The sequence below is a fragment of the Microcoleus sp. PH2017_08_TRC_O_A genome (assembly GCF_020738665.1).
Taxonomy (GTDB): domain Bacteria; phylum Cyanobacteriota; class Cyanobacteriia; order Cyanobacteriales; family Microcoleaceae; genus Microcoleus.
Window position 1 is genome coordinate 1 of sequence record NZ_JAEQCE010000022.1, and the last position, 57,671, is coordinate 57,671.

Genomic DNA, 57,671 nt, shown 5'->3' on the forward strand with positions numbered 1-57,671 from the left:
CAAGAATTGGAAATCTTTCTTTGAAGCAGTCAAAGCTTACAAAAATGAACCCACAAAATTTAGTGGACGCCCAAAGTTACCGAAGTACAAAGATAAAGTCAAGGGTCGAAATATTCTCGTTTATACCATTCAGGCGATTAGTAGTAAGCAACTAAAGAAAGGAATTATCAAGCTTTCCGGTACGAATATCTCAATAAAGACTCTTGTAAATCCCGAACAAATTTGTCAAATTAGATTAGTGCCAAAATGCGATTCCTATGTAATTGAGGTAATTTACAATGCTGATACTGAGCCGGAGTCCACCGTTGATGAAAACCCAAAAGAATTAGTAGCTAGTATCGATTTAGGATTGAATAATTTAGTAGCGCTAACTTCAAATCAGCCGGGATTTGTCCCTTTACTGATTAACGGGCGACAAAAAGTGGATAATTACTTGCACCACGCCAGTCGGCAGATAGTCAATCTGCTCGCATCACAAAAGATAGGGACGCTAGTAATTGGCAAAAACGTACAATGGAAAAATGAGATCAATTTAGGCAAGAAAACAAATCAAAACTTTGTCAGCATTCCTCATGCTCGACTAATTGAAATGTTGAAATACAAAGCTGAATTGATGGGAATAAAAGTGATAGAACAAGAAGAATCCTATACTTCCAAATCGAATTTTTTAAATTTAGATCCAATTCCTGTCTATGGGAATATTGGCGCCCAGGATGCCAAATTTAGTGGAAAGCGAATTAAGAGAGGATTGTACAAAACATCAGACGGTCGATTGATTAATGCTGATGTTAATGGATCTTATAATATTTTGAGAAAAGCAATCCCAAATGCCTTTGGCGATGGGATAGAGAGCTGCGTAGCTCAGCCGAGGCGGGTTAATCCGCTCGAAGTAAAAGTGAAAGGGGAGGGAATTGAAGCCTCCCATGTCATGTAATAGATGACTATACTTTTACCAGCTATTAAGCGTCAATTTGACCAGGTAAAATATTATGTCGCTCGATATGAGATGATATAAAATCATTTATTAGCGTTTTGGACAAATAGATAAATGTCATCCCGCTGATATTTGAGTGTAAATTGGGGATGGTTGGCGAGTTGAGTTATGAGGTTTTGCACAAAAGCTCGATCGCTCATCCAGCCAGGATACCTCAGATTTAGCAAGACATACTCAAACTCTGCGAGATTTCCAGGAGGCGTCTGAGCCTGAGTTAAGCGTACTACAGGGCGGTGCGTTAAGTGCGGAGCCATGTGAGAAGTGGTTAAAACACTGCCTTTTGTGTTGACGAGGGCGATCGCTTCTCTGCTAGCCGACAAAGTGTCGAGGGAATCTACATAAATAGTCCAAAAATAGCCGTATTTCGCTAAAGCTAAGAAACCAATTAACGACCAAATTACAATCACTCTCGGTAATTGATATTTAGGAATTGGCAATTTATCAAAGATTGTATTTCCCTGGTGCTGATTCCTATCTGCTAAACTAGAAATTACCGCAACCAACAAAAACGGCAATATCGGAATAGAATATTGATGAATCAAGTCTCGTTGAGCGGGGATATCCGAAAGAATATTCATCGCCAACATTGGTACAGCGCTAATTAAAGGTGTCAGATGCCGTGGCGAAATCCACCAAATTACAGGTAATATTAATAAGGCTAAATATTCAAAAGTGTCAGCAGAAAACAAACGCCCTAAAATTAGATTTGGTTTCAAGATTAAATTAACAGCTATTTCTAAAACCGAGTTTCCCAAATATTGATATCGCCCGATTCCCGCGTGTTCTCTTCCCTGATTGAAATATGGTATAATTCCCTGAGTAACTACCAGAAACCAACCTACGCCAAGAAATAGAGCTATCAGCCCGCAATTGCGTTTTTTGTCAAAACATAAGAGCCACAATCCCATCGCAGCTACAGTTAAAGATAACACGGCTTTGCAGCTCAAAACTAAGACGATGGCAGCACAAAACCACAGAGTTTTATTCAGCCGCGCGGCGAGGATTGCTGCTAGCAGTGCGGGTAAAGCAATGACTTCGGGGTGGAAGTCGAAGAGGTTGACATTGAAGACTAAGGGGTAGAAAAGGTAGATACAGGCGATCGCCCAAGCTATACTATTCTTTAACCCAGCTTGAATGGCCAAACCCCAAGCCGGCCAAGCCCCGGATGTCAGGGCGACTGCTTGCACTAACAACAGCCAATGAACATCGGGATATATTTTGTACAGCCAAGCCACGGGATACATCACCCCAGCGGCGTGATTTCCCAGGTGGTGAATTTCCAGAAATGAGGAAAATGGCGTTTCTCCTTGACTGATGAGATACGCTACTTGATCGTAAATTCCGAGCTCAAAGGCGTTGGATTCAAGCAGGGCGTGGCGTACACTGCTGCATAGAAAAAATATTAGGGCGAAAAGGGCGATTTGCCAACTTACTGGATGATATTTTAGCTTAAAATTGTTCATATTGTATTCATTCCCAAATTATCTTAAAATTATCTGCGTCTGTCTGTGTTGCATTTGCCTTAAATCTGCGGTTGGTTTATCAATGAATAATTGCAATAAGTCTACTAATTGCTGATTTTCTGAAACAAAAAAACATCATCTTGCTGAAAGCTAATTTTAAATGCAGGAGATTGTTTCAGTTGAGTCACGACACTCGCAGCAGTATCCGCAGTATCGTGCCAAGGATGGCGCATATTTAATAGCACATACTCAAATTCATTCAAACTTTGTCCGTTGGCAACTTGATGCAACAATTTAATTGTTGCACGATGAGCGAGATGAGTTGCTAGGGAATTATCCGTTAAGACATTGCCTTGAGTTTGCACTCTATTAATTGCCTGCCGCGTCGCTTGCCAAGTATCGAGAGACTCTAAATAAATTGTCCCAAAATATCCATACTTTGCTAAAATTAAGAAACTCAAAAACGACCACAAAATTAACAATTTAGACACATTAGCAAATAGCAATTTTCCCCACCTCCAACTGCGGTGAATCCACAGGCGGCGCATCCAGATATGTTTGACAGATTTAATCGAAATACGTTTCGAGACTGGCTTCCAAATTCGCGGCATCAAATTGCGGTGATTCCATAGATAATTTCCGGCATTTTTCCAAAAATTATTGCCTCTTTGCTGTCTGTCTGCTATGGTAGAGATTACCACGGTTAATACAAAAGGAAATATCGGTACTGAATACTGGTGAATCAAATCTCGCTGGGCGTCAATATCCGAAAGAATATTCATCACTAGCATGGGAAAAGCACCTATTAATGGTGACAGGTGGCGCGGGGAAAGCCACCAAATTACAGGGAAAAACAACAAAATCAAATATCCGAAAGTATCAGTCGAAAACAAACGGCCTAAAATGAGATTTGGTTTCAAGATTAAATTAATCGCAATTTCCAAAACTGAGTTTCCTAAATATTGATATCGCCCGACACCTGCGTGTTGTTTGCCTTGATTGAAATATGGTACGATTGCTTGAGTAGCTATCAAAAACCAGGCTGCACCGAGAAATATAGCAATGAGTCCGCACTTGCGGGTTTTCTCAAAGAAGAATAACCAAACTCCCATCATCAAGACTGTCAAAGATAGCACGGCTTTGCAGCTTAAGATTAAGAGGATGGCTGCACAAAACCACAATGTTTTATTCAGTCTGGCGGCTAGGATTGCTGCTAAAATGGCGGACATTGCTATGACTTCGGGGTGGAAGTCGAAGAGATTGACGTTAAATACTGCGGGATATAGCAGATACATGGCTGAAATGGCGATCGCCTTTGGTTCAGTTAATCCCGCTTGACGTGCTAAACTCCAACTAGGCCAAGCACCTAAGGCTAGGGCAAAAGCTTGCACGAATAACAGCCAGTGAACATCGGGATATATTTTGTAGAGTAAGGCTAGGGGATAGAAGATAAAGGCAGCATGATCTCCTAAAATATTGATTTCCATTAATGAGGAAAATGGTGTTTGATTTTGGGAGATTAAGTAAATTGCTTGGTCAAAAATGGCTAAGTCGTATGCAGTGGAATGAAATAAAGCGTGGCGGGCGCTGCTGGCTACAAATAAAATTATCGTTGTTACGACAATCATTAACAATACTGGATGGGATTTTGGGGATTGTAAGGTTAGCATTTTCTTGGTTTAATCGGCGATGCGTTTAAATAGTAGAACTTCGTTTTTTTGATAAGTTAATTGAAAAGCGCGATCGTTTTTAAGTTGATTTGCTAAGGTGTTACCAATTTTTTCAGTATCTGGCCAGGGATGGCGGAGATTTAATAATATGTATTTAAATTCAGCTAAATTTGTTTGGGGTGAAATTTGTGAAAGTAATTTGACTGTGGGGCGATGGGCAAAGTGAGGAGCAAGTCTATTATCTGTTAAAATACTGCTTTGGGGTTGAACTTTGGCGATTGCTTCTCGTGTGGCTTGCCAGGTATCTAGTCTATTTGCGTACAGAATAAAGTCTTTGGATTCTCCCAGCAATAGGAATATTATTAATGACCAAATTATCATTGCTTTGGGTAATTGCATTCCCAGCCAAAGTTGCCGAATTTGGATGTTTTTAAATTGTAGCTTTGCGGTATTTGGTGCGCTAGATAACGGTTGATTGAGTATGTTTGTATTTTTTATTGCTTGTTCTTTGGCGATAATTGCTAAGATTAAAAATGGGACAATTGGCACTGAATATTGATAAGCTAAACTGCGTTGAAATGGTAAATCGGAGAGGATATTGATAATTAATGTAGGGATGGCTGGAATTAGGGATGTTAAATATTTGAGGTTGCTTTTGCGGGAGAATGGCAGCAACAGCCAAATTACGGGTAAGGTGAGGACAAATAAGTATTTGAATGTGTCGAAGGAAAGGATTTTTCCTAATACTAGCTGTGGTTTTAATATGAGGTTGATGATGATTTCTAGGACTGATTTGCCTAAATAGCTGTAACGCCCGACTCCGGCGACTTCGCTACCGCTAAAGTAGGGGATGATTTTTTGGGAAGCTATCAAAAACCATGCTACACCGAGTAAAAGTGCGATCGCCCCAAATCGTTGTTTTTTCTCGCAAACAAATAACCAGAAGCCAATAGCAGCAACGGTTATAGACAAAACTGCCTTGCAACTTAACACCAGCAGAATTGCGGTACAAAACCACACCAGTTTATTTAAGCGCGCTGCTAAAATTGCTGCTAACAGTGCGGGTAAAGCGATTACTTCCGGGTGAAAATCAAATAAGTTGATGTTGAATACCACCGGATAGAGCAAATAAATTAGGGCGATCGCACGAGACTCTTCTTGATTTAAACCCGCCAAACGCGCTAAACTCCAGCTAGGCCAGGCTCCCAGCGATAAAGCAACTGCTTGTACCAACAGCAGCCAATGCACATCCGGGTAAATTTTGTACAGCAAAGCCAGCGGATAATAGATTACCGCAGCGTGATCTCCCAAAATATGAATACCCATCAAGGAAGAAAACGGCGTTTGGTTTTGACTCAGCAAGTAAATTGCTTGGTCAAAAATTCCCAAATCGAAGGCTGTGGATTGGAATAAAGCGTGCCGTAAACTGCTACAGGCAAAGAAAATTGTAGCAGCAATGGCGATCGCCCAAACCAAACTCGACGGTAAGCGCGATCGACCTTCTTCTATATTTTCCCCGATTCCAACGCCGATATCCTCATGGTCATCAGCAAAATTTTCCCCATTTTCCATGAAATCTGGCACTAACTGACGACTCAAAATATGATTCCTTCAAATATGCTTACCACGCCATAGTTCAATACGGTTCACTTAAAACTATTTATGCGCCGGAGATCCCCCTAAATCCCCCTTAAGAAGGGGAGTAGGGGTTGACTTTGAGAGCATTCTTGTCCCACCCCCTACTCCCCTTTTTTAAGGGGGGTTAGGGGGGATCTGTCTTAATTGAACCGTATTGCGGCATAGTTAACCGCTAATTTTAGTTCCGGTAATCGTAATATTAGAATAATCCACAAAACCTTAAAAAATTGTGAAAGCAATAACTCTTCTCGGCTCCACAGGCTCCATCGGCACTCAGACTCTGGATATTGTAGCTCAATACCCGGAACAATTTCGGATTGTCGGGTTAACCGCCGGACGAAATGTAACGTTACTCGCACAACAAATTCGCCAGTTTAAACCAGAAATTGTCGCGATTTGCGACGAAGATAAATTAGAGGAATTGCAAAGCGCGATCGCAGATCTCGACCCTCAACCTATTTTACTTGCTGGCGAGTCAGGCGTTGTCGAAGTTGCCAAATATGGCGATGCTGAAGCCGTCGTCACCGGCATAGTTGGCTGTGCCGGTTTGCTGCCAACAATTGCCGCTATCAAAGCAGGCAAAGATATCGCCTTAGCCAATAAAGAAACATTAATCGCCGGCGGCCCCGTTGTCAACCCCCTGATCGAAAAATACGGGGTTAAAATATTGCCGGCAGACTCGGAACATTCGGCAATTTTTCAATGCCTCCAAGGCATACCGGCGGGAGGGTTGCGCCGAATTATTCTCACAGCTTCGGGCGGTTCTTTTCGAGATTTGCCGATCGACAAATTAGCACAAGTAACAGTCGCCGATGCCTTGAAACATCCGAATTGGTCGATGGGGCAGAAAATCACCATTGATTCTGCTACTTTGATGAATAAAGGATTAGAAGTAATTGAGGCTCATTACCTGTTCGGCATGGATTATGATGACATTGATATTGTCATCCATCCCCAGAGTATCATTCACTCGTTAATTGAGCTACAAGATACATCGGTTTTGGCACAATTGGGCTGGCCGGATATGCGTTTGCCCCTACTTTACGCTTTGTCTTGGCCGGAGCGAATTCAAACAGATTGGCCGAAGCTGGATTTAGTAAAATCCGGTGATTTAACTTTCCGAGAACCCGATCACGAAAAGTATCCTTGTATGCAGTTAGCCTATGCGGCGGGACGTGCAGGTGGTTCGATGCCGGCGGTGCTGAATGCGGCAAACGAACAGGCGGTAGCGCTATTTTTGGAGGAAAAGATTACATTTTTGGATATTCCGAAGTTGATTGAGAAGGTGTGCGACAAACATCAAGCGGATAACTGTGAAACTCCTGCTTTGGATGATATTCTGGCGGCGGATAAGTGGGCGCGTCAGGAAGTTTTGGCTGGAAGTGTCGAATTGGGCGATCGTATTCTTTCGGTTCGCTGATTCTTAGATGGAGCGGTTGAAACCGCGTCTATACAAACAAAACCCGGATGGTGCGCGGGTTGAAGATAAGATGGTGAAAATTACGCGATTTTCTTCATTTATTTCTTCATTCCGCGGAGGCGGAATTCGTTTTTGTAGACGCGGTTTCAACCGCCGTCTTATATTTTCCCATTATTGATATAATTCCCCAATATGTCGATCGCAGCAACACCCAAGGAAGAAGCCCAACAATCAGAGCATTTCGAGCTTGGGTAAAAGAGCAACTTCAAACAAAACACGCCTAGGGGCGGATTTCAGTAACTCCCCGCTTTCGCCGCCAAATCAGCCGCACTCATCTTTTCGTACATTTCAAAAGGTTGATGAATCCAAGGATTGTCAGCCAAATAATCTACATAATAATCGGGCACTGCAACAGAGCAAGCCTTGTACCAAAGCACAGCAGTCCGAATTTCCTGAATATCCTCGCCGTAACGACTCTTCAGCCAAACAATAGCTTGCTCTAAACTAATTCCCGAATCCACCAAATCGTCAACTAGCAGAATGTGGCTGCCCAAATTATCGCCCACCATTGTCAAATCCCGCGCAAACTCGATCGCCCGCCGGACTTTTCCCTCCGCCCCACCATAGGACGAGGCCGCTAAAATCGCCAGAGGTTTGTCGAAAATCCGCGACAGAGTATCGCCGACGCGCAGCCCTCCCCTCGCCAAACAGACAATGCGATCGAATTTCCATTGAGATTCATCAATTTTTACAGCCAAATCTTCAATTTTTCGGTGGTACTCAGACCAAGAAATGTAAAGGTCGTTCATCATAAAATTGGGTTAGAAACCCCGTCACTTCGGCTACGCTCAGTGCATCGCCTTATAGGACGGCTTTACTTAAATTTTTGTTAAGACTTATTATTTCACATAAGACGTGCTAGTATGTGAAAATAGCGCACTCAAGGTAAGCATGACACTAAAAGCCTTCAGCTATCGATTCTACCCAACGCCGGAACAAGAAAGTTTGTTGCGACGTACTTTGGGCTGTATCCGTTTGGTCTACAACCGCGCTTTGGCAGCGAGGACTGAAGCTTGGTACAAAGACCAAAAACGGGTAGCGTATGCTGAAACTTCTAGTATGCTGACAGATTGGAAAAAAACTGAGGAATTAGATTTCCTCAATGACGTTAGCTGTGTGCCATTGCAGCAGTGTTTGAGACATTTACAAACAGCTTATACTAACTTTTTTGACGGGCGGGCGAAATACCCCAACTTCAAAAAGAAACGCAATGGTGGTAGTGCAGAATTTACCAAGTCAGCATTTAAGTTCAGAGATGGACAAGTTTACCTAGCAAAAAATACCCAAGCGTTACCGATTCGCTGGAGCCGGACACTACCTGATGGTGCAACACCATCAACCTTAAGCGTGAAGCTTGCACCATCAGGTAGGTGGTCAGTTTCTCTGTTGGTAGATGTTGAAATTGAAGCACTACCTAAAACAGACAGTCAAGTCGGCATCGATTTAGGAATCACAAGCTTGCTTGCACTGAGCAACGGCGAAAAGATTGCCAATCCCAAAGGATTCAAGGCCAAGTATCACAAGCTTAGAAGAGCGCAGAAATCTTTAAGTCGCAAGCAAAAAGGGTCAAACAACCGTCAAAAGGCACGGCTTAAAGTAGCGAAAGTGCATCAAGAAATCACTGATGCAAGGAAAGATAATCTTCACAAGTTAACAACGCGGTTGGTGCGTGAAAACCAAACCATCGCCGTAGAAGATTTAGCTGTGAAAAATATGGTTAAAAATCGGAAACTTGCTGCTTCTATAAGTGATGCAAGTTGGGGGGAATTGGTCAGACAACTTGACTACAAGTGCGATTGGTACGGTCGCACTTTAATTAAGATCGATCGCTGGTTTCCGAGTTCTAAACGATGTGGCAATTGCGGTCACATCGTTGAAAAGATGCCGTTGAATATCCGGGAATGGGATTGCCCTCAGTGCGGTACTCACCATGACCGAGATATCAATGCAGCTCATAACATTTTGGCGGCAGGGCTTGCCGTGTCAGTCTGTGGAGCGACTGTAAGACCCGAACAGAGTAAATCTGTTAAGGCAGGTGCGAAAACCCCTAGTGGACGGAAGCAGAAACCTAAGTCGTGAGTCTTAGGAATCCCCGTGCGTTTACGCCGGGGTGGATGTCAAGTCGGCTAATTTTGGCGAATGCAATGCAGTGGGAGCAAACTTGAGCGGAGCTATCTTGCGGAGTGCCGTGCTCAGCGGGGCAGATTTTACGGGGGCGAGTCTCAGGGGTGCAGACATCAGAGATGCCAACCTTCAACGGGCAATTTTGATTCAAGTTTATGCAGTTAACGCTAACTTGCAAGGTGCCAATTTGACAGAAGTAAAACTTTGCGGAATCAACCTGACTCAAGCAAATTTAACTGACGCCAACTTAACACAAGCCGATCTCAGCCATGCTAATCTCACTCAAGCAAATTTGAGTTGGGCTAATTTGACAGAAGCAAATCTCGAAAAAGCTAATTTGAAGGGAGCAGATTTGAGCGGAGCTAACCTGATTTGTGCAAATCTGCATCTAGCAGATTTGAGCGGAGTTTCCCTTAAAGGAGCAAATTTCAGGGGAGCAAACTTGCATCAAGCTTCTTTGCGCGGGACAAATTGGAAGGAGGCGAATCTGAGAGAAGCTATGATGCCTGACGGCACAATCTCGGAGTAAATAAGCTTGCAACACAGAATTTAAAACCGCAGGGTGCTGGTGGCGCACCCTACATTTAGCTTAATTCCAGATTTTATTGAGGGGATTTAATTCGATCTTCAGGTTACCCCGCCCAAAAACGGAGACAGGCCTCCGAGACTCGCCTAGTGGAGAGTCAAAAATTTTAGATCAAAGTTCAATCTCCAGATTTATCTGTTGAGACAATCTCAAATCTCAAATCTCAAATCTCAAATCTCAAATCTCAAATTGATTGACAGTGCATTTAAAGAGAAGTGGCAAAATTTTGGGTAACAGTTTAATCTACAACTTTCAGCCAGCCCCGGCGAACCGCGTGGAGCAAGCGGTTGATGGCTGTTTGATCTTCTTCGGTAAGACAGTCATTTAATAGCGCACTCTTGAGCTGTTGTCGGTGAGTGGGAGTCAGCAGACCGGAGTGATATACCTGAAACACTAGCTCTGCAATCGTAAATTGAGGTAAAAACGTTTGGGTCATCATTGGTTTTTTTTGAAATCACTTTTGACATTATTGACTGATTTTCCAAATATTTATGTGATTCAAATACGCCAGTAAATGTGATCGATTCTGTCTTGATTGGTGATTTGTGTCAATCGGACTTGGGGAGCGGATGTTTCCTCGATCGAGAGAGCATCTCGAAACACAAACCCCGTCCCGATTCCTCCTTTTTAGTAACTCCAAAATCTGTGTTTTTTGTTAAAAGCTGCTGACAAACAAATTAATATTAATTTAACAAATCACTAAGTATGTCCTTACCAATAAACATAGATGCGTTGAGGGGTGAGAACACTCATTTACTCTTTTGTATATGAGCGATCTTGACGCTGAAAAACACCTACAATGTACTGCCTTTTTTTTGCGATGACTACTAAGTAATTACTCCTAACTAAATCAACCGATATTAAACGTAAAACTTTTACGGTGTTGGGAAACCCACTTTGCTTGCATTTACTGGGTATCTTTGTGTAGTTTTTTTTTCCGTAGATATACTTAATGAGTGCCCGCTGCTGACTACTGACTACTGTCCGCGTGCGGGGACAGCACTAAGGACTGTTAACGGTTTTGCATCAAAAATCCCGGCATCTTCAAGAAACCGGGTGCGATCGCCACGATCGCAACAAAAAATATTTTTGAGAGGGTTAATGGAGAGACCTACTCACGGAAATCTTACTTGCGGGCAAAGCTTTACACCAGACAGAGTAGAACTACCAATCTAAACTTACTGTCTGAGGGTACTAATCGGAAATTCTGACCCATCCGCGGCGGATAGCGTGAAGTAGGCGGTTGACTGCATCTCGATCGTCTTCGCACAGAGCGCTTTCACAAAGTGTACGCAGTCCGTGACTTTCGGTACGACTCAGATTGCCCGAATGCGTTACTTGATAAAATAGTTCAGCGATCGTGCGATCGGATTTTAAAGTCAGAGTTTGCATGAAATCTCGTTGAACTCGGCTATTCTAATATCCAGCATTTGAGAACAGAGTAGGGTGATGGCCGTCGGGTAAGCTCTGTGATCTTTCTGAGATCTGCTTGTGATCTAAATCTCTAAGTGTACGTGAGTCAAATCACTTAAAAGGAGAGACCTCGATCGCATTGGCTGTGATTGTGGCGGTAGCCTCCAGGTTGGACGAAACCTCAAAAACTCCTGATGGCAAGACTTTGAGCGCGATTGTTGGTGGTTTCGTCGGTGTGCCTCCGACATCCTAGGCTGTGGACTCCCAGACTGGTAAAACTGTTCGTTTTCAACACTCCTCACCAAGGCCTCCAGTTGCGATCGGCGAGCCGCAGCCTGAGATACAATAAATTATCAATACTTCGACCCCATCTATAGGCAGGCAGGTAAAAGAATGCTCATTATTGGCTACTTTTCGGTTTCCTTAATCGTTTTTGTGGTTTGGTTCATTGTTTTTTGGAACGATACTTCAACATCCAAAAAAGACTTGCTCTCTTGGGTGGCCTTACTACTCGGCCCCCTGGTTTGGCCTATTGTTCTACCCTTATCCCTGTTTCAAATTAGTAGCAGAAAGTCGGTTGAACAAGAAGCTAAAGCAGAGCAAAAATTATAGTAAATTGTGGAAGTAACTGACTCAAACATAGTTAGTCATCTTGCCTGAATCATCATTCCTCGCTCCTCCCATCGAGTAAATCATCTTGTTTTATTACAAAACGTGGCATCTAGAAGGTGGAATCAGATAATAAAAATACTGAATCCTAAAACAGTATGTTTTTACCCCTATCAAATTCTGCCTTCTGTTTTTTGATGCCTGCTGTTATTTGGTGAGATTGTGATTTAAGGCTGCCACTCAGTCAATCGATTTTAGATTTTAGATTTTAGATTTTAGAGGCGACCCCACGGATAAATTCGGGGGAAGAGAGGATTTTCGATTTTCGATTTGGGATTGATTGGTCAAAAGTGTGAGACCCCGATTTTGGACAGCGACCGCAAAATTTTTTCAGTCATAAATTATCTTGCCACCTCCACCAAGCTCAAACTTAACAGGAAATTTAACACGTTTTCTTGCTGGCAAGAGTATAACTTCAGACATATTTTAGCGTTCGGCTGACAACTTAATGATTTTTATTATTTCCGGCTTCTGCGTACCATTAATCGAATTGGCGAAAATCATTGCTGGTTTTTGATAAAAAGCTATACTCTTTACCCTGTAAGCTTTTGATGTTAGATATTGACAGATTGTAGCAGCTTTCCAACAGAAAATTGTAGAGTTCGACATCGCCACAAGTCCGAAACTCTTACCACAGTTAGATACACAATTAAAGGCAGAGACTTCAATATGAAATAGCCAACAAAACTCTTGCTTGTCTCAAGCAGGACTTGTTTTATGGGAGGAATAACGAGTGAGTTTATAAGGCGAGCGATGGAATTTTGATCTGGTGCTGCATTTTTGGGAACTTCCCCAAAAAAGTGCCGTCACAGTATCAAAATTCACTATTTGCACAAACCCTAGGAGTGAAAATGAACGAAATGTCTGAGAAGCGAATTTATGGAATTCTTAACGCAGTGTCGCTGCTAGTGCTGACCTACTATGCAGCTAGTTCAATCAATTATCTTTTCCAAACTGACGCTCACATCTACAGCTACGACAGCCAGAGCTATGTCAACGGGTCACCAGCAGACTTAGAATCACACTGAGCGGGTAAATAGTACAGCTTGTCTATGAATGCCAACGATTTTTTCGGGAAATTGCTAATTGTTAATTTATTGTGTTCGAGCGCGTCGGAATTAGCAATTAGCAATAAATAATTGCTGAAAACTATAATTTATAAAATTAATTTTTTAAATATAGCTGTATTCCAACTTACCTAAGACTTAGGCAGCACTGACACTTTTACAAAGGGCTGCTATTGATTTGTTGTGGAAGGCTGCGTTGACGTGCTTCCCATGACAGAAAATATCTTATGCACGGGCCATTCCCACAGATAACTTGTGGGGATAACTCATTTCGGCCTCTAAAACCTTGCTGCTTAATGCTTTGGAGATAAATCTAGTGTTTTTGTTTTTTTGGGGAACTAATATTTTAACTGAACAGTCAGGTTGATTGAAGCGTACTAAGAAATGGCACTCTGTTAATTATTACGCAATCCTGACGATCGCAATTTGTGCGATCGATCATTATTTGCCATCTGGCGTGCAAGTTCTATCAAAGAGCATAGTCCCATTAAAAATGGTACATGAAAGCCTATAGCAGCCGGGTCAATCTGGGTCTCAACCGATGTCCCGTTTAATTGATGAAATCCCGTTGAAGGGAACAAGTAGAAAAAATAATTTAGGGGGGGAATGTAAATGACACAGGTAACTAATCCAACTCAGCCACAATCGGCAGTTGAAAATCGTGGGGGTGGACTTGATATTATCGGCACCCAAGGCGATAACAGGATACGTGGAACGATCGAAGAGGATATCATCCTAACTTTTGGGGGCAACGATATCATTGCTGGTGGCAGTGAGAATGACCTGATTTTTTCAGGAGGTGGCAATGATAGTGTGGGTGGTGGCAGCGACAATGATACTATCTACGCTGGTACAGGCAACGATGTAGTCGATGGTGGTAACGGCAACGACACACTCTTCGGCGGTAAAGGTTTCGATCTCGTCAACGGCGGTGATGGTGCTGATTTCGTCTCCGGAGATCGGGGCAATGACACGGTACTTGGCGGATCGGGTAACGATACTGCTTTGGGCGGTGACGGCAATGATATCGTCTTGGGCGGTGACGGCAACGACAGCTTGTTCGGCGGTCGAGGGAACGATACTGTCGATGGTGGGAGAGGGGATGACTTTATCTCTGGCGACAGAGGATCTGACCTTCTGACTGGCGGCGCCGGTAGCGATACGTTCTACTTTGCTGGTGTTGGTGGCGATTATGGAATTGACACAATTACCGACTTTAACCCCGGTGAAGATAAACTCAGTTTCGATCGCAATGCTTTCTCTGGTTTGGGTGGCTCTTTCGATGCTACCGACTTTATCGTGGTTGCTGGTTTTGCTCCCGGAAGCGCACCAGCAAATACTTTGAACAAGATCGTCTACGACCCGCAAAACGGTTTGTTGTACTACAATCCAGGTAACGGCGGAGTGAAGACTGTGGCTCAACTGCAACCGGGGCTCAATCTTAGCTCCACTGCTGTCAGCAAGAACAACTTCGAGCTGTTCTAGAAAAACTAGCTCTTGCCAGAACAGCACCGGACAGATTCCGGGGCTGTTCTCACGCGGCAGTCTGACAATTTTGAAGGCTTCAATCTTAAGAAAGTGATGCTATGTGCTTAAGTAATCGATCGCCAAATCGATCGCCAAAATATAAATAATCTTAGAGTATAAAAATCTCAAATCATAACTCTGGGGGTTCACGCCGATGGGCTGAATTTCCAGGGAATAATGTGCTGCTCAACAAATTTTATTTTTCGGGAACTCTGGGCGGAACTTAAAAGTCTCGTGATTCAGAGTCTACTGAAAAATCGCAACTCAGTTTAAGCTCGATTGCGGGCGATCGAACTTTCGGGCGATCGACAGTTGCCAAGGACTGCGGTGCAATTTCTCAATCTTGAGAGCAATTAATTTATCGCGCTTGGCTTTCATCGTGAAAGCTTACCGAGGGATAACCGCTCCCATGCTCCCGATGAAGTAAGAAGCAAATGTCTAGACTTGGTATTTCTGGCTACAGTTTAAAAAATAAGTAGCCGCACCCAAGGTACGTATGGTAGACTCACAAACGTTTAAGTGGAATATTTTCGTGCTAGAGGAGGGAGTGATGGAGCCGAGAGTCCAAGGCAGAAAACAACTGATACTTGCTGCTCAACGAATACAAGATTCAACTCGCGGTTCCCGGCTCCCTGCTGACCAAAAATTTGGGATACAAGCCCCGTCCTTTTAGGACGGTTTTAATTGTTCCTAATTTTATTGGCAAAGCCTGTAATATAACAACACTCAAAAGATTTCTAGGCCCAAGACGCGTTGAAACAGCTACGATGCGGGCAAACTTAGAGACGGCTATAAGGGCAATGGTTAGCTCCAACCGTAGGATAGCAGAGTAAAAAGTCGCCATAGGGCATTGGGAGACTCTAAACGGACGCAGAGACAGAGTAAGACTACGACCAGCATCAGTCGATGAAGCGTCAAGAATCACCGCACTTTTAGGGCGGTGAGTATGTCAAAAATTAAATTACATGACAGCTTATAGCAGCCGGGTCAATTAGGGTCTCAACCGATGTCCGGTTCGATTTATTGAATCCCTTTGGAGGGAAAAGTGTATTGTAGAAAAGTGATTCATCTTTTAGGAGGAGTGTAAATGACACAGGTAACTAATCCAACACAACCAGCAGTTTCTTTGCCAGGAGCTGGCGGCTCCAGTGTTGTCGGCACCACAGGCGCAAACAGATTAAGTGCAGGCAATCTCAACGATATCATCCTGACCTTTGGGGGCGATGATGTCATCGCCGGTAACGGTGGGGACGACATCATTTTTTCCGGTGGCGGCAATGACAGTCTCGGCGGCGGCAGCGGTAACGATGCCCTCGTTTCAGGCAGTGGCAACGATGCTGTCTCTGGTGGTGACGGCGATGATAGAATCTTTGGCGGCAAAGGGAATGACCAGCTCGACGGCGGTGCTGGCAATGACTTGGTTTCTGGAGACAAAGGCAACGATCTCGTACTCGGCGGAACTGGTAACGATACCCTGTTCGGCGGCGAAGGCAGCGATACTGTCAGCGGTGGCGATGGCAACGATACCCTCTGGGGCGGTAAAGGCAGCGATACTGTCGATGGTGGCGCTGGCAATGACTTTATCTCTGGCGACAGAGGCAGCGATGTCCTGACTGGCGGTGCTGGCAGCGACACGTTCTACTTCGCCACCTCCGCCGCTACCGGCACATTAGACGGCATAGACACGATCACTGACTTTACACCGGGTGAAGATAAGATTCGCTTGAAGCAGGGCGGTGTGTTCGCTGGTTTGGGCAGCAGCTTCGAGGCGAGCGAGTTTGTCGTCGTTTCTGGTTTCAGCGCCAGCAGCCCAGGATCCACCAGTAACAAGTTGATCTACGACCCGACAAACGGTGCGTTGTTCTTCAACGGTGGCAACGGAGTGTTACAGGTTGCTCAGTTGCAGCCTGGCCTGACTATTACCTCGAACAACTTCGAGCTGTTCTAAAACAACTGGCGGTTGTGGGGCGACACCGGATTTTATCCGGGGCTGTTCTCACAAAAGCTGATAGTTTGAAAGGATTTCAACCTCATTCTGCCAACAGCGGGGTGAGGTTGAAATATTCAATGGCTCAAGTGAAGCAAGATCATTTAAAAAAATCGACCAACACCGATCGACCGAATTAATATTTTGCCCGATCGCACAAAATATAAATCAAGACCCTTGGGTTAAGCCAGATCCCCCCTTAGCTTGCCCCCTACTCCCCCTTAAAAAGCAGGGTGGTTTTATTGTGGTAACACAAATTAGGTACGTAGTTGCGCTTGGGCGCTCTTTCCTAATCTTATAAAGAGCGCTGAAGCGCAACTACGTACCTTCGCCCAAGCGTGAGCCAATCTTTGAGCGATAATTTTGGTAGTTTCAGATTTCTTTTCCCGACAATAAAACCACCCTGCCTAGCCCCCCTTAAAAAAGGGGGGGACAAGAACTTCATCAAAGTCCCCCTTTTTAAGGGGGATTTACGAGGATCTCCGGGTAATAAAAATTGTGAACCCGATCGCCTAAAATATAGATAGTCTGAAAATATCAAACTTTCAAATCAAAATTTATACGTTTTCCTGAAGCGGTAAAGCAACCGCAACTGCACGGCAAGCAATGACCACTCAAGAATACATCCGGCAAGCCCAAGTTTATTTGAAGCAGGGAAAGTTAAGTCAGGCGATCGATTTTTGCCATCAGGCGATCGAACGACAGCCATTTTCGCCGCTAGCTTACACCACTTTAGGCGAAATCCTCGAAGCGAGCGGAGATCCGACGGCAGCAAGAGATGCTTTTGTGCAAGCTTTGGAGATTTCGCCAACGTTTGTGCTGGCCCATGCTTACTTGGGTCAACTTTACAGTGAGTATTGCTGGCTGGATGAGGCGGCTTTTCACTACGGCAAAGCTCTGGAGTTGAAGCCAGACTGGCCGGAGTTAAATTATAACTTGGGAAATGTTTTTCACAATCAGGGTAATTTGTTGGGGGCGATCGACTGTTACCGAAAGGCGATCGCCCAAAAACCCGATTATTTACTTGCTGTATTCAATCTGGCTGTGGTTTTAAATGAAAATAATCAGCTAGAAGCGGCAATTGATAGCTACCGTCAGGCGATCGCCCTCGGGCCCGATTATGTAGAAGCTTACAGCAATTTGGGCGTGATTTTGCTGAAGGAAGATCGCCCTGCTGAGGCGATCGAGATTTACCAGCGGGCGATCGAGATTAAGCCGGAGTGGGCAACGCCGCACAATAATTTGGGCCAGGTGTTCCACGAAAAAAGTCCCGAAAAGGCGATCGCATCTTACCGTCGCGCGATCGAGCTAGCGCCGGAGATGGTTTTGGCTCACTACAATCTAGGGAAAGCTTGGCAATTGCAGGGGGAACATTTGGCGGCGGTTGCTTGTTTCGATCGGGTAATCGAACTCAATCCCCAACATATTTCCGGCTATACAGACGCCGGATTTTCTTTGATGTTTTTGGGCAAAATTGCCGAAGCCATGCCTTATTTTCAGCAGGCGGTAGCTCTCAAGCCAGAATTTGTTGAGGCTTACTGCCGTTTGGGAGAAACGAGGCAAGTTGCCACTGTAGAGGATGATGAGTTGTCAAGGGCGATCGCTGCGTGCGATCGATTTCTGAAAGCGCTAACTGGAAGCAAGAAGGAAGAAGGAACAAGGAACAAGGAACAAGGAAAAGCGAACAAGGAAGAAGGAAGATTTATTACCGATGCCCAATTCCCAATTCCCGATGCCCAATTCCCAATTCCCGATGCCCAATTCCCAATTCCCGATGCCCAATTCCCAATTCCCGATGCCCAATTACCGATTGGTGAAATATGCGATTATTTAGCAGAAATTTACCTGCATTTGGGGAATGCTTTAACAGAGTATGGCGGATATGAATCAGCCGCTGCTTATTATCAAAAAGCTTTGCAAATTCAGCCCAAAAATGCAGAGCTTTACTGGCGGCTGGGAAATTGCTTGGCCCAGCAGCACCGATTCGGCCCGGCAATTGTCGTTTACCGCATGGCTTTGAAAATTCAACCAGCTTTACCTCATGTTTATTTTGAGTTAGCGAAACTGCTGGAGAAACAAGGACATTGGGCACGGGCGATCGATTATTATCAACAGGTTTTAGAGTTGCAATTGCACGGGTATGGACAGCCAAAACAGTGGGGCAGACAGAGTTTTATATCTTCAGAAGGCAATTCTTTAGAACGTCCGTGCGGTATTTATTTATCGAGTTGGGATTGGCTGGTTAATGCTAAGTTGGATGCTGGCAATTATGTGGAAATTGTTTGGGAATCTGCAACAGAAGCCAGGGTAGAAAATATTCAGACTTCTAAATTTTCTGTTAATTCGCAGTTGGCAAATTCCGATTGTGCCGGTTTAACTTGCGGGCTGTGTTTGCACAGAATTTCTAAGTGGTTCGATCCGGTGCATTTGGGTTGGGGAGTTTGCCGTTTGTCTAACTCGCAGCCGATACCTGTGGATTCCCCAAAAACTTTTGTCGCACAGATTCCCAACGGGCGAGTTTGGATTGTGCCGCAGCAAAATTATTGGCTGATTTGCAAGGCGATTGCTGTCATGACTCCTGATAATTATTTGTTGGCTGATGTGTCGAGAGATTATCCGGGTTTGTTGCCGGGATGCGAGAAGCATGATATCAGAAAACACAGCGTTTTTAAGTTAGAATCCTTTCCACCTTTAAAGCAGATAGACGGCAGCGTGGCGGTGCTTTCTGGTTTATCGGGAAATGTTTATTTTCACTGGATGGTGGACGTTTTGCCGAGGATAGAATTGCTGCGGCGCAGCGGTAGGGATTTGGCGGAAATTGATTGGTTTTTGGTGAACAGTTGTCAGCACGATTTTCAGCGGGAAAGTCTCAGGATTCTGGGAATTCCCGAGGAAAAGGTTTTGGAGAGCGATCGCATTCCTCACCTGCAAGCAACAGAGTTAATTGTACCTTCTTTTCCGGGATATTTGGGCTGGCCGTCCGGATGGGCGATCGATTTTTTGAGGCGGGAGTTTCTCAAGGGAATTATACCTGGTTCAAGTTATCCAAAGCGCATTTACATCAGTCGCAGCAAAGCCAGATATCGCAGAGTTTTGAACGAGGAAGATGTGGTTGAGGTTTTGGCACGATCGGGCTTTGTTTCTATTTTACCTGAGTCGATGTCTTTGGCAGAGCAAATTGCTCATTTTTACCATGCTGAGGTGATAGTTGCTGCCCACGGTAGCGGGTTAACAAATACGATTTTTGGTAAATCTGGAACTAAAGTAATTGAGTTGGTGTCGCCTCATTATATCAGTCATTATTACTGGGGAATTAGTCAATATTTGCAGTTGGAACATTACTTTTTAGCTGGTGAGGCTTTTGAATGTTATCCTATTAGACAGTTAATGTATCAAAATTCGCTGACTGAGGATATTTTAGTGAACATGAGTTCGCTGAAAAGGATGGTTGAAGTAGTTGGTTTGCGTTAGCTGGCGTCTGGAGTAAGTTTATTTATGCCCTCGATTGAGAAGATGGAAAAAGCAGCGGTTGATTTGAATCGGCAAGCAGAAGTTTATTTGGTTGAAGGAAGGTTGAATGAGGCAGTTGCTGCTTGCGAGTCAGCGCTGAAAATTGAACCGAATTTGGCGGTGGCTTGTCAGACACTTGGGAAGGTAATGCAGGTTCAAGGTGAAGTCGAGCAGGCTAAACAGTGGTATGAAGCGGCACTGGATCGCAATCCGAATTTGCCGGAAGTTTATGCTAATCTAGGCAGTTTGTATTCTCAAGGAAAACAGTGGGAAAAGGCGATCGCCAGTTGTGAAAAAGCGATCGCCCTAGCACCGAATTTTGCCGCGGCTTATCGGCTGTTGGCGAAAATTTGGATGCAGTTGGATCGGCGAGCACAGGCGGCAGACTGTTGGTATCAAGCTTTCAAGATCGAGCCAAATTGGGCAACGGCTGAGGAATACGTCACTCTGGGAAATAGTTTAGTTGAATTGGGAAAGCTCGATCGCGCTACTGAGTGTTATTCGCAGGCAATTGAACTAGACCCGCAACTGGCAACAGCTTATCACAATATGGGCGAAATGCTGGTCGCACAGAAACGGTGGGATGAGGCGATCGCCAATTACCGACAAGCCATTGCCATCAATCCAGATTCTTTTGAATCTTACCACAGCTTGGGTCAAACTTGGGCGGAGCGAGGAGAAGGCGATCGGGCGATCGCCTGTTACCGCAAAAGCATTGAACTCAATCCTAATTATGCTCGTGCTTACCTTGGTTTGGGCAATGTTTTTGTGCAGAAAGGTGAGTTTGATGAAGCTATTCAATGTTACCGCCAGACTCTGGCAATTAATAATAATTCCTATTGGGCGCATAATTATCTAGGAGAAGCTTTTGCTCACAAAAAGCTGTGGCAAGAAGCTGTTATTTCCTACCGCAAAGCGATCGAACTAAATTCAGATATTCCTTGGTTTTATTGCAATTTGGGAATTGCCTTAACCTGCGAAAAATCCTGGGATGAAGCTGTTGCTGCTTTCCTGCGCGCGATTCAACTTGAACCTAATTTGAGAGGAATTAATCAGAGGTTGGGATATGTTTTGCGGAAGCGCAGTGAATCGGGGTTAGACAGCACAATCGCAACTTTCTGTCAAGGTATTGAGGCACTTGGTAGCGGGGAATTTTTCCATAAATTGCTAAAAATTGAGTTAGATGGAGCTGATTTTTTTATAAATTTAGGCAATAGTTTAGCGAAACAGAAGCAGCTCGAAGGTGCGATCGTATTTTATAGCATGGCCGTGCAGATTGAACCCAATGCTGCGGAAGTTGTCGCGCAACTCAAGGAAGTTCGCGCGCAACAACAGGAGTTATACGTACAAATTGCTAATTACCGCAGCCAAATTGCGATCGATCCGACTAATTCTAAGGCTTACAATGATTTAGGCAATATTTTACCGCAATTAGGGGAATTGGAAGAAGCGATCGTTTGCCATCAACAAGCGAGCGCATTGAGGGGTTGGCCTGAGTGTGCACAGAAAGATTATCAATTTACTCAAGATTGGTTTACCCACAATATTCCTATTTGGCAACGGCACTTGCAGCCGCTTACAGGAATTGCAGATTTTCAAGTGGTGGAAATCGGTAGTTTTCAAGGAATGTCGGCTTGCTGGCTGCTAGATAATATTTTAACTCATCAGACTGCCAAAATCACTTGCATCGATTTATATTTTCAAGAAACTTTTAAGGGCAATATTGTTAAAACGGGGGTTGGTGAGAAGGTAATTGAATTGGAAGGTTACTCTCAAGATTTATTAGTAAACTTGGATTCAGAATTTTACGATATTGCTTACGTTGACGGCTGTCACAAACCCACCAGCGCTCTGCAAGATGCGATTTTATCTTGGAGGTTGGTGAAAGTTGGGGGATTGATGATTTTTGACGATTATCAGTTTACGTTTCCCGACAGCCCGGAGCAAGATACTAAAATCGGCATTGATGTTTTTCTGGAGATGTTTGGAAGTCAGTTAAAATTAGTCCACAAAGGCTATCAACTGATTGTTAAAAAAATCGGCAATGAAAGTTTGGGCGAGGAGCAAACTCTTTTGTCTCTGGGTTGGGAAAAGTTGGGGAATATTGCGGCAGATGCAGGTTATGTGGATGAGGCGATCGAACGGTATCAAACAGCTATTAAAATTAAGTCTGGCAACTACTCAACTTACCACAAGTTGGGCAAAAGTTTGCAAGAAAAAGAAATGTTCGAGCGAGGTGCGGCGGCTTACCAACAGGCGATCGCACTCAACCCTAATTTTAGCTGGTCTTACCACTTTTTGGGCGAAACTTGGCAGGTGATTGAGCAATACGGCGAAGCTGCTGCTGCTTACCGCAAAGCCATTGAATTAAATCCAAATTTTTGTTGGACTTACAACAATTTAGGCGATGTGCTGATGGAGCTTTCTGAGTGGGAGGAGGCTGTTGTTAGTTACCGCAAGTTAATTGAGTTAAATCCCGATTTTTGTTGGTCTTACGACAGGTTGGGCAAGGCTTTAATTGCAGTGGAAAATTGGGAAGAGGCGGCCGCGGCTTACCGCAAAGCTATTGAATTAAATCCCGATGATTGTTGGCTGTACAATAGTTTGGGGGAAGTTCTGGAATCACTAGAAAATTGGTCAGAAGCAGCGGTTGCTTTTGCTCGTGCTGTTGAGCTAGAACCCGAGCACAGTTGGCTGTACAAGAAGCTGGGCGATGCGCTGCGGGAGCAAGGGGAACTCGAAAGGGCGATCGCAATTTACGAGCAAGGCATCAATGTAGATCCAAATTCCTGTTGGTGTTACGAAGGATTGGGTTTGATATTTATTGCACAACAGCAGTGGGACAAGGCAATATCTAACTTGGTTCAAACCCTGCAAATCAAACCAGATTTGTTTGGAATTTACTATCATATCGCTTATACTTTGGAACAACAAGGAGAAGTCGATCAAGCTGACATCATCAGATTAGGCTATAAAATGCTACCGTTGAGTTTTCTCCAAAAACACTGTGGATTTACTGACGACTTAGCAGTTACAGCAGAGTCAGAACCGAACATTACTTGCATTGACATCTATCCTGCAAGTGAAATCAATTTATCCGATTCCAGAACAATCCATAGCAACAGCAAATGTTGGCAAGATGAAATCTTTTATATCAAAAAATCTTTTGTTGCTACCATACCAAAAGGACGAGCTTGGGCAGATATTGCTACTACCGCCGTCATCACTTCAGACAATAAACTTGTCACCGATATTTCAATGGGTTGTCCTGAGTTGGTAATAACATCCGACAAATTGTCTCCCGTCGAACACATCGAGGGAAATGTAGCTTTTTTATCCGCTCGCTGGGGAGGCGCAGCTTATTTTCACTGGATGTTTGATGTGGTTACACGGTTCGAGCTTTTGCAGCGCTGCGGATTGATAGACACTATTGATAAGTTTGTTATCAATGCTTGCGATTTGTCTTATGAAAAAGAAAGTTTAAATACTTTAGGAATTCCACTAGATAAAATTTTAGAAAGTCGCTACCTGCCTCACTTTACAGCGGACAAATTAATAGTTCCTTCAATTTGTGATGGTGGTTCGGGAACCTCTAAATGGAAATGCGAATATCTGAAACGAATATTTTTAAATCAAGATAATTCCCAAAATACAAAATATTCAAAACGAATTTATATCAGTCGAAATCGAGCATCCTATCGGCGAATAGTCAATGACGAAGAGGTTGTCGCCTATCTAGAAAAAATTGGGTTTAGTACAGTTAAGTTAGAAATGATGTCGGTAGCGGAACAAGCAGCCTGTTTGGCTGCGGCTGAGGTAGTTGTCGCACCCCACGGAGGTGGATTGACTAATTTAGTTTTCTGCACTCCGGGAACTAAAGTAATTGAGATTTTTTCTCCGATTTATGTGCCAACTTGTTTTTGGACTATTAGTAATTTGTGTGAGTTGGAACATTACTATTTAATTGCTGAATTGTTTGATGACCAAACTCATAAATATTCGGGACATAAAGATATGCGGGTGGATATGAACTCGCTAGAGAAGTTAATGAATATTGCAGGAGTTGTGCATGAATAGTCACGATTACCACAAGTTGGGTAATTCCTTGCAAGAAAGCGGTGAGTTTAATGATGCTGTTGCTGCTTACCGCAAAGCTGTTGAATTAAATCCAGATTTTTCGTGGTCTCATCACAGTTTGGGCGATGTTTTGTTGAAACTAGAACGCTGGGAGGATGCTGTCGCGGCGTACAAAAAAGCTGTTGAGTTAAATCCAGATTTTTCGTGGTCTTATCATAATTTGGGTGATGCTTTACTGAAACTCGAATGCTGGGAGAATGCTGTCGCTGCTTACCGCTGCGAGATTGCACTCAACTCAGATTTTGCTTGGTCTTTTTACAATTTAGCCAACGCTTTAACTAAACTTAAAGAGTGGGATGAAGCTATTGTCGCGTATTTAAAAGCTATTCAAATTGACGGAAATTTGCCGGGAATTTACGAGAAGCTTGGATATGCTCTCGGACAAACAAAGTCTGACTCAAAGTCATTATCACAACAATTTCAATTGCAAGTTACACCGGAAAATTTGCAGTTTTATTTACAGTTAGGAAAGAATTTAGCAAAGCGCGATCGCCCAAAAAGCGCAACAATTATTTACAAAACAATCTTGACAATTATCCCAGATTGTGGATTGTCTTCAGCAGACTTGGAGCGGTTGTTACAGGAGCAGCAAAAGTGCGTTAGCGAAGCCATCGAGTGCGATCGCGCTTTAGCCTCAGCCCGCGCCACAGTCGCCCAAAAACCGGATGATTGCTGGTCTTATTACAATTTAGGTGCGGTTTTGAGCCAGCAAAAATATGGGGAGGAAGCGGCGGCGGCATTTTTGCAAGCAATGGCAATAAATCCCGATCTTCCTTGGTGGTTTTATTACAATTTGTGGGAAGTTTTGATTCAGCAAAACAAGCTGGATCGAGTTGAGAACTTTTGCCGAGAAGTTGTTGATGCTCAACCGGAGGCTTTTTGGCCTTATTTGAATTTGGGAGAAGTTTTGACGAGGCAAGGCAAAATTGCTGAGGCGATTAGCTGTTATCAAACTGTCAGTTACAAACAAAGTTTTGCATCTGTTATTAATAAAAAAACAAGCAATGTAGCTGTGGCAGAAAATACAGAGACAGGCAAGATGCCTGTGCCACAAAATATGGAGACAGGCAAGATGCCTGTGCCACAAAATACAGAGACAGGCAAGATGCCTGTGCCACAAAATTGTAACTTAAAACCAGTCAAATTTCCTAAGTTTATAATTATTGGTTCTCAGCGCTGCGGGACGACTTCTCTGTACACTTATTTAGCTGAACACCCGCAAATTTTGACTCCAATTAAAAAGGAGATGGATTTTTTCTCCTGGCACTTCCACAGAGGGATTGATTGGTATTGGGCGCATTTTCCCCTAATGCCGCCCGGAGAGGAGTTTGTAACGGGTGAGGCAAGTCCGAGCTATTTTGACTTTCGGGAAGCGCCGGAACGTCTCTACAGCGCGTGTCCAGAGGTAAAGCTGATTGTGCTGTTGCGAAATCCGGTCGATCGGGCGATTTCTCATTTTTACCGCTTAAAGGGCTTGAATTGGGAAGGGCGATCGCTCGATCGGGCAATTAGCGACGAAATCGAACGGCTGAATCAAAACCCAGAATACATCATCGGCGAAGAACCTGGGAATTACTTAGCTCGCGGCAGGTATATAGAATTTATTAAAAATTGGCTGGCTTTCTTCCCCCGAGAACAGTTGTTAGTTTTGCAAAGCGAAGATTTGTATGCAGGTGCGGCGGCGACTGTACAGCAAGTTTTAGCATTTTTAGATTTACCGGAATATCAATTGTCTGAATACCAAAATGCTAATCCTGGTTCTTATCAGCGGGTAAATGAGTCAGTTCGCGAGCTGTTGAGTGATTATTTTAAACCTTACAATCAGGAATTAGAGGAGTATTTGGGGCGGAAATTTGATTGGGAATAAGATAACACGGCGGTTGAAACCGCGTCTATAAAAACAAAACCTGCCTCCGCAGGTTGAATAAAAGGCGATTAAATTTGGGTTGTTCTCTTCAGTCTGCGGAGGCAGACATCGTTTGTGTAGATGCGGTTTTAACCGCCGTCTGCTAAAATTAGAACAACTTGTAAGGAGGTAATACTAATGCTGACAATCGAGCTAGATACATTACTTAAAAAACAAGCACTCCAACGCCAAGATCCTGAAGAGCGCTACATCACGGATAGGGTGAACTGGGAAGAATACGAGACAGTGCTAAATCGAATTGGAGATGCTGCGGGATATCGAGTTACTTATTTAGATGGGCTTTTAGAAATTATGTCACCTTCTCGTCGCCATGAAAATGGTAAAACTCGCATTGGGAATTTGCTGGAAATTTATTTTGTAGAAGCTGACATTGAATATTTCCCTTTTGGGTCTACAACTCTGCGGCAAGAGGAAAAAAGTGGCGGTACGGAACCGGATGAAGCTTACTGTATTGGCACCGATAAAGAATTTCCCGACTTGGTAATTGAAGTGATTGTTACCAGTGGCAGCATCAATAAACTAGAACTGTATAGAAGGTTGAATGTGCGAGAGGTTTGGTTCTGGCGAAATGATGGATTTTCTATCTACCATTTGCGAGAAGAGCTTCCGGTTGAGTTTGTATCGAACTGCGGTTATGAATTGATCGCAAACAGCGAATTGCTACCAGAACTTGATATCGAGATGTTGACAGAATGTGTCAAAAATCCTCACCCGCTAGCAGCAGCAAAGGCATGGAGGCGAAATTTGCGATCGAACTAAGGATCGCGAATTAAATAATTTACACATATTTGTGGGATGGGCGTCCCGCCCGTCCTTTCTGGACGGGCGGGACGCCCATCCCACAAGAACAATAAAAAATGTAAGTTATTTAATTTTCATTCCTAAACAGCAATTTTTCAATCTTATCCATGGGTGCATCTCACCTTTGAAGAGGGCGAAGCATGACCGCATATAAGTTATTAGTTATCATCCCATATTGACTACGGTCATGCTTCGCCCCTACAAACATATTTGCCAAAAGCCAGATGCACCCTGCTCGATCGCCAAGCTGTCGCAAAGACGAGCAACTGACTCGCGCGCACCCAGCAGTCCCAAGAAAAAACCCACTGCCCTTGACAAGTCATACTCGTTATGAGTACGCTATAACAAGCAAAGGAATTTAACCCAAGTACCGAAGGATTTAAAATCATGCTGACGAACCACGAAGGTCAAAGAGTACCCAAAGTCACGTTTCGCACTCGCAAGGACAACGAGTGGGTGGATGTCACCACCGATGATTTGTTTGCAGGCAAAACTGTAGCAGTGTTTTCTCTGCCGGGAGCTTTTACTCCCACTTGTTCGTCAACGCACCTCCCTGGCTACAACGAATTGGCCAAAGTTTTCAAAGCAAATGGCGTAGATGAAATCGTTTGTATTTCCGTCAACGACACTTTTGTAATGAACGAGTGGGCAAAAGACCAAGAATCAGACAATGTGACGTTAATTCCCGACGGTAACGGTGAGTTTACCGAAGGCATGGGAATGCTGGTAGATAAAACTGATTTAGGCTTTGGGAAGCGGTCTTGGCGTTATTCGATGGTAGTCAAAGATGGCTTGGTTGAAAAAATGTTTATTGAACCGGAGGAACCGGGCGACCCTTTCAAGGTTTCCGATGCCGAGACGATGCTGCACTACATCAACTCCGCAGCAGCTAAGCCGAAGGTAGTTTCGCTGTTTACAAAAATGGGCTGTCCTTTCTGCGCCAAGGCTAAGAAAATGCTGACTGAAAAGGGCTTGGATTATGAAGAAATCGTCTTGGGCCGGGATGTCACAACCCGATCGCTCCGGGCGGTGACTGGCGCTACAACCGTGCCGCAAGTGTTTATCGACGGCAAGTTGATCGGCGGTTCCGAAGCTCTAGAGTCTTATTTGGCAACTGCTTAGTTAGGGAAAAATACTTAGGCTGCGGGTTGGCAGCGCACACCTTACTCTGTTGTTGTAGGTGTACGCTGCCAACCTGCAACCGTCTTTAGGAATATATATCGCCATTCCCAGAGTTCGATCGCACCATTGATCCATTCTCGTGTAACAATTATTTGTGAAGTAATATTAAAAAAATCAGAAATGGGAGTGAACGATCGTGGATTTAAGCCTCGTAGCGTCAAATATCTTAAATCCACCAGTATTAGCATTTTTCATGGGAATGCTGGCGATTTTCCTAAAATCTGACTTAGAAATTCCTGCGCCCATCCCGAAACTGTTTTCGCTGTACCTGCTGTTTGCGATCGGATTTAAAGGCGGCGTCGAACTGTCCCGAAGCGGAATCAACCAGCAAGTCGCCCTGACAATCTTCGCAGCGATGCTGATGTCAGCGCTAGTACCAGTTTATACTTTCTTCATACTGAAGATCAAACTCGACTCCTACAATGCCGCGGCGATCGCCGCCACCTACGGTTCCATCAGCGCCGTCACCTTTATCACCGCAACTTCGTTCCTAAAAGAACTAGGAATCGACTTTGACGGTTACATGGTAGCAGCGCTAGCATTAATGGAATCCCCTGCAATTATCGTCGGTCTAATTCTGGTAAGTGTCTTCGGTGGAGAGGAAGGAAAACGCGAAATAGTTTGGTCAGAAGTGCTGCAAGAAGCCTTCCTCAACAGTTCAGTTTTTCTGCTAGTCGGCAGCCTCATTATGGGCATTCTGACAGGAGAACACGGTTGGGAAGTTATGAGTCCGTTTACTCAAGATTTGTTTTACGGGGTTCTGACTTTTTTCTTGCTAGACATGGGTCTGGTTGCTGCTAGCAGAATTAAAGATTTGCAAGAAACAGGAATTTTCCTGATCGCCTTTGCAATCCTAATTCCTATAGTTAATGCAGCAGTTGGTTTACTGATAGCAAAATTAATCGGAATGCCGCAGGGAGATAGCCTGTTATTTTCGGTATTGTGTGCGAGTGCTTCTTACATCGCAGTACCAGCAGCAATGCGGCTGACAGTTCCCGAAGCTAACCCCAGCCTTTACATTTCAACAGCCTTAGCAGTGACGTTTCCGTTTAACATCGTTGTAGGCATTCCCATGTATTTATACGCAATCAATATGTTTTGGATGTGAACTTATGGACGCAGTTAAAAGGATAGAAATTTTTGCGAACTCGGTGGAGCTCCCAAAGATTTTAGACGGTTTAGACAAAGCTGGCGTCCCTGGTTATTCGGTGATTCGCGGTGTCGCCGGCAAAACCACTAGGGGACGCAAATCGGACGATTTAGCAATGAGTATGCTGGATAATATTTATGTGCTGGCTTTCTGCGAGCCCGATAAAATATCGGCAGTTGCAGAAAATATTAGACCGGTGCTAAATAAGTTTGGTGGTGCTTGTTTTATTTCGGATGCAGTGGAATTGCTCACTACTAAGTGCGTTGGGTAGTCAGTTGACTGTTGACTGTTGACTGTTGACTGTTGACTGTTGACTGTTGACTGTAGTCAGTAGTTATTAGTAAGTAGTTACTGATTATTGGCAGATATAGTCTTTGTCAAAAAGATGAGGTACGTTGTTGGGCTTGGGCCCTATACGTCTAAGCGGTTATACAAGCCGCCAGTCATGCCTCATTTTTCTGAGAATCGCTATATTCAAAAATAACAAATAATAATTGCCAACTGCCAACTACCAACTGTCATTAGAAACCCGGTTTATTTAATAAACCGGGTTTCTGAATATATAGCCTTTCTCAAAAAGATGAGGTATAACTGACAGCCCACATAACTCTTAAACTAAGAGGGCTGAAGCCCAACAACATACCTCATTTTTCTGAGAACCGCTATATAGCCATTTCACATTATCAAAATCGGCCATTGCTCCTACATAAAATCGGATTGAGCTTTTACATAAGTTTTTTTTAATTAATTTAGAGTAATTTAATCAACGATAATGTGATAAAAATCTGTGTTGATTATAGCAATTTTACAATTTTAAAATCATCAGCGATCGGTCATTAGCCAGCGGTCATTTCAGGATTAATTGCATTTCGCCGCCCGCACCAAATTCAGAATTCTTAAGATATAGAAAAGAATCAGTAGCCCAAATCCGTTAGCGTGGTAAATTCTAAGCCACAACAGGCTATCGCGCGATCGACTAGCGATATTTTCAATAGGAGTTTAAACATGGCTGCATTAAAAGTCGGCATCAACGGATTTGGTCGCATCGGACGGCTAGTCATGCGTGCCGGCATCAAAAACCCGAACATCGAATTTGTCGGTATTAACGACTTAGTTTCGCCAGAAAACCTGGCTTATCTTTTCAAATACGACTCTACCCACGGTATTTATGACGGCGAAGTTGAAGGGAAACCAGACGGGATTGTCGTTGACGGACGTTTTATTCCGTGCACTTCGATTAGAAATCCGACTGAATTGCCGTGGGGTAAAGCGGGTGCGGATTATGTTGTAGAATCTACCGGATTGTTTACTGATTTTGACGGCGGTTCAAAACATTTGACGGCGGGAGCAAAACGAGTAATACTTTCCGCACCGACTAAAGATCCAGAAAAAGTTCCAACTTTTCTAGTAGGCGTCAACCACCACAAATTTGACCCGGCCACAGATACTGTTGTTTCTAATGCTAGCTGCACTACTAATTGTCTAGCACCAATTGCCAAAGTTATTAATGATAATTTTGGTTTGGAAGAAGGTTTGATGACGACTGTTCACGCGATGACTTCTACTCAGCCAACTGTAGACGGGCCCAGCCAAAAAGATTGGCGGGGAGGACGCGGTGCGGCTCAAAATATTATTCCTTCTTCGACTGGTGCGGCGAAAGCTGTTAGTTTGGTGTTGCCGGAATTGAAAGGAAAATTGACGGGTATGGCTTTGCGTGTGCCGACTCCAGATGTGTCTGTGGTTGACCTTACTTTCAAAACGGGGAAGGAAACTAGCTATAAAGAAATTTGCGAAGCTATGAAGAAAGCTTCTCTTGGCGAACTGAAAGGTATTCTTGGATATACTGAGGATGCGGTGGTTTCGACGGATTTTCAGGGCGATGCCCGATCGAGCATTTTTGATGCAGGTGCGGGAATTGAACTGAATTCTAAGTTTTTTAAGGTCGTTTCCTGGTATGACAACGAGTGGGGTTATTCTAACCGCGTCATTGATTTGATGATCTCGATGGCCGAGAAGGACGGAATTTTGGGTAAGTAGTATTGTAGGGTGGTTCGGCGGGGCGATCGAATGCGAGGACGAATAAATCGAGATTTTCCCGCGCCGAACCTACGATATGGGTAGACCGCCATAGGTTAAATTGTTGTTATTGTCGATCGCACTCCAACTCGAATTATGTCTGAACTGCCACCGCTGAACAACGAAACTATTTGGGCTATCCTCAACGAAGAAATGGACGATGCTGCTGTCAACCAATTAGTTTGGCTGTATCTGGGCTACCGCCCTGATGCGGAGACTGGTAAGTGGAATAGCGCTGATGTTGCTAGCGAGTGGCGCGAAGATTATCCGGAACCGCCGGATTTTATTGATTCTAGACCTGCGACGGTGAAATTGACGCGATCGACTCTTCCAGAAAACAAGCAGTTGCTGAAGGAAAAATTGGGATTTAAGGGCTATAAAATCGGGGAATTCGGGCCGAGACAGACTCGCAGGGCGACGATGGCTAATTGGTTGATGGGTTTTTTGGAGGCTGGGGCTTCATTCAGTTGACAGTTGACAGTTGACAGTTGACAGTTGACAGTTGACATGGAAGTCCGAGGATTGGAGTAATGAATCGTCTTCTTTTAATTTTTCCCCGATCGGGCTTCGGGCTTTAAACCAATTCTTTCTGGTAATAAATAAGAATTAAATAACTTATAATTTTAATGATTGTGGGATGGGCGTCCCGCCCGTTCTTTATAGACGGGCGGCACGCCCATCCCACAAGCTTGTGTAAATTATTTAATTCGCGATCCTAAGAAAGTATCGAATATTAGGGATTGAAACATTGATCAAAGTCTTGCTCAGTTTCTATTTTTATCTGCCGTTAATTAACAAAAATTAAAGATTTTTAGCGTCAGAATAAAGTAAAACTCTATCGCCCACACCAACATTAATCACCCGCAACCCTGACATCCGGCGGTTCCGTGCACTATTCTAGAGTCGGAACAAAACCATTGTGAGGAAAACTTTATGAAAACAACCACCATGTCTCGCTTAACCAGCATTTCCCTAGCTACGCTAATGCTAGTCGGCGTTTCAGTAAATGCGATCGCCACACCAGCCAACATCAAACCCGCAACCCAACTAGCCCAAGCTACCGCCAAAAAGCGCCTCGTAGTCATGGACTTCGACTACGGCACCACCAACAGCTATTACAGTTCCTACAGGGGAGTCGGCGCAGCCAAAGGCATCAGCGAACTCCTAATCAACGAACTCGTCAACAACGGCACTTACACAGTAGTCGATCGCAGCAAACTCGAACAAGTCCTCAAACAAGAAAATCGCAGCGGTTCAATGGATGCCGGCACCGCAGCCGAAATTGGCAAAAAACTAGGAGTTGACGCCGTACTCATCGGCACCATTACCAAGTTTAATATCGACAAACAATCCGGCGGCGGCAGTTTCATGGGTATCGGTGGCGGTTCCCAAAAAACCAAAGCTACTGTGCAAATAGACGTGCGGTTAATCGGAACAGCTTCCGGAGATATTCTGGCCACGGCAAAAGCACTAGGAGAAGCAGATCAAAGCGATTCGAGTTTTTCTGTCAGAGGCGTTGGCGGCAATTCCGGGAGTAGCAATGAAGATGGACTTTTGAGCGCAGCAGTTGACAAAGCCGTAGCCCAAATGGTAACTAAACTTGCAGAAGTCTCTAAGAAATTAGGATAAGAAGTTTAAAAGTATTTTAGATTTTAGATTTGGCATAATTAAATCTAAAATCTAAAATCTAAAATTATTTCATATCATGTCGGTTCAATTGCCTGTTAGAAAGTTTTTTCGCTCGCTGGGGGCGCTTTATAGATATTGTGGATATCAATGAAAGATTGTTAGTGAAATCGGCTCGATCCATGTAATATTTATTGGTAACTTCATCAAATCTGCTCAACACATAGCTTTTCTCACTCTCCATGAAGTATGACAATTTTTGTGACTGGTTGATAGTACGAAGAGCGTCTTTATCTCCAGAAAACTGACAAAGCTAACAGGCACAAGGAATTACGAATTACCAATTACTATTTAGCATTACCGTCGAACACCTCATCTTTTAGAAAAAGATTACCAAGAAGAATGGGTTTAAAGCCTCCTCCTTTTAGGTGGGAAATAAAACAAAATTATTCACTATTTCAATCCTCTTCCTTTTATGGAGAGGTAGCCCTCAAGCTGTCAACTGTCAACTGTCAACTGTCAACTGTCAACTGAAACTCCAGCCTTAACAGTTTAATTAGTTTTGGGATTTGAGTCAGAAGCAACAGCGCATTTCCCCTGTTGATTCGGGTTGGGACTCGGATTAGTTGCTATCTGAGAAACAGCATCTTGTTCTTGAATCCATCCGATTTCCCCCGCTTGCAATTTGGCGCTTTCTACTCCCACTGTTGGTTTAACCGTGGGAGATGGCGAGGAACTTGCTACCGCCGGAGATGGCGAGGAACTTGCTACCGCCGGAGATGGCGAGGAACTTGCTACCGCCGGAGATGGACTGACTGCTGGTGTTGAAACATTAGAAAAATCCTTATTTAACTTGGGCTTGGGAGAGTTCGATCGCCCTATTTCAGGAATAGAACAAACTTTCAATTCCAGCCAGTTGCCTTGAGGCGTAAGCTGTTTGTTTGTTACCTGCAAAATGCTGCCCGCGGGGACTGTTCCCTTAATGGGCGAGTCACCGATGGCGACTCGCAAATTCAAGCGATCGCCCAATGGATCCAATTCCCCAGTCCCAGAACTTTTAATCTCTATAAACGTGCCTTTTTCTAAAGACTTGCTCGCAGTAGGTGCAGATTCAACTATTTTCCCCGACCCGTTTATAGGATTAGTTAAACGGCGTTTACCGAAAAGCGACTCCCCGGCAGTATCGATCGCCCGACCCACCGGAGGAATGAAAAAATAAGCAAATACACCCCCCAAACCCAACAAAAATACTATTTTTACCAGCAGCGTAAATAGACTTTTGCCTTTGTCGGGCGATCGTACTAACTGCGTTTTCACTTCAGAATTCGTATCGCTAAGGCTGGGGCTTTCCGTCAAATCGGTTGGCATATCCTCGCTGTCAGCAATTAGTTCCATCGGCACTTCTAAAGGTGCGACAGACAATTCTGTCAAAGTATTGCTTTCTTCCCTCAAATGTGCTTGACAGTGAATCAAAGCTACAGTGACATTATCGTGACCGTTTCTAGTATTAGCAATCTCGATCAGTCGATCGCGCGCCTTCGCCACAGTAATGCTACCGTCGAGAATCGGCAAAATCTCCTCTTCCCAACATTGCTCAACCCGGTCTTTATCGCTCAAACCGTCGGAGCACAGCAGCAAAACGCAATCCTCATCCACCGGAAAACGTTGCACCGTCGGGTGCAGAGTGTTGGAAGAAGTAATGCCCAAAGCTTGAATCAGAGCTCCGGCGGCCACTTGTTCCAAAGCATCCCGATAGAGAGAGTAGCCCAAACGCACCTCGCGGCAAGCCACATCGTCATCGAGAGTAACTTGATAGCAGCCGGTGCGGGTAATCCAGTAAGCCCGACTGTCTCCCACGTGGGCGACATAGAGTTCGTGAATGTGCGCTAAAGCCATCACCAGGGTAGTACCCATGCGCTGGCGGCCTTGGCGGTGTTCCGTGTCGTTGCGACCCGCTATTTTGTCGTTAGCAGCACAAGCGGCCCGTTCCAGCTTGGAAGTCAGGCTCAGCGGGTCCCAATTAGCTTGATGCAGGGGCATTTGCAGCAACTTGTCCCGCAGCACGGTAATCGCCAATTCCGAAGCGACTTCGCCGCCGTCTTGTCCGCCGATACCGTCACAGACGATCGCACAAGCTTCCGATCCCGGAATTCCGGCAAACACCGTACCATCGGGCGGATAGCAAGCATCTTCGTTGTGAGCCCGCGCTCTACCGACATCCGTGCCCGTGGCAATTTCCACAGTCCGATCGTAAAATCGGCCGCATTTTGCCAAAGCTTTATCCAATTGGCCCATCAGTTGTTCGCCGTGGCGCACTTGACCGGCCACCATTTGCTGGCAAAGCTGCCGCAAAAAATTGGCGATTGCGGGGTGAGCATCATCGATCCACTGCTGCCACAATTTGCCCAATTGCGACAAACTAGGCGGTTTGGGATCGGGCTGCAATTCCAAAAACCGAACTAATTGCCCTTCCACCCGCAGCAGTTCCGGAGTCAGCAGCGTCGCAGCCACGCCCTGAGCGATAAACGGCTGCCAAACTTTGGCAATTTGCCACAGCCAATTGAGCTGTCGCATGGCGGCGGCCCCTTTCCAGGTGTCCGCCAATTCCGGCATTAATGATTCCGTCACCTTTAAAATAGGTGCGTTTTCCAGCAGCCAGATATCTCCCGAGAGCTTGCTGAGCCGGGACGATACCAGTCCGTATACTTGAGGTACGTGCAACTGATAGGCAAACAGTCTCAGATAAGGAGCGATCGAACTCGGAATCTCTTCGGGCATTTCCGGCAACTGTTCCGGTTGAGTATCGACAAGAAGTCGATCGCGCTTGACCAAATAGCGACCCGCGATCAGATCGCCCGGCTTACAAGCTTTGATCCCTTCACCTACAGCCCACAAATAGTGTTTTGGCACAGAGTTTTGCATAAGGGTTCCTGACGCCTTTGGGCCCAGTGCTGATCTGAACTATTCTAGCGCTTGAACCTCGATGGGTTGATACGTGGCGATTATTTTACACCCCCGCTTTCTCAGCACGCGGGGACTCTTAAGACTTTACAGTGCTAATCTCCTGATTTTTCAGGTTCCTAGGCTCACCAAGCTAGCACTTTTCGGTGCTCTGTGATTTCTCCAGATAATGTTTTAGGCGTGACTTTCCCCCAGTCCAGCAGTTAGTTTTAATGTCTTGTACTGACAAAAACAGTCTACCATTTTGTGGGCGCTCGGATAAATCTGGCGATCGGCTTTCATAGCTTGACTCAGGCGCGACGGAACCGAAGTCAGGAAGCTGAAGGGCGCGATGTTTTTAGCATATTCCCGATCGTGCCAATGGACGAAGCAATCGCGACTTTGAGCGGGAATAGAGACTTTGAACTGACTGTAATGCTAGGATGCAGGTACGTAGAAGTCCCCTGAGCCAGCAGGTATAAATAAGTATCAATTCTCACTTTTGTCGCGAAGGGCGATCGGTGCCTAGTGCCTGAGTTTCGCCTGTCTAGTTAAATTTAACGTTACCCGCATACCGATGCCAGCCCCCGACAGGAGTCGCAAGCAGCACAAAAAATTAGATATTAGTTCAAGCCCCCAGATTCATCTGTGGTATCAATCTAAAATCTAAAATCTCAAATTTAAAATCGATCGGCCTCTGCAAGCTGTTGAGTTACTAACCATGCCCGTACAAGAGTCCAGTACCATTCCCGAGAATTTGCCCGATCCGAAGCTGCTCCCGACCGTCGAGGTAGACGAAATGCTGACTAAGATTAAGCATTCTCACGGTTTTTATTACCAAGTGATGAATCTTGAGGTATGGGCGCTGGTGGAAACCTTGGATGGGCTATTTCCGGGCGCTTGGGGTCAGTTTATGACCAACCGCCAAGTTGCGGTAAAACAGTTTTTGCAGCGCGATCCCAATTGTGCGGTAACTCCCAAGAATAGCGGGAAAGACGCAGAAACGGTGGGGAGTGAGGAAGATTGATCTATTGACAACTCCCCTGCCTTGCAGCTTGGGGATTCTTGGTTCATCAGGATAGCTCATGCTACTTGCCCTCCCCAAAATTCACTGCGATGTGTCCCACCGCTGTATATCCACGTTGCAAAACCACTTGCGCGGCTGCTACATCTCGATTCGTTTCAAACCCACACTCAGGGCATTTGTGCATCCGTTCAGACAGTTCCTTCTTGCCTGTGTGCGTCTGGCATCTAGGACAAGTTTGACTTGTTCCATTAGGATTGACCTTAGCAAAGTATGCACCCCTCTTGAAACAAACATGATTCAAGAGGTTGAGGAACTGTCCAAACCCTGCATCCAGAGTGTGCTTGCGGAGCATTCCGGCTGACATCGCTTTGAGATTCAAGTCCTCAGCAAACACAGTCTGCGCTTGGTCGCATAGATGATGAGCGGTTTTGAAATGAAAGTCCTTGCGGCTATTCGAGATGTATTCGTGATGATTAGCAATTTGATGTTGGAGTTGACGAAATTTTCTAGAACCCTTTTTCTTGCGCGACCGTTGACGTTGCAGCAATTTCAGCTTGCGTTGTCCATCCACAAAGAATCGAGGTCTATCAATCAACTCACCATCAGACGTTGCTAGAAAATGTTCCAACCCCAAATCAATGCCTAGTCCGTGACCTGATGGTGAAACTTGAGGGACTTCGACATCGCACTGCAACGTGAGCATCGCATAGTAGCCAGATGCGCGTTTCACAACACGAATTTGCTTGACCTCAAAGCCATCAGGAATGGGACGCGACAAGTGCATTTTGACCAAACCAATCTTAGGAAGATTGACCCAATCCTCACCATCGAATCGTTTCACGGATTCTAAATTCAGTTGCGGAAAGACAAACGATCTCATCCTTTTTTTGAATCTAGGGAAACCGTGACCCCGTTCCCACATTGCGACAAACGCTGCTTCGAGTTGACGCAACACTTGCTGCAAGACATGGGTATGAGGCAGCTTCAATTCAGGGATTGATTTCTTTGCCTCGAAGAGTGTTTTGCACTGACGAGCAAAAGTGGGTCGGGGTGCATCATTCGTGATGATGTACTCCTGCTTGATGCTGCATGAATCAACATCGCACTTACGGGAGTTAACCCAATCTTTTCGCTCACGCAATGCAAAGTTGTAGACCTTGCGGCAAATATCAAGCCACTGGTCGAAGGTTTCGCGCTGCGCGTCGGTCGGAATGAGTTTGTACTCGTAGGTTAAATTCAGCATAAAACCATTCTAGCCTTCCTCTGAATAAACGGATATGTATTTATTCAGAATCCTCGATGAAGCTTTTGATTCTGCTTGACTAAGACTTGAAAGCCGTCCAGGAAGGACGGGGCTTGTACCCATTTCTTCGGTCAATCGATTTTAGATTTTAGATTGAAGAATTTTAGATTGAAGCATTGACCCCACGGATAAATTCGGGGGGCAAGTTTCATCGGATACAGGTTTTTTATTTCTCCACGGATGAATCCGGGGGCTTGTATCCTGGATGATTTCGGTCAGTTGTCGGTTGTCAGTTGTCAGTTGTCAGTTGTCATTAGTCAGCAGTCATTAGTCATTAGGAAGAAGGAAGAGGGAAGATTTTTTTAATCTCCCCGTCTCCCCGTCTCCCCGTCTCCCCTTAGAGGTGAATTTTGGCATCAACTTGAGGAAGTCCCATGCTGTAGTTGACAGCGCGGCTGTTGAGGTTGTAGCTGATTTGGCCTTTTTGTAAGAACGATCGCACCAAGTGTTCCAATTCCGAACCGATGCGGCGGAGGTTGTATTCCGTCAAGTCTTCGCCCTCGTATGAGTCTACGAGTTGGTCAAATTTGGCATATACCTGTTTGACTGACTCGTCGTTCCAGTTGAGTTCGTTATCTGGGTCAATGTCGATCGTCAAAAGGTCGTTGCTGGGTACGAGTTCGTTGTCTTCGAGGATGGCGGTGTATATGCGAATATGGCGGGTGGTGGACTTGAGCTGCATGAGTTCTTATTTGTAAAGATTTTTTCCTGAACCTATTGTAATGGCTGGGAGATGCGCGGGGAACTGGGGATGAGGAGGATTGAACCGCGAAGACGTGTTAGGCGAAGCCGCGCGTAAGCACTCTTGTCGCAAAAGAAGAGAGAGGGGAAGAGGGGGAAAGGGGGGAAGGGCGATCGTATTTTCATGTTCGCAGTCAGGTTCGTAGTGAGGACTTCAGTCCTTCTATTTTTAAGGACTTCAGTCCTTACTACAAACATTTTAGTTTTGAGACTTACTTAATTCAACACTAAAAACGAAAGCATTCGCAATGTATAATAGTTGAGAATTCGCCTAGGAGGACAAGGTGGAAGGCAAGAAATTTATTCACTCCCTGCAACTGCAAAACTTCCTTTCCTATGGAAGTGAGGGGGAAACAATTGAACTGCAACCATTAAACGTGTTGATCGGTACTAACGCATCGGGCAAGTCTAACTTAATCGAAGCGATGGGAGTGTTGAAGGCAACACCTACAGACTTACCTGCTCCGATCCGTCAAGGCGGAGGCATCAGCGATTTTTTGTGGAAAGGTGAAAAAGGTATTCCTACAGCAAAAATTGAGGCTATTTTAGATTACCCAGAACGAGCGATGCCACTGCGCTATCAGATTAGTTTTACCACATCCGGTCAGAGACTTGAGGTAGTGGACGAAGCTATAGAAGATATGGAACCGCGCTATAGTTCAGAAAGCGAGCCATTTTTTTATTACCGTCATAATAATTGGGGACGCCCAGTTATCAACGTTACAGAGGACAACGAGCAAACAAGAAAGTTGCGGACTCTGCGGCGAGAAGACATCATTCCCGATCAATCAATCTTATCTCAAAGAAAAGATCCAGAACAATATCCAGAGCTATCATATCTGGGTAATACATTTTCCCAAATAGGTTTATATCGTAACTGGCAGACAGGGAGAGATTCAGTATCGAGAAAAGCTCAACAAACTGATTTGCCGGAACATCCACTTTTAGAAGATGGTGGCAACTTAGGACTGGTTTTAAACAACTTACAGTATCAATTAGGAAGCAGGCAGATTATTGAAAAATTAAAAATATTTTACGATGCAGCCGAAGAACTGAGTATCAAGATTTATGGCGGTACTGTCCAGATATTTATCCGCGAAACCGGATTGATTCAGCCAATTCCCGCAACCCGTTTATCAGACGGTACGCTGCGTTATTTATTCTTAATAGCTTTACTCCTAGATCCAACTCCACCGCCACTTATCTGTATTGAAGAACCGGAGATTGGCTTGCATCCCGACATTTTGCCTGCGATTGCTGAAATGCTAATCGAAGCTTCACAGCGCACGCAATTGATTGTGACAACTCATTCCGATGCTTTAGTGTCGGCGCTGAGTCCTGAGTCTGTGTTAATATGCGATCGAGATGATAGAGGAAGTCACCTAAATCGTCTCGATGGCGATCGACTAAAAAAATGGCTTGAGAATTACAGTTTGGGAGACCTCTGGCGGATGGGAGAAATCGGGGGAAACCGATGGTAAAGGAGGTTCGCATTTACATCGAAGGTGGCGGCGATGGCAAGAATACAAAGCAATTGCTCCGACAAGGATTTAGCAGTTTTTTCAAAGAACTGGTGCAGGTTGCCCAAAGCAAGAAAATCAAGTGGCAGATCATTCTCTGCGGTTCTAGGAATCATGCTTTCAGGAATTTTAAGAATGCTTTGGAAGATCACCCAAATGCCTTTGTCATCCTTTTAGTTGACTCAGAAGCACCTGTAAAGCAGTCGCCTTGGGAGCATTTGAAGTCGAGGGATAATTGGGATTCGCCTGGGGTGGATGACACTTATTGCTATCTGATGGTTCAAGCGATGGAAGCTTGGTTAATTGCTGATATTGATACTTTGAAAAGATTTTACGGGCAGGGATTTAAAGAAAATGCGATTCCTAAAAATAGGAATGTAGAGATGATTGAAAAGGATTTGTTAGAACCAAGTATGAAAGCAGCTACCCGCGACACAAAATCGAAAGGCGAATATCAAAAGATACAGCACGCTTCCAAGCTGTTAGAACTGTTGGATGCTGACAAAGTTCGCAAGGCTTCTTCAGAGTGCGATCGTATTTTTAGAATTCTCACCGAACTAATGGAACAAGGCAACTAGAACGACTTGCGCGCCAGGGCCCAGAAACCGGGTTTTTTCGAGATATTTCGTTTCAGCCCGCAGATTCGGCAAAAAACCCGGTTTCTCAGAGTCGCAGTGCTTAAATCCAGTACAGGGGCCAGAAACCGGGTTTTTTCGCGAAAATATGGGTTTGGGGCGACAGATTCGGCAAAAAACCCGGTTTCTTTAGTCGCAATGCGTCACTCCAGAAATATAAGGATTGAAGTTTTTATTACACACATTAATTTATTTGCGAGTTCTCTTGTAAGTTCTGCCGTCTGGCATAATTGCGCCCGTTAGTTTTGCACCTTCCATCTTTGCTCCTGTTAAGTTTGCTCCCGCCAAATTAGCCTCCTTCAGATTAGCTTTCTCTAGGTTTGCCATTGTCAAGTTTGCCCCGCGCAAGTCTGCTGAAGTTAGATCGGCTTCACTCAAATTGACACCGCTCAAGCTAGTTCCACATAGATTGAACCACCTTAAGTTTTGCCCGCTCAAGTTGATGCTATCTAGGGTTAATCCGACCAAACTTACCCCAATAAGATTAACACCTCTCAGGTCAAGACCTCTGAGGTTAGCTCTCTTCAAGTTAGCTCCAACAAAGCTTACACCTGTGAGGTTAGCGACCTTCAAGTTAACGTTCGTAAGGTCTACTCCCATAAAACTTACACCTGTCAATTCAACGCCTGTCAGATTAGTAGCACTTAGGCTTGCGTTGTTTAGATTTGATTTGCTTAAATCTGCTCCTGCCAAATTAGCACTATTTAGATTGGCAGAAGTTAGGTTAGCACTATTTAGATTGGTAGCAGTTAGGTTAGCAGCCGCAAAATTTGCCCCTGTTAAGTTTGCTCCACTGAGATTTGCCCCTGTGAGGTTTGCTCCTGTGAAGTTTGCATCGCTTAATATTGCTTGACGGAGATTTGCTTGAATCAGTTTTGCATACTCCAATTTTGCCTTAGTTAGATTCGCACTGCTTAACTTTGCCTCTATCAAATCAGCTTGTTGCAGATTGGTTGAGCTTAAGTTTGACTCTTGCAGGTTAGCTCCAATCAAGTTTGCCTTGACTAGGTTGGCATTACTCAGGTTGGCATTACTCAGGTTTGCTTGACTGAAACTAATGGGAGATTCCAGAATTTTTCCGCTCAAATCCACTCCTGCTAAGTTAACGCCTGTAAAATCTCGTTCTCCGTCTCTACACCGCCGCCAAAATTCCTCAGCAGTCAGTGCCGGTTCCTGACTTTCTTGAACTGAACTATCTACATCCCCATCTACTTCCACATTATCCGCATTCACAGGATTAGCAACAGACTCTCCCGCAGCCACTTCCTGCAATTGCTTATCCACCCGATCGCAAAAACGCCTCAAAACCTCAGCATCATCAACCTTCCCACCAGCATTCGAGCTTTTATCAACCGCATTCTCAACATGATACTTGTCCACAAAACTTTGCAATCCAGCATTATATCCTTGTCCTACAGCCTGAAATCTCCATTCACCATTCTTTCTGTACAAACGTCCAAACTCTAAAGCCGTTTCTTGCAAAAAAACCTCTTTTAAATTATACCGAACCAGTTCGCTACCAGTCTTGAGATTGTAAAGCCGGATAAACGAATTTCTGACTTGACTAAAATTTTGATTATTTGCCTGTCCCTCGTGAATGGTAACAACAAACACAATTTCCTCAACAGCAGCATCGATCAGACTCAAATCCACATAAACCGTCTCGTCATCTCCCTCGATTTGTCCAGTCGCACTGTCTCCCGAATGTCGCACTGCACCGTCTGGGGATGTCAAATTGTTGTAAAATACAAAATATTTTTCGTCGGGAATTCGACCGTCAGCGCCTAACATGAAAACAGATGCGTCAATGTCGTAATTTTGTGCTGTCTGGCTGACTTGCCACCCCAGGGCGATCGCAACTTTATTGAAATCAGGAGCTTCCTTAGAAAGATTAAATCTGTCACCCTTCGTTAATTCGATAGTCATCTTCAATAATTACCTGATATTTGAAATTAGCGCTTTAAATATTTTAAGCTATTAGTTAGAGAGGATACAACAATATTGTGTCCCTACCCAGCCTACAATACAGATTATTTATGTTAAACCGGAAACAAATTGCATTTTATCTAGAAGATATTGAAACGCCCACAGGGAGAACCGTTAGTTTAATTATTACCGGACTAATTCTCCTCTCTTCCGCCAGCTTTATCGCTGAAACTTATCCGATTTCCCAATCCGTTAGAATCAAATTACAAACTCTCGACACCGCCCTTTTAGTTGTTTTTGCTGTCGAGTATTTACTGCGACTTTGGTGCGCTGACTATAAAATTAAGTTTATTTTTAGTTTTTTCTCTATCGTCGATTTGCTGGTGATTTTACCATTCTTTTTTGGATTTGTCAATGTCAGTTTTATTCGGATTTTTCGCTGGTTTAGAATTCTTAGACTCATCCGCTTTCTGGAATTGAAAAATTCTGTTTTTCGCATCAGCAGCGAAGATGGAGTGATTTTTTCCAGAATTCTGTTTACTTTGCTGGCGATAATTTTTGTTTATTCTGGTTTGATTTATCAAGTTGAACATCCCGAAAATCCTGAAGGTTTTGGGACTTTTTTGGACGCTGTTTATTTCTCGGTTGTGACGATGACTACGGTGGGATTCGGTGATGTTACTCCGATTTCGGAATCTGGTCGTTTTCTGACTATTTTGATGATTGTGACGGGGATTGCTCTGATTCCTTGGCAATTGGGGGATTTGATCAAGCAGTTAGTTAAAAGTGCTAATCAGGTAGAAACTGTTTGTACGGGTTGCGGTTGGTCTGTACATGATGCTAATGCTAAATTCTGTAAAATATGCGGCACTCAGTTAGATAATGGTAAGAGGTAATTGCGAATGGGGCATTGGGCATTGGGCATTGGGCATTGGGCATTGGGCATTGGTGGGAGCATCTCAGTTTTGCATTCATAGTGCGAGCGTCCCCGCTCGCGATTTGTATAATAATACGCGAGCGGGGACGCTCGCACTATAATCAAAAAAATGCTTTTTACAAAACTGAGATGCTCCCGACCTTGGGCATTGGTTATTAGAACCAAGCAATAACCAATAACTAATAACTAATAACTAATAACTAATAACTTCTTTAAGCTAAGGGTAACAAGATTTCAAATTCGGTACCGGTGCCTAATTGCGATCGCATTCTGAAGGCGCCGCCGTGTTTGCCGGTCACTATTTGATAGCTAACGGCTAAGCTCGTTTCTTTGAGGGCGCGTTTTTCGGTAGAGAATGATTCTAAGATTTTATTGTACTTGTTAGGTGACATTCCTGGGCCGTTATCTGCTATGCGAATCGAAACCCAGCGAACGTGTAATTTATCCAAATCACTCGCAGGTTCGGGACAGCAGACTTGAGTTGTGATTTCAATTTGAGGCTGGCGCTCGAAGTCTTTTATTACTCCACCTTTGAACTCTTTCGCCAATTCTTGACCGACTGCTGCGTTAATTAATGTATTAATAGAATTGGTCAAGATATTCATAAATACTTGGTTTAGCTGTCCTGCATAGCACTGAACTGGCGGCAGGTATCCGTAGTTTTTGACTACTCTGATTTCCCTGGTCAAACGACTTTTGAGCAGCAAAAGTATGCTATCTATGTTGGCGTGCAAGTCGGCTGGTTTGGGATAAACATCGTCGATGTGGCAAAAGTTTTGCAAACTGCTTGCTAATTTCCTCAAACGTTCGGCTCCGGCTTTGATGCTGGTAACTGTTCGGAGAAAATCGTTTTGCAAAAAGTCATAGTCTATATCTTCTTTTAGCTGTGCTATTTCTGGCGGGGGATTGGTACAGTGCGCGTCGTAAACTGAGAGCAACTGCATTAAGTTTTTGCTGTATTCGCTGATGTAGGTTAAATTGCCCCAAATGAAGCCTACCGGATCTAAAATTTCGTGGGCTACTCCGGTGACTAAACGACCTAAGCTGGCCATTTTTTCGCTTTGAATCATTTGAGTTTGGGCTCTTTCGTAGCGGACTTGAGTTTCTATGCCGCGAATTTGCCAGTAGGCGATGTTTAGTGCGTGAGGATCTAAGAGCCGGTAAGATTGGGAGTCGATTTGGACTACGATTGGTTCTGACTGCAATTCGGGCGATCGACGCAGAGCTTGTTGAGCCGCTGCCAAAATGGTTGTACTCTCTGCAAGCAATAATATTTCGACGCGAGCGTAACTGTAGAGAACCTTCAGCGGTAAGTGCAAAAATAGCTCGGGGCCTTGGGGTTTGAGCAAATATTCCAGCAGTTGTCTGCGGGATATCATCCCGACCAATTTTCCTGCTTCTATCAATACGGCTCCCGGGATTGGGCGATTCTGTTCAAAGATTTCGGCAACTACTACGGCCAAGCAGCTCGATTTAACCTGAAATTGATACAGGGGCAAATCTTGGAGGGTAGACTCTAGGGAAAGATCTTGATGGCTGCCTTCGGAGAGTGAAGGGCCGAGGAGTTTGGGACTTAATGTATTTGCCACTGAAACTTTTAGTTGCCGAAACACGCTCTTAAAGCAAAATGAGGACTTAACTACTAAGCTAGCCGATCGCGCTTAACTTGGATGGCCGAACCTGAAGGCTGTTCTTGAGTTAATCATGTTTTGCCAACGATCGGCAGGAGTATTTCAAATTCGGTGTGCTGGCCGGGCTGCGATCGCAATTTTAGTTTGCCGCCGTGCTTTTCTGTGATGATTTGATGGCTGATTGCCAGCCCCATACCGCTGCCTTTGCCTGCTGGTTTAGTGGTAAAAAATGTGTCAAATATGTGCTGCTGATTTTCTGGGGTAACGCCGGGCCCGTTATCGGCGATCCCAATGGCGGCCCACTTGCCCTCTGCGGTTTCTACCACTTTAGTCGTAATTTGGATTTGGGGCTGCCAGTTATCCGCGCACTCTGTATCTAGTTCGCGATCGGCTGCATACTCTGTCACGGCGTCTAGAGCGTTAACTAACAAATTCAAAAACACCTGACTCAATTGACCCGAGTAACCGTTAACTAGCGGCAGTTCGCCGTATTTTCTTACCACTTCTATGCCATTTTTAAAGCGATTTTTCAGAATTAACATTGTAATCTCCACGCATTCGTGAATGTCTATTTCTACTGGCTTTGTCTCATCCATGTGAGAGAAGTGGTGCAAACCGTTGACTATTTTTAGTAATTGTGAGGCTCCCCACTTCATGCCTTCTAAGGTGACTGGCAAATCTTCTTGTAAAAAATCAAATTCTATTTCTTCTTTGAGGGCATCAATTCGGGGACACGGTTCCGGATATTCTGCTTCATAAACCGAGATTAGCTGAAGCAAGTTTTCAAAATAGGACAGCAGAAAAGTAAAATTTCCCCAAATACAGTTGAGCGGATTTCTAATTTCGTGGGCTACACCTGCTACAATCCTCCCCAGACTCGCCATCTTTTCGGTTTGGATAAGTTTGGCTTGGGTTTGTTCGTGGAGCAATTTATTTGTCAATTGATGAATTATTGATTGAGCAACCATTAATTGGTGTACGTCTAACAGTCTGTAGGTCTGGGGTGCCACTTCGACTACTACAGGTTCGTAAACTAATTCTACTGATCTGTAAAGCGATTCCTGGGCGGCTTCTACTATTAATTTACTGCTAGGAAGCACCAGTAGCTCTTGCCTGGAAAATCTGTACAATACCTCTATCGGTCGCTTGAAAAACATTTCTAACCCGTAGCGACGGTTAACTTTTTCAAAAAATTGACGCCTGGATATGATGCCGACAAAAGTACCCATATTTGTCAACATGACACCTGGAAGCATGGAATTTTCTTCAAAAGCCTGGGCTACTTCTTTTGCCTGTTGAGTTAATTCTATTTGGCAGTTGTAGAGAGGCAAGTCGAGGAGAGTTGATTCTAAGGAGATGTTCCAAGTACAAATTGCAGGTATGTGTAACACTGATAACTCCGAGCTAATCTGATGCACAGCCAACATAGATGAAACTCCTGTTAAATTTTGTATGATGGATAACTTTAGTTGCTATTTATTGGTAACTGGTAATTGGTGGTGGGTAATTATTAATTTAAAAAATTACAGCAGCACCGGATTGGAAAACTCGATCGCCCTGGCATTGTCTGCTAAAGATTTGGTTTCTGAATCAATGTTAAACGATCGAAGCTTTTGTGGAACTTACGGAGCTTTGTTATTAACTTTTTACCATGATATACCATGCGATCGCCTGTTTTCGGAAATCTTAAAAAATCATTAAGGCACTTTGGTTATGCGTTATACCATTTTTGGGTGATGGTAGGGAATTGGAGAGCAGCGATAGCGGGCAATTGGTGAATATATGGGCATGGATCGAGGGATCTAGGGGGCGGATGGCGATCGTCCAATCCGCGCCCTAAGGGCAAAGGTAAAATCGGAATCAGCCAGAAACAAGAAGCAATCAAATGCAAGGGTTTCAGGAATTAAGAAAGTCCTAACCGTCGGGCGTTGCTGCCCTACCACTCTAAATAAATGCAACTTTAGGGAACTTCCCAACTCCGATTACCGTCTTACTACCGTTTATTTTTTGCAATTTACAATCTGCAATCTGCAATCTGCAATCTGCAATCTAAAATCTAAAATCTAAAATCTAAAATCCTCTCAGGGTTCCACCTCGGGCCAGAGGCGTTCTAGCTGATAGCGCCAAGTGGCGAGAGTCTGTTCGCGAGACTCTCGCCCGAGTTCCATTTCGCCCATCAATCCCTCTGCGTAAAAACGGTCTAAAGTCTGAAGGGTGGTTTCTATGGATTGTCCCTGCATCTTGGCAGCTTTGATGATTTGACGGATGCGGCTTTCGATTAAACCGCCGAAAAAGTCGGACAAACCTTGTTCTTGCAAAGCTAGCAGTCTGGTGATGGCGGCCGAGAAATCGGCGGCGGCGAGTGTAGCGCAACTGTGCTGAAACACTCCCCACAAAACGTTTTGATGTATGGCGTAGCGAGTTTCGAGGGTGGTGTCAAAGTTAGCTTCTAGCAGTTTCTCGAAAAACGGTTGAGCTTCTTGGGCATCGGCGATGGGTAGCAAAATCCGCAACCAACTTCCGTCTTCTGAAAGCAGGACTAAAAGCCGAAATTTAGGGGTTTGGACTTGCCAAGAAGTGGCAGCAGGCGTCTCAATATTTTCGCCAAATAAGTCTTTAAGGGTATTACTAATTTCTTCGGGAGTCATGGTAATTTTAGATTTTAGCTTTGAGATTGTAGGCTGGGGAGTTCTTTTTAAAGTTTTTGATGTTTACCACATACTTCAAGTATGGCTTAGTATCAAGTCAATCTAAAATCTAAAATCTAAAATCTGTTTACGGGAGCCAGCGGGGGTGATAGCCGGCAAAGGGAAGTTCTTCTGGCTGTACTTTGGCGGGAGAATTGTCTGCGGGTATTTCTAATAAGGGTAGCAGCCAGAGGCGGCTGGTGGCGATCGACTGTCCGCTATCGTTGCGGGGAGTGTCTGCTGCTGTGGGTTTTGCTGTTGTGACTGATTGGTCGAAAATTAATGCCAGCCCGTCGGGAGATAAACTGATTTGGGTATCTAGTTGGTTTGGCAAAACCAGCAGCGGTTTGATGGTTCCTACCAAACGAGTGCCCTCTTTTTTGAGGTCGATGGCGGCGATGAAAGGCTGTTCTTTGTAGCTTGCGGTTTTGAGGCGTTCGGCTAGCAAGCAGTAGAGACGCTGGAATTGGTTGTCTTTGTCTTTGCGCGGATCGAAATAAACGGCGATGATGCTACCGGGAATCCGCAGTATTTCTTGTTCTGCGCCTTGGTTGTCTAAAATAAAGAGCGATCGAGTGTAGTCGCTGTTGTATTTAACGTAGGCGGCGGCGGAGTTGTCGCGGGCCATCCCCAATACTTGTTCGTATTTCGGCAAAAATTCTACTGGATCTGCTTCTGGTTTGAGGGGGACGATCGCTAATCCTTGTTTTTGAGATATTACCATCGATTTGCTGTCGGGGCGAATCATAAAATCTCCGCCTTGTTGGTTCTCCAAGGGTTTGGGCGCGACTTTTTCTTCCAAAATCCAAGGACTGAAATCGCCGGGATTGCGGCGGTTGACGCGCTGGATAATGATGATTTTTCCGTCGGCTGAGAGGTCGAATTTGAGGTTTTGGTAGTCTTTGGAGTCTAAGAGTTTGTCGATTCTACCTGCTGGTTGTGCTGGTTGGGCTTGGGATCCGGGGGATTGTGGATTGAGGCCGGTGGTGACTGTAAATAGTTCTTGATTTAGGGTGCCGCCTGTGCGGGCGATCGATCGATCTGTGGCTGAGAATAAAATTCGATCGCCCTCGGGATACGGTTTAAAATCGGTGACAACTAAATCTTTGGGAGTCAGCGGTATCGGTTTCGAGTTGCTGCTGCTGAGATTGACTAGCATTAATCTGCTTTCTGTTTCGCCTTGAACGCCGATGTAAACAAAAGCTCGATCGCGGCTGCGGAAGGAACTGCTAAACGGTTGAATTGGCGTTCCTTTGTTTTGGTTGTTTTCTCCAAAATACTTGTCGGTGGCGCCGGCGAGTTTTAAGGTGTAGGTAACACCGTAGGGTGCTGGATCTTTGAGGGTGTAGGCCATGCGCCTGCCGGCCCAACTGAATTTACCTGGGAGGGGCGGTTCTAGTTTTAAGTTTTCCTCGACGGTGGAGTGGTTCATCGGCCGAAAGAAGTTGAGAATAAAGCCGGTATCTGCGGCGCCGATTTGTTTGTTCTCCCAAGTAAAATCTCGCACTCTGGGCGCTGTGCGATCGCCACTCAGCAGCAGCAGTCCCATTAAGACGCTCAGCAGTAGGATGAGGAAAATCGCTACCTGGTCGATCGGCTGTTTGAATTGCCCAATAGCGAAGGATGAAGGATTAATTTTTTTGTTAAAAATACTCACAAATGTTTCTCTCCTTTTCCTGCTGTAAAATTAACCGCCCATTTTTTCTATTTCATTCAGGCCAGGACGCGCTTCCAACTCTTAGAAAGCTATTTTTTTCACCAACAGTAATGGCTGCTACTTCTTTTTGGTTAGAAAAAACTCATTTTTGAAAGTTGTGGTGTGTCTTGGACTGAATAAAATAGACCTATGAAAAATCTACCTATATTTAAATATGTCATGAGTTCGTACCAGATCCTCGGGTGATATTTTATCGATAGGTAGTCCGCCACCCAGAGACTTTCTCACCAAAAGTATGATTGCTAGTGTCCCTAAAAACATTGCTGTCAACTTCATGTCCTCCCAAAAACAAGTTAGCCCTTCTTTCCTAAGACCGTAGGTAACTACTAAATAAGTAGGAATGTCACCGACAGCTACAGCAATCACAGCACCTAAATTACCCATAAAATGATATCCTACTGGGATGCCGATAGCGATACTCAAGAAAGTTGCCAGATTGCCCATAGCTGCGTACTGAGATTTTCCGATAGCTAACAAACAAGAACCCATCAAATTGTGGATAGTCGTGTGCCAAATACCTAAAGCCAAGATTGGCATCATCCAAGATGCTGCCATATACTCTTTCCTGTACAGTGTTAAAATTATCTGATCTCCAAAGCTCACAAAAATTGCTAAGCCTAGGGCTAAAGGGATCAGAATCAAGTTGCGGTTTTTGAGAATTTTGGCGCGCAATTCCTCGCGAGGTAAGTCTGCTAGCATCGAAATCGAGGGAAAAATTACCCTACCTGCGAGGGCGATCATTACTTGACGGGGCATATCGCCGAGGGTAAAAGCAATGCCGTAAATGCCCAACATTGTTAAACTAAATATTTTTCCGAGAACTAGGCGATCGGCTTGAGAACACAGAAAATATAAAATTGTAGACAAAAATATCCATTTTCCATACGAAAATATTTCTTTAACTGCCTCTCGCTCCCAAGCAAAGCGGTTTTTATGACCGCGAATCAAAAAATGGCTCCATACTAATTCCACTACAGAGCCTACGAAACCCCCTGCGAGGATAGCCCAGATACTGCGATCGAACCATGCCCAAACAATCATGACTGTAGTAGAAATGACCTGTATGGCCAATTCAAACATTACTACGTTCTTAACTGTCATTTTGCGTTCGAGAATGGATACGGAAGTAGATTTAAATCCTCCTATGAGAGTAGTTAGACTTATGACCGGAATCAACCACAGGAGACGGGGTTCTCCATAAAAAGTAGCGACTGGCCAGGTGATTAAAATTAAACAAAACCAAATAAAAACACTGCGAATAACTTGCATTGTCCAAGCGGTGTTGAGAAATTCTGGTTCTTCTCCACGCTTGTTTTGGATGATACTTGGGCCAAGACCTATGTCTGTAAATAGGTGGACACCTGTGATAAAAACGTAGGCTAGACCCATTAGACCAAATAGTTCTGGTAACAGCAGGCGCGTCAGGATTAGGTTGCTGCCGAATCGGATAATTTGACTGCTTCCATAGCTGGCGATCGTCCAGAAAGCACCTTTAAGCGCTAATTTTTTTTCAGATGACATATTCAGATGACATATAGGGAGAACTTATTTTCTAATTACGAGTCTAGTTGCTGAATTTCCTGTTGGCAACTGCTACAGGATGTTGCTGCTACTTTTATAGCTGACTTTACTTGATGTTAATTGTCCTACGGAGGACGGGCTCTTCTGGCCCATGCCACAATCTCAAATACAACAGATTTCAAGTCGCGAGATTAAAGTTGCCCACTGGCGGGATGCCCATCTCGCGATCGCCAAGGTAAAATTTAATCTCCAACTTGCTGGCTGTCTAATAATCATAAGGGTTTTTAGGCTCGGGAATCGATCGGAGGGAGGATGCTTGAATAATTAATTTGCGCTTGCCTTGCAGTTCTTCTACGATCGTCTCTCCTTCTATTTCTAGCCAACTGTCTGGGGCGAACGCGGTGCGACTTTGACCGATCGCTAATTTGACCGGCAACCCGATCGGATAGGCGTCCGCCGCGCAGCAGGTAATGATAAAACGCCCGATCCACATATATTGTTCTGCTACGTTGGGCGGGTGAATCACAAATCCTTGAACCTTGACTTTTTGACCTCTATATGTATCGGGTTCGGGATTGAAATTTAACAGCCGCACCCATTCGATGAGCGATCGCCTTTCGGGTTTTGTAGTATTGCGAAATTCTTGGGGTTGCAGTCTGGTGATGGGCAGGGATTCGGTGAGGCCTCGTTCGAGTGCTGTCTGGCTGGTAAATGTGCGTGGCGTTACCGCTAAACCGATCAATGCGACGCTCAACATTAAGGTGCTGCCGATACTGGGGGGAAATAAAGTAATGTGTTCAACTTCTGTACTTCTGGCAGATTTTTTGTTTGAGGATGTCCGGGATTGTTTGTTGGCGCGATCGACCTTTAAGAGTTCCCAAGTTTTTAACCCGCCAATAATCATTAAGCTGATTCCTCCCGCTACAGTCAACCCAAAGTAATTCGGGTGAATGAGAATGCTTAATTTGCCGGTAATCCAATATTTGAGGAGCAATATTCCCCACGCTAAGATAGCTAGGGCGTCCAGCCAGGGGCTAATTTTCTTGAAATTCATTTTTTAAGAGTCATTAGTCATTGGTCATTAGTCATTAGTCATTGGTCATTAGTCATTGGTCATTAGTCATTGGTTATTGGTCATTGTTTATTGGTCATTGGGAATCTCTAGTTATTTTTCCGTCTAGGCTCATTTATTAACCTAGATACAAATTGACAGCGAGGGTCATTAAAAATGTTAACTGAGCTGCCAAGACCATTAAGTAAATTACAGAGCGACCTTTAAAAATAGATAGCATTAAACCGATGCCTTTGAGGTCAATCATCGGGCCGAAAATGAGAAATGCTAACAGCGAACCGCTGGTAAATGTGGAAGCAAAAGAAAGGGCAAAAAAAGCATCTACTGTAGAACAAATCGATACGACTGCCCCTAATAGCAGCATCGCCAGAATCGAAGAAACAGGGCCTTGGCCGAGGTTGAGAATTAGTTCGCGGGGTGCGCCAACTTGAATGATGGCGGCGATCGCACTTCCGACAACCAACACTCCTCCCAATTCCCGCAACTCCTGTACCATAGTATCTAAAAGCAGGCGCAGACGCTCTTTAGAAACGCGGTGGAACATCGAGGAACGTTTCGAGGTTTTGTCAGTTTTGCCTGTTTTTAAGGGCTGTCGCTGGTCTTGTAGCAAAGATTCGATCGGCACTGCACCGCCCTGACCTAGCATAAAAGTTCCCGACTGCAACAGTAGCGGAGTGTCGGCTGGGGCGAGTTCTGTTTCGGACAACTCTGGTTTTGGGAGAGGAATCGCGCGGGCTACAGAAGGGTGTAACAGAGGTCGCAAATCTGTTTGGACGCTGAACACCCAGCCGATAATTGTGGCTATCAAGAGAGAAAAGACTACCCGCAAAACTACAATTTCGGGCTGATCGCGAAATGCCGTCCAAGTCGCCCAAATTACCACGGGATTGATGGTGGGGGCCGCGAGTAAAAAGCCGATCGCGGCTGGTGCGGGAACTCCCTGCATTAGCAACCTGCGGGCTACGGGGACGTTACCGCACTCGCACACCGGAAACAAAAAGCCGATCGAACTACCCATCAAAGCCGCCAGCAGCGGGTTTCGCGGGATGCGGGATACGAGTTTGCGTTCGTCTACAAAACCCAGCAGCAAACCTGAGAATAAAACTCCCAGCAGCAGAAAAGGTATTGCTTCTACTAACAAGCTGAGAAACAGGGTAAAAGCATTGTTTAACTGATTCGTTAGGACTGGTTGCATCGATCGCCTACTGGTAAATTGCTATCTCGTTACACGTATTTGGCTGAGCCCCTGTAGATCATACCTTCTTCACAGCGCTAAGTTAAGATTCAGTTAAAACTTTTTTGCGATCGTCCTCAATCTTATAGCAATCATTAGAATTTCCAGATTCTGGTAAGGACACGGCAGTGCCGTTTCCCTACAGATGCTCGCCTACAATCTCTATGTTCCCATATTTAATTAATTATTTTTCAGCCCTCTCAGGTTATTGTTAACAATAGGTTAAGACTATAATTCAAGGTTAATTAAGAGTTAAATACTCGAACAAAGCGTTAATACCCCTCAAGCCAATATAAAATAAAGTCAGGCATAATTGCCAGGGCGCATCTATCTCGGTCATACTCGAACTTGCCTAATACTGGAAGTGGTAAAATCTCATTTACCACCGTAAGTTTTTTGTGTAATTTAAAATTCCGTTTCCCAGGAGAATGTCGGCCAAAGCACTCAGCTACTCATCGACTGAGCTTTGGTGGCTAAATATCTGTTGGCAAATATAACCCCAAAAAAGCGTGCTGATGAATTTATGTTAAATACCTCCTGCATAGAAAGACCAGTCCAACCGCTCTCCCAGGCTGACTTAGGAGAACTTTCTTTAGATTCTACTCTCGTGGAATTGTCGCTTTACGCTTTTAACGTAGAAGCTACGGATTTGGGAATGCAAATTTCCCAGATGTTAGAAGCCAATCCGCTGTTACCGGGAGTCATTTTAACCGATCGAGGTGAATTTGCGGGGATGATTTCCAGGCGGAGATTTTTAGAATTTCTCAGCCGTCCTTTTGGGCGAGAATTATTTTTAAAGCGACCTGTGAGGGCTTTGTACCGCTTTGCCCAAACTGAGACTTTAATTTTCCCCAGCAATACTTTAATCGTGGATGCAGCCCGGAAGTCGCTGCTGCGATCGAAAGAACTGCTTTATGAACCAATTGTCGTTCAAGTGTCGCCTCAAAATTATAGTTTGGTAGACGTACACGAACTGCTAGTAGCCCAATCTAATATTCACGAACTAGCAACAAAATTACTGAGACAGCAAACTCAATCTCAACTAATTCAAACCGAAAAACTAGCCAGTTTGGGGCAGATGGTTGCTGGAGTTGCCCACGAAATTAGAAACCCCGTCACCTGCATCAGCGGAAATCTCGGTTTTTTGTCAAACTACTCAAAAGACATCTTGCAATTGCTGACTGCTTACGAACAAATTGTCGGCCCTAGCGCACAAATTGACGAACTCAAAGAAGACATAGAATTTGATTTCTTACAAGAAGATTGGGCGGAAATTCTCAAAAGTATGAAGGTTTCATCCGAGAGACTGACGGAACTTGTCACCAGCCTGCACACCTTCTCTCACATGGACGAAACCCACTTGAAAGAATCTAATATCCACGAGTGTATTGACAGTACGCTACTAATTATGAAAAACCGTCTCAAGTACGGGTTTAAAGTAGTTAAAAGCTATGGAAATTTGCCTTTGGTGAAGTGTTATTCTGGTCAGTTAAGCCAGGTATTTATGAATATTGTCAGCAATGCGATGGACGCCTTGGAAGAGCTAAAAGGAACCAAAGGTTTTGTACCTGCGATTACTATTCAAACTGAGGTAATAAACAGTGCTGACGGAGACTGCGTAAGTTCAGAATTAATGCAAAATTATGTTTTGGGCGATGGCGTCCCGCCCCGCAAGCTACGACAAAATGCAAAATTGCGATCGTCCGCCAGCCAAAATGGAGACTTCAGCCCAGAAGCAGCGGGAAAAAATCCCAATAATGCTTGGATAGCAATCAGAATTGCCGATAACGGGCCGGGAATTGCGCCCGAAATTCAGCGGCGGATTTTTGAGACATTTTTCACTACTAAACCAGCGGGGAAAGGTACTGGTTTGGGTTTGGCAATTACTCATCAAATTGTTACGGAGAAGCATAAAGGTAAGTTGAACTTGCATTCAACGCCCGGTACTGGTACGGAATTTGAGATATTGTTGCCATTAATTTGAAGGCAGTTGAGGATGAAGAATACCCGGCGGTTGAAACCGCGTCTATACAACCAAAACCCGCCTCCGCGGGTTGAAGAACGAGTTGTTAAAATTACGTTTTATTCTTCAGTCCGCGGAGGCGGACATCGTTTGTGTAGACGCGGTTTCCAACCGCCGGATCCTATCTTCTTCCAGCAATTAAGGTCGAAGCTGAACAGGCATTACTAAGAATGTGGCATTGACTCCGCCCAAAGGCTGAAAAATTACAGGGGCAAGAGCACCGTTTAATTGCAGTTGAATTTCGGGAGATTGAGCCGTTTTCAAAATGTCAACTAAGTATTTCACGTTGAAAGCAATATCTATGCTTTCTCCCGAAATCTGTGCCGCCATTGACTCTTTACCGCAGCCGACATCTTTGGCGTCTACTGACAAAGTAATTTCCTGATTTTCCTCGTCGATGCTACATTTGAGGATATTATTTTTTTGATCTGCAAAAACAGCAATTCTTTCGACTGCGGCTAAGAGCGATCGCCGCTCAAGAGTAATTTGCCGCTCAAAAGAGGGCGGAATCAACTGTCGGTAGGCGGGATATTGCCCTTCCAAGGTGCGGGTTGTCAGGCGCTGCTCGGCCCATTCAAACACTACTTGACCGTGTTCAAAATGTAGGGTGACTGGTTCAGTCCACTGTCGCATCACCAGCATTCTTTCTACTTCCCGCAATGCTTTAGCGGGTACAGTCACCTCAAATTCTTCTTCGGTTTCTTCACCTTCTGCTTTTTCGTTGGCAGTTTGAACTACTGCCAATCTGTGGCCGTCTGTAGCTGCAAATTCTAGGCAATCTTTCAGTACCTTTAAATGCACGCCTGCCAGTACCTGTTTTGCTTCGTCGGGGCTAGTAGCAAATAAAGTTCCTTTGAGTCCTTCTATCAAGGCTTCGGGCGGCAATTTCAGGATTGTTCCTGCTTCGATTGCCGGCAATTCTGGGAATTCTTCGGGGCCCATGCCTCTGACTTGATAGCTGCCAGAACTGCAAGTGAGACAAGCGACGGTATCTCCGGCTTCGTCTTCTAAAGTAATCTCTCCATTTGGGAGTCTGGAAACTATATCGTTGAGCAATTTCGCGGGTATGGTAAAACTACCGCCGCCAGTCACTTCTGCTGCAAAGCTGGTGCGAATACCCAAACTGAGATCGAAAGCTGTTAAGCTAACCCGCTGATTTTCCTCATCCGCTACTAAGAGCACGTTGGCTAGTACGGGATGTGTCGGGCGGGAGGGAACGGCCCGACTTACCAACGAGAGGTTGGCGTTGAGGTCACTTTGGGTGCAAACCAATTTCATGAGATGAAGGTTAATTAACCGGATTTGAGATAGAAACAAATCGTATCACAGAAAGTCGGTGGCTCGGTTTTTCTGTGTGTAGGTGTGCACACAGCACCAGATTCATTTTTAATTTGTTGAATTATTTTTCTGGGGTTCGCTCTGTGTAAACTGTGGAAAACAAAATTAAATGCTTGTCTGAAAAGGCTTGTAGTTGCTTTTTGCCTGTGGAAAACTTGTGGAAAAGCTGGAAAAAGTCGATCGCCCGCCCCTCGATCCTCAAAAACTTTTTTCAGCCAGAGAGTTAAGGATCTTTAGGGTGTCGATGATATCGAAGAATGTCCAGGTTAAAAGCATCCGTGATATTTTCCACAAACTTACGGTGATTTGTCCACAGGTTTTTCCACAGCTAATCTCAAATCCGATGCCACCGGATTTGAGATTACCCACAGTCAGGACACGACGGTGTACCG

General features: G+C 44.5%; 43 protein-coding genes (1 of these 43 running past the window's edge). 25 read left to right on the forward strand and 18 right to left on the reverse strand.

Annotated features, from left to right (window positions below):
- Positions 1 to 934: transposase (locus tag JGK22_RS09485; protein WP_293312742.1), on the forward strand; the 934-nt coding region annotated here is incomplete at its 5' end.
- A gap of 83 nt (positions 935 to 1,017) precedes the next feature.
- Here JGK22_RS09485 and JGK22_RS09490 read toward each other — a convergent pair.
- The 3 genes from JGK22_RS09490 to JGK22_RS09500 form a co-directional block, all read right to left on the reverse strand.
- Positions 1,018 to 2,457, reverse strand: a complete 1,440-nt coding sequence (locus JGK22_RS09490; RefSeq protein ID WP_293189515.1) for a DUF2079 domain-containing protein — start codon at positions 2,455 to 2,457, stop codon at positions 1,018 to 1,020.
- 104 nt (positions 2,458 to 2,561) lie between these two features.
- Positions 2,562 to 4,085: a DUF2079 domain-containing protein gene (locus tag JGK22_RS09495; protein ID WP_293189513.1), complete on the reverse strand. Its 1,524-nt coding sequence runs from the start codon at positions 4,083 to 4,085 to the stop codon at positions 2,562 to 2,564.
- Between the two features lie 51 nt (positions 4,086 to 4,136).
- A complete protein-coding gene (locus JGK22_RS09500) occupies positions 4,137 to 5,699 on the reverse strand; it encodes a DUF2079 domain-containing protein (RefSeq protein WP_293204468.1) in 1,563 nt (520 codons plus the stop codon).
- Positions 5,700 to 5,994: 295 nt separating this feature from the next.
- Here JGK22_RS09500 and dxr point away from each other — a divergent pair, with 295 nt between their 5' ends.
- Positions 5,995 to 7,185: a 1-deoxy-D-xylulose-5-phosphate reductoisomerase gene (dxr, locus tag JGK22_RS09505; RefSeq protein ID WP_293233127.1), complete on the forward strand. Its 1,191-nt coding sequence runs from the start codon at positions 5,995 to 5,997 to the stop codon at positions 7,183 to 7,185.
- Positions 7,186 to 7,478: 293 nt separating this feature from the next.
- Here the strand turns inward: dxr and JGK22_RS09510 are convergent, their stop codons facing one another.
- Positions 7,479 to 7,994 (reverse strand): phosphoribosyltransferase family protein, encoded by a 516-nt coding sequence (locus tag JGK22_RS09510; protein ID WP_293196629.1) that lies wholly within the window; start codon positions 7,992 to 7,994, stop codon positions 7,479 to 7,481.
- Between the two features lie 142 nt (positions 7,995 to 8,136).
- Here JGK22_RS09510 and JGK22_RS09515 point away from each other — a divergent pair, with 142 nt between their 5' ends.
- Together JGK22_RS09515 and JGK22_RS09520 are read left to right on the forward strand one after the other, a co-directional pair.
- Positions 8,137 to 9,324: an RNA-guided endonuclease TnpB family protein gene (locus JGK22_RS09515; RefSeq protein ID WP_293189509.1), complete on the forward strand. Its 1,188-nt coding sequence runs from the start codon at positions 8,137 to 8,139 to the stop codon at positions 9,322 to 9,324.
- A gap of 31 nt (positions 9,325 to 9,355) precedes the next feature.
- Positions 9,356 to 9,898: a pentapeptide repeat-containing protein gene (locus JGK22_RS09520; RefSeq protein WP_293204384.1), complete on the forward strand. Its 543-nt coding sequence runs from the start codon at positions 9,356 to 9,358 to the stop codon at positions 9,896 to 9,898.
- A gap of 295 nt (positions 9,899 to 10,193) precedes the next feature.
- Here the strand turns inward: JGK22_RS09520 and JGK22_RS09525 are convergent, their stop codons facing one another.
- Positions 10,194 to 10,394: a hypothetical protein gene (locus tag JGK22_RS09525; RefSeq protein WP_293175457.1), complete on the reverse strand. Its 201-nt coding sequence runs from the start codon at positions 10,392 to 10,394 to the stop codon at positions 10,194 to 10,196.
- Positions 10,395 to 11,149: 755 nt separating this feature from the next.
- Positions 11,150 to 11,347: a hypothetical protein gene (locus JGK22_RS09530; RefSeq protein ID WP_293175455.1), complete on the reverse strand. Its 198-nt coding sequence runs from the start codon at positions 11,345 to 11,347 to the stop codon at positions 11,150 to 11,152.
- A gap of 1,541 nt (positions 11,348 to 12,888) precedes the next feature.
- On the opposite strand from JGK22_RS09530, the gene JGK22_RS09535 reads away from it, so the two are divergent.
- The 13 genes from JGK22_RS09535 to JGK22_RS09595 all read left to right on the forward strand — a co-directional run bounded on the left by JGK22_RS09535 (position 12,889) and on the right by JGK22_RS09595 (position 33,030).
- Positions 12,889 to 13,065: a hypothetical protein gene (locus tag JGK22_RS09535; protein WP_293189505.1), complete on the forward strand. Its 177-nt coding sequence runs from the start codon at positions 12,889 to 12,891 to the stop codon at positions 13,063 to 13,065.
- Between the two features lie 651 nt (positions 13,066 to 13,716).
- Entirely contained in the window at positions 13,717 to 14,589 is an 873-nt protein-coding gene (locus JGK22_RS09540; protein WP_293175453.1) for a calcium-binding protein, read from the forward strand.
- 1,129 nt (positions 14,590 to 15,718) lie between these two features.
- Positions 15,719 to 16,579: a calcium-binding protein gene (locus JGK22_RS09545; RefSeq protein ID WP_293175451.1), complete on the forward strand. Its 861-nt coding sequence runs from the start codon at positions 15,719 to 15,721 to the stop codon at positions 16,577 to 16,579.
- 645 nt (positions 16,580 to 17,224) lie between these two features.
- The gene (locus JGK22_RS09550) at positions 17,225 to 20,089 is read left to right on the forward strand and encodes a tetratricopeptide repeat protein (RefSeq protein ID WP_293312744.1); all 2,865 of its coding nucleotides are present in this window, start codon (positions 17,225 to 17,227) and stop codon (positions 20,087 to 20,089) included.
- A 24-nt stretch (positions 20,090 to 20,113) separates the two neighbouring features.
- Positions 20,114 to 24,205: a tetratricopeptide repeat protein gene (locus JGK22_RS09555; protein ID WP_293312746.1), complete on the forward strand. Its 4,092-nt coding sequence runs from the start codon at positions 20,114 to 20,116 to the stop codon at positions 24,203 to 24,205.
- On the forward strand, positions 24,198 to 26,132 hold the full coding sequence (locus JGK22_RS09560) for a tetratricopeptide repeat-containing sulfotransferase family protein (protein WP_293312748.1): 1,935 nt from the start codon (positions 24,198 to 24,200) through the stop codon (positions 26,130 to 26,132). Before JGK22_RS09555 ends, JGK22_RS09560 begins: the two co-directional genes overlap by 8 nt.
- A gap of 177 nt (positions 26,133 to 26,309) precedes the next feature.
- Complete coding sequence (locus JGK22_RS09565; RefSeq protein ID WP_293312750.1) at positions 26,310 to 26,951, forward strand: Uma2 family endonuclease; 642 nt, start codon at positions 26,310 to 26,312, stop codon at positions 26,949 to 26,951.
- Between the two features lie 429 nt (positions 26,952 to 27,380).
- Positions 27,381 to 28,115: a glutathione peroxidase gene (locus tag JGK22_RS09570; RefSeq protein WP_293175442.1), complete on the forward strand. Its 735-nt coding sequence runs from the start codon at positions 27,381 to 27,383 to the stop codon at positions 28,113 to 28,115.
- Between the two features lie 196 nt (positions 28,116 to 28,311).
- Entirely contained in the window at positions 28,312 to 29,283 is a 972-nt protein-coding gene (locus JGK22_RS09575) for a sodium-dependent bicarbonate transport family permease (RefSeq protein ID WP_293153762.1), read from the forward strand.
- A 4-nt stretch (positions 29,284 to 29,287) separates the two neighbouring features.
- A complete protein-coding gene (locus JGK22_RS09580; protein ID WP_293153759.1) occupies positions 29,288 to 29,596 on the forward strand; it encodes a P-II family nitrogen regulator in 309 nt (102 codons plus the stop codon).
- Positions 29,597 to 30,330: 734 nt separating this feature from the next.
- On the forward strand, positions 30,331 to 31,362 hold the full coding sequence (gene gap / locus JGK22_RS09585) for a type I glyceraldehyde-3-phosphate dehydrogenase (protein WP_293175471.1): 1,032 nt from the start codon (positions 30,331 to 30,333) through the stop codon (positions 31,360 to 31,362).
- Positions 31,363 to 31,497: 135 nt separating this feature from the next.
- Entirely contained in the window at positions 31,498 to 31,872 is a 375-nt protein-coding gene (locus JGK22_RS09590; RefSeq protein WP_293312752.1) for a DUF1823 family protein, read from the forward strand.
- Positions 31,873 to 32,334: 462 nt separating this feature from the next.
- The gene (locus tag JGK22_RS09595) at positions 32,335 to 33,030 is read left to right on the forward strand and encodes a CsgG/HfaB family protein (RefSeq protein ID WP_293312754.1); all 696 of its coding nucleotides are present in this window, start codon (positions 32,335 to 32,337) and stop codon (positions 33,028 to 33,030) included.
- A 549-nt stretch (positions 33,031 to 33,579) separates the two neighbouring features.
- Here JGK22_RS09595 and JGK22_RS09600 read toward each other — a convergent pair.
- Positions 33,580 to 35,949, reverse strand: a complete 2,370-nt coding sequence (locus tag JGK22_RS09600) for a protein phosphatase 2C domain-containing protein (RefSeq protein WP_293312756.1) — start codon at positions 35,947 to 35,949, stop codon at positions 33,580 to 33,582.
- A 285-nt stretch (positions 35,950 to 36,234) separates the two neighbouring features.
- Between JGK22_RS09600 and JGK22_RS09605 the strand changes: the two genes are divergently transcribed.
- Positions 36,235 to 36,435 (forward strand): hypothetical protein, encoded by a 201-nt coding sequence (locus JGK22_RS09605; RefSeq protein WP_293175434.1) that lies wholly within the window; start codon positions 36,235 to 36,237, stop codon positions 36,433 to 36,435.
- Between the two features lie 253 nt (positions 36,436 to 36,688).
- Positions 36,689 to 36,994 carry a hypothetical protein gene (locus JGK22_RS09610; RefSeq protein WP_293175432.1) on the forward strand — a complete coding sequence of 102 codons (306 nt, stop codon included), beginning with the start codon at positions 36,689 to 36,691 and terminating at the stop codon, positions 36,992 to 36,994.
- A 61-nt stretch (positions 36,995 to 37,055) separates the two neighbouring features.
- Here JGK22_RS09610 and JGK22_RS09615 read toward each other — a convergent pair whose 3' ends face one another.
- Both JGK22_RS09615 and JGK22_RS09620 read right to left on the reverse strand, forming a co-directional pair.
- Positions 37,056 to 38,237, reverse strand: a complete 1,182-nt coding sequence (locus JGK22_RS09615) for a transposase (RefSeq protein WP_293175430.1) — start codon at positions 38,235 to 38,237, stop codon at positions 37,056 to 37,058.
- Positions 38,238 to 38,634: 397 nt separating this feature from the next.
- Positions 38,635 to 38,979, reverse strand: coding sequence for an NAD(P)H-quinone oxidoreductase subunit M (locus JGK22_RS09620; RefSeq protein ID WP_293175428.1), 345 nt, complete (start codon positions 38,977 to 38,979; stop codon positions 38,635 to 38,637).
- Positions 38,980 to 39,322: 343 nt separating this feature from the next.
- On the opposite strand from JGK22_RS09620, the gene JGK22_RS09625 reads away from it, so the two are divergent.
- Together JGK22_RS09625 and JGK22_RS09630 are read left to right on the forward strand one after the other, a co-directional pair.
- Positions 39,323 to 40,519: an AAA family ATPase gene (locus tag JGK22_RS09625; RefSeq protein ID WP_293213453.1), complete on the forward strand. Its 1,197-nt coding sequence runs from the start codon at positions 39,323 to 39,325 to the stop codon at positions 40,517 to 40,519.
- The gene (locus JGK22_RS09630) at positions 40,513 to 41,136 is read left to right on the forward strand and encodes a DUF4276 family protein (RefSeq protein ID WP_293175424.1); all 624 of its coding nucleotides are present in this window, start codon (positions 40,513 to 40,515) and stop codon (positions 41,134 to 41,136) included. The genes JGK22_RS09625 and JGK22_RS09630 overlap by 7 nt, the downstream gene beginning before the upstream one ends.
- Before the next feature lie 246 nt (positions 41,137 to 41,382).
- Here JGK22_RS09630 and JGK22_RS09635 read toward each other — a convergent pair whose 3' ends face one another.
- Entirely contained in the window at positions 41,383 to 43,119 is a 1,737-nt protein-coding gene (locus JGK22_RS09635) for a pentapeptide repeat-containing protein (protein WP_293196582.1), read from the reverse strand.
- Positions 43,120 to 43,229: 110 nt separating this feature from the next.
- On the opposite strand from JGK22_RS09635, the gene JGK22_RS09640 reads away from it, so the two are divergent.
- Positions 43,230 to 44,015: an ion transporter gene (locus JGK22_RS09640; protein WP_293175420.1), complete on the forward strand. Its 786-nt coding sequence runs from the start codon at positions 43,230 to 43,232 to the stop codon at positions 44,013 to 44,015.
- Between the two features lie 253 nt (positions 44,016 to 44,268).
- Here the strand turns inward: JGK22_RS09640 and JGK22_RS09645 are convergent, their stop codons facing one another.
- Together JGK22_RS09645 and JGK22_RS09650 are read right to left on the reverse strand one after the other, a co-directional pair.
- Positions 44,269 to 45,645 carry an ATP-binding protein gene (locus JGK22_RS09645; RefSeq protein WP_293175418.1) on the reverse strand — a complete coding sequence of 459 codons (1,377 nt, stop codon included), beginning with the start codon at positions 45,643 to 45,645 and terminating at the stop codon, positions 44,269 to 44,271.
- 113 nt (positions 45,646 to 45,758) lie between these two features.
- Positions 45,759 to 47,114: an ATP-binding protein gene (locus JGK22_RS09650; RefSeq protein ID WP_293175416.1), complete on the reverse strand. Its 1,356-nt coding sequence runs from the start codon at positions 47,112 to 47,114 to the stop codon at positions 45,759 to 45,761.
- Between the two features lie 25 nt (positions 47,115 to 47,139).
- Between JGK22_RS09650 and JGK22_RS09655 the strand changes: the two genes are divergently transcribed.
- Entirely contained in the window at positions 47,140 to 47,388 is a 249-nt protein-coding gene (locus JGK22_RS09655; protein WP_293196584.1) for a hypothetical protein, read from the forward strand.
- 380 nt (positions 47,389 to 47,768) lie between these two features.
- Here JGK22_RS09655 and JGK22_RS09660 read toward each other — a convergent pair whose 3' ends face one another.
- From JGK22_RS09660 to JGK22_RS09680, 5 genes are all read right to left on the reverse strand, one after another.
- Positions 47,769 to 48,335, reverse strand: a complete 567-nt coding sequence (locus JGK22_RS09660) for a hypothetical protein (protein WP_293312758.1) — start codon at positions 48,333 to 48,335, stop codon at positions 47,769 to 47,771.
- Positions 48,336 to 48,462: 127 nt separating this feature from the next.
- Positions 48,463 to 50,031 (reverse strand): hypothetical protein, encoded by a 1,569-nt coding sequence (locus JGK22_RS09665; protein WP_293196586.1) that lies wholly within the window; start codon positions 50,029 to 50,031, stop codon positions 48,463 to 48,465.
- Between the two features lie 198 nt (positions 50,032 to 50,229).
- Positions 50,230 to 51,612 carry an oligosaccharide flippase family protein gene (locus JGK22_RS09670; RefSeq protein WP_293189492.1) on the reverse strand — a complete coding sequence of 461 codons (1,383 nt, stop codon included), beginning with the start codon at positions 51,610 to 51,612 and terminating at the stop codon, positions 50,230 to 50,232.
- Between the two features lie 265 nt (positions 51,613 to 51,877).
- Complete coding sequence (locus tag JGK22_RS09675) at positions 51,878 to 52,666, reverse strand: TIGR03943 family protein (protein WP_293312760.1); 789 nt, start codon at positions 52,664 to 52,666, stop codon at positions 51,878 to 51,880.
- A gap of 136 nt (positions 52,667 to 52,802) precedes the next feature.
- Entirely contained in the window at positions 52,803 to 53,879 is a 1,077-nt protein-coding gene (locus JGK22_RS09680) for a permease (protein WP_293189491.1), read from the reverse strand.
- 562 nt (positions 53,880 to 54,441) lie between these two features.
- Between JGK22_RS09680 and JGK22_RS09685 the strand changes: the two genes are divergently transcribed.
- Positions 54,442 to 55,902, forward strand: coding sequence for an ATP-binding protein (locus JGK22_RS09685; protein ID WP_293189490.1), 1,461 nt, complete (start codon positions 54,442 to 54,444; stop codon positions 55,900 to 55,902).
- Between the two features lie 177 nt (positions 55,903 to 56,079).
- Here JGK22_RS09685 and dnaN read toward each other — a convergent pair whose 3' ends face one another.
- Positions 56,080 to 57,219: a DNA polymerase III subunit beta gene (gene dnaN, locus JGK22_RS09690; RefSeq protein ID WP_293175402.1), complete on the reverse strand. Its 1,140-nt coding sequence runs from the start codon at positions 57,217 to 57,219 to the stop codon at positions 56,080 to 56,082.
- A gap of 217 nt (positions 57,220 to 57,436) precedes the next feature.
- Between dnaN and JGK22_RS09695 the strand changes: the two genes are divergently transcribed.
- Positions 57,437 to 57,671, forward strand: the 5' portion of a protein-coding gene (locus JGK22_RS09695; protein WP_293175400.1) for a hypothetical protein. The gene runs 56 nt beyond the window's last position; 235 of the gene's 291 nt are visible here — the first part of the coding sequence; the start codon lies at positions 57,437 to 57,439; the stop codon falls past the right edge of the window.

Bases quoted from the DNA above. Each gene is read 5' to 3' on its own strand.
- JGK22_RS09500 (WP_293204468.1), bottom strand. From the start codon at position 5,699: ATGGAAAATGGGGAAAATTTTGCTGATGACCATGAGGATATCGGCGTT.
- gap (WP_293175471.1), top strand. From the start codon at position 30,331: ATGGCTGCATTAAAAGTCGGCATCAACGGATTTGGTCGCATCGGACGG.
- JGK22_RS09545 (WP_293175451.1), top strand. From the start codon at position 15,719: ATGACACAGGTAACTAATCCAACACAACCAGCAGTTTCTTTGCCAGGA.
- JGK22_RS09650 (WP_293175416.1), bottom strand. From the start codon at position 47,114: ATGTTGGCTGTGCATCAGATTAGCTCGGAGTTATCAGTGTTACACATA.
- JGK22_RS09620 (WP_293175428.1), bottom strand. From the start codon at position 38,979: ATGCAGCTCAAGTCCACCACCCGCCATATTCGCATATACACCGCCATC.
- JGK22_RS09670 (WP_293189492.1), bottom strand. From the start codon at position 51,612: ATGTCATCTGAAAAAAAATTAGCGCTTAAAGGTGCTTTCTGGACGATC.
- JGK22_RS09615 (WP_293175430.1), bottom strand. From the start codon at position 38,237: ATGCTGAATTTAACCTACGAGTACAAACTCATTCCGACCGACGCGCAG.
- JGK22_RS09490 (WP_293189515.1), bottom strand. From the start codon at position 2,457: ATGAACAATTTTAAGCTAAAATATCATCCAGTAAGTTGGCAAATCGCC.
- JGK22_RS09675 (WP_293312760.1), bottom strand. From the start codon at position 52,666: ATGAATTTCAAGAAAATTAGCCCCTGGCTGGACGCCCTAGCTATCTTA.
- JGK22_RS09680 (WP_293189491.1), bottom strand. From the start codon at position 53,879: ATGCAACCAGTCCTAACGAATCAGTTAAACAATGCTTTTACCCTGTTT.
- JGK22_RS09570 (WP_293175442.1), top strand. From the start codon at position 27,381: ATGCTGACGAACCACGAAGGTCAAAGAGTACCCAAAGTCACGTTTCGC.
- JGK22_RS09655 (WP_293196584.1), top strand. From the start codon at position 47,140: ATGATGGATAACTTTAGTTGCTATTTATTGGTAACTGGTAATTGGTGG.
- dnaN (WP_293175402.1), bottom strand. From the start codon at position 57,219: ATGAAATTGGTTTGCACCCAAAGTGACCTCAACGCCAACCTCTCGTTG.
- JGK22_RS09515 (WP_293189509.1), top strand. From the start codon at position 8,137: ATGACACTAAAAGCCTTCAGCTATCGATTCTACCCAACGCCGGAACAA.
- JGK22_RS09590 (WP_293312752.1), top strand. From the start codon at position 31,498: ATGTCTGAACTGCCACCGCTGAACAACGAAACTATTTGGGCTATCCTC.
- JGK22_RS09580 (WP_293153759.1), top strand. From the start codon at position 29,288: ATGGACGCAGTTAAAAGGATAGAAATTTTTGCGAACTCGGTGGAGCTC.
- JGK22_RS09510 (WP_293196629.1), bottom strand. From the start codon at position 7,994: ATGAACGACCTTTACATTTCTTGGTCTGAGTACCACCGAAAAATTGAA.
- JGK22_RS09565 (WP_293312750.1), top strand. From the start codon at position 26,310: ATGCTGACAATCGAGCTAGATACATTACTTAAAAAACAAGCACTCCAA.
- JGK22_RS09640 (WP_293175420.1), top strand. From the start codon at position 43,230: ATGTTAAACCGGAAACAAATTGCATTTTATCTAGAAGATATTGAAACG.
- JGK22_RS09660 (WP_293312758.1), bottom strand. From the start codon at position 48,335: ATGACTCCCGAAGAAATTAGTAATACCCTTAAAGACTTATTTGGCGAA.
- JGK22_RS09555 (WP_293312746.1), top strand. From the start codon at position 20,114: ATGCCCTCGATTGAGAAGATGGAAAAAGCAGCGGTTGATTTGAATCGG.
- JGK22_RS09685 (WP_293189490.1), top strand. From the start codon at position 54,442: ATGTTAAATACCTCCTGCATAGAAAGACCAGTCCAACCGCTCTCCCAG.
- JGK22_RS09560 (WP_293312748.1), top strand. From the start codon at position 24,198: ATGAATAGTCACGATTACCACAAGTTGGGTAATTCCTTGCAAGAAAGC.
- JGK22_RS09630 (WP_293175424.1), top strand. From the start codon at position 40,513: ATGGTAAAGGAGGTTCGCATTTACATCGAAGGTGGCGGCGATGGCAAG.
- JGK22_RS09530 (WP_293175455.1), bottom strand. From the start codon at position 11,347: ATGCAAACTCTGACTTTAAAATCCGATCGCACGATCGCTGAACTATTT.
- JGK22_RS09525 (WP_293175457.1), bottom strand. From the start codon at position 10,394: ATGATGACCCAAACGTTTTTACCTCAATTTACGATTGCAGAGCTAGTG.
- JGK22_RS09610 (WP_293175432.1), top strand. From the start codon at position 36,689: ATGCCCGTACAAGAGTCCAGTACCATTCCCGAGAATTTGCCCGATCCG.
- JGK22_RS09595 (WP_293312754.1), top strand. From the start codon at position 32,335: ATGAAAACAACCACCATGTCTCGCTTAACCAGCATTTCCCTAGCTACG.
- JGK22_RS09540 (WP_293175453.1), top strand. From the start codon at position 13,717: ATGACACAGGTAACTAATCCAACTCAGCCACAATCGGCAGTTGAAAAT.
- JGK22_RS09600 (WP_293312756.1), bottom strand. From the start codon at position 35,949: ATGCAAAACTCTGTGCCAAAACACTATTTGTGGGCTGTAGGTGAAGGG.
- JGK22_RS09535 (WP_293189505.1), top strand. From the start codon at position 12,889: ATGAACGAAATGTCTGAGAAGCGAATTTATGGAATTCTTAACGCAGTG.
- JGK22_RS09495 (WP_293189513.1), bottom strand. From the start codon at position 4,085: ATGATTGTCGTAACAACGATAATTTTATTTGTAGCCAGCAGCGCCCGC.
- JGK22_RS09635 (WP_293196582.1), bottom strand. From the start codon at position 43,119: ATGACTATCGAATTAACGAAGGGTGACAGATTTAATCTTTCTAAGGAA.
- JGK22_RS09550 (WP_293312744.1), top strand. From the start codon at position 17,225: ATGACCACTCAAGAATACATCCGGCAAGCCCAAGTTTATTTGAAGCAG.